General features: G+C 45.5%; 54 protein-coding genes and 1 riboswitch (2 of these 55 cut by a window edge). Of the genes, 32 read left to right on the top strand and 22 right to left on the bottom strand.

Going from position 1 to position 57671, the window contains the following annotated elements; genetic code table 11:
* From glnL to glnA, 3 genes are all read right to left on the bottom strand, one after another.
* Nucleotides 1-943, bottom strand: partial view of a nitrogen regulation protein NR(II) gene (gene glnL / locus OCV56_RS00535; RefSeq protein WP_190960474.1) — the 5' portion only. Its footprint begins 134 nt before the window's first position; the window shows 943 of its 1077 coding nt (coding positions 1-943); the start codon lies at nucleotides 941-943; the stop codon falls past the left edge of the window.
* Between the two features lie 169 nt (nucleotides 944-1112).
* On the bottom strand, nucleotides 1113-1682 hold the full coding sequence (locus OCV56_RS00540) for a DUF4124 domain-containing protein (RefSeq protein WP_086711619.1): 570 nt from the start codon (nucleotides 1680-1682) through the stop codon (nucleotides 1113-1115).
* 227 nt (nucleotides 1683-1909) lie between these two features.
* Entirely contained in the window at nucleotides 1910-3319 is a 1410-nt protein-coding gene (gene glnA, locus OCV56_RS00545; protein ID WP_019826498.1) for a glutamate--ammonia ligase, read from the bottom strand.
* 559 nt (nucleotides 3320-3878) lie between these two features.
* On the opposite strand from glnA, the gene typA reads away from it, so the two are divergent.
* Nucleotides 3879-5714 (top strand): translational GTPase TypA, encoded by a 1836-nt coding sequence (typA, locus tag OCV56_RS00550; RefSeq protein WP_086711625.1) that lies wholly within the window; start codon nucleotides 3879-3881, stop codon nucleotides 5712-5714.
* Nucleotides 5715-5895: 181 nt separating this feature from the next.
* On the opposite strand, the gene OCV56_RS00555 is transcribed toward typA, so the two are convergent.
* Both OCV56_RS00555 and OCV56_RS00560 read right to left on the bottom strand, forming a co-directional pair.
* Nucleotides 5896-6426 (bottom strand): AAA family ATPase, encoded by a 531-nt coding sequence (locus OCV56_RS00555; RefSeq protein WP_086711627.1) that lies wholly within the window; start codon nucleotides 6424-6426, stop codon nucleotides 5896-5898.
* Nucleotides 6427-6457: 31 nt separating this feature from the next.
* On the bottom strand, nucleotides 6458-7099 hold the full coding sequence (locus tag OCV56_RS00560; protein WP_086711629.1) for a DUF2959 domain-containing protein: 642 nt from the start codon (nucleotides 7097-7099) through the stop codon (nucleotides 6458-6460).
* A gap of 204 nt (nucleotides 7100-7303) precedes the next feature.
* Between OCV56_RS00560 and OCV56_RS00565 the strand changes: the two genes are divergently transcribed.
* From OCV56_RS00565 to OCV56_RS00575, 3 genes are read left to right on the top strand one after another with little or no spacing between them, the layout of a single operon-like run.
* Nucleotides 7304-8245, top strand: coding sequence for a virulence factor BrkB family protein (locus OCV56_RS00565; protein ID WP_086711632.1), 942 nt, complete (start codon nucleotides 7304-7306; stop codon nucleotides 8243-8245).
* Entirely contained in the window at nucleotides 8217-8651 is a 435-nt protein-coding gene (gene dtd, locus OCV56_RS00570; RefSeq protein ID WP_004735590.1) for a D-aminoacyl-tRNA deacylase, read from the top strand. Before OCV56_RS00565 ends, dtd begins: the two co-directional genes overlap by 29 nt.
* 15 nt (nucleotides 8652-8666) lie before the next feature.
* On the top strand, nucleotides 8667-9602 hold the full coding sequence (locus OCV56_RS00575; protein WP_086711636.1) for a bifunctional GNAT family N-acetyltransferase/hotdog fold thioesterase: 936 nt from the start codon (nucleotides 8667-8669) through the stop codon (nucleotides 9600-9602).
* 37 nt (nucleotides 9603-9639) lie between these two features.
* On the opposite strand, the gene OCV56_RS00580 is transcribed toward OCV56_RS00575, so the two are convergent.
* The 4 genes from OCV56_RS00580 to hslR all read right to left on the bottom strand — a co-directional run bounded on the left by OCV56_RS00580 (nucleotide 9640) and on the right by hslR (nucleotide 15011).
* Nucleotides 9640-11610, bottom strand: coding sequence for an AsmA family protein (locus OCV56_RS00580; RefSeq protein WP_086711639.1), 1971 nt, complete (start codon nucleotides 11608-11610; stop codon nucleotides 9640-9642).
* Nucleotides 11611-11764: 154 nt separating this feature from the next.
* On the bottom strand, nucleotides 11765-13390 hold the full coding sequence (gene pckA, locus OCV56_RS00585) for a phosphoenolpyruvate carboxykinase (ATP) (protein ID WP_061033108.1): 1626 nt from the start codon (nucleotides 13388-13390) through the stop codon (nucleotides 11765-11767).
* A 337-nt stretch (nucleotides 13391-13727) separates the two neighbouring features.
* Complete coding sequence (hslO, locus tag OCV56_RS00590; protein ID WP_086711643.1) at nucleotides 13728-14606, bottom strand: Hsp33 family molecular chaperone HslO; 879 nt, start codon at nucleotides 14604-14606, stop codon at nucleotides 13728-13730.
* 18 nt (nucleotides 14607-14624) lie between these two features.
* A complete protein-coding gene (gene hslR, locus OCV56_RS00595) occupies nucleotides 14625-15011 on the bottom strand; it encodes a ribosome-associated heat shock protein Hsp15 (RefSeq protein WP_048607611.1) in 387 nt (128 codons plus the stop codon).
* Between the two features lie 331 nt (nucleotides 15012-15342).
* On the opposite strand from hslR, the gene gspC reads away from it, so the two are divergent.
* From gspC to OCV56_RS00655, 12 genes are all read left to right on the top strand, one after another.
* On the top strand, nucleotides 15343-16224 hold the full coding sequence (gspC, locus tag OCV56_RS00600; RefSeq protein ID WP_086711646.1) for a type II secretion system protein GspC: 882 nt from the start codon (nucleotides 15343-15345) through the stop codon (nucleotides 16222-16224).
* Between the two features lie 41 nt (nucleotides 16225-16265).
* Nucleotides 16266-18290: a type II secretion system secretin GspD gene (gene gspD, locus OCV56_RS00605; RefSeq protein ID WP_086711648.1), complete on the top strand. Its 2025-nt coding sequence runs from the start codon at nucleotides 16266-16268 to the stop codon at nucleotides 18288-18290.
* Nucleotides 18290-19792: a type II secretion system ATPase GspE gene (gene gspE / locus OCV56_RS00610; protein ID WP_086711651.1), complete on the top strand. Its 1503-nt coding sequence runs from the start codon at nucleotides 18290-18292 to the stop codon at nucleotides 19790-19792. Before gspD ends, gspE begins: the two co-directional genes overlap by 1 nt.
* Nucleotide 19793: 1 nt before the next feature.
* Nucleotides 19794-21014 carry a type II secretion system inner membrane protein GspF gene (gspF, locus tag OCV56_RS00615; RefSeq protein WP_061019413.1) on the top strand — a complete coding sequence of 407 codons (1221 nt, stop codon included), beginning with the start codon at nucleotides 19794-19796 and terminating at the stop codon, nucleotides 21012-21014.
* Between the two features lie 88 nt (nucleotides 21015-21102).
* The gene (gene gspG, locus OCV56_RS00620; RefSeq protein WP_004741459.1) at nucleotides 21103-21546 is read left to right on the top strand and encodes a type II secretion system major pseudopilin GspG; all 444 of its coding nucleotides are present in this window, start codon (nucleotides 21103-21105) and stop codon (nucleotides 21544-21546) included.
* Nucleotides 21547-21612: 66 nt separating this feature from the next.
* Entirely contained in the window at nucleotides 21613-22206 is a 594-nt protein-coding gene (gspH, locus tag OCV56_RS00625; RefSeq protein WP_086711653.1) for a type II secretion system minor pseudopilin GspH, read from the top strand.
* The gene (gene gspI / locus OCV56_RS00630) at nucleotides 22193-22588 is read left to right on the top strand and encodes a type II secretion system minor pseudopilin GspI (RefSeq protein ID WP_086711656.1); all 396 of its coding nucleotides are present in this window, start codon (nucleotides 22193-22195) and stop codon (nucleotides 22586-22588) included. Before gspH ends, gspI begins: the two co-directional genes overlap by 14 nt.
* Nucleotides 22589-22592: 4 nt before the next feature.
* On the top strand, nucleotides 22593-23360 hold the full coding sequence (gene gspJ / locus OCV56_RS00635) for a type II secretion system minor pseudopilin GspJ (protein WP_390903672.1): 768 nt from the start codon (nucleotides 22593-22595) through the stop codon (nucleotides 23358-23360).
* A complete protein-coding gene (gspK, locus tag OCV56_RS00640; protein WP_086711661.1) occupies nucleotides 23344-24393 on the top strand; it encodes a type II secretion system minor pseudopilin GspK in 1050 nt (349 codons plus the stop codon). The genes gspJ and gspK overlap by 17 nt, the downstream gene beginning before the upstream one ends.
* On the top strand, nucleotides 24362-25591 hold the full coding sequence (gene gspL, locus OCV56_RS00645; RefSeq protein ID WP_086711664.1) for a type II secretion system protein GspL: 1230 nt from the start codon (nucleotides 24362-24364) through the stop codon (nucleotides 25589-25591). The genes gspK and gspL overlap by 32 nt, the downstream gene beginning before the upstream one ends.
* A gap of 20 nt (nucleotides 25592-25611) precedes the next feature.
* A complete protein-coding gene (locus OCV56_RS00650) occupies nucleotides 25612-26100 on the top strand; it encodes a type II secretion system protein M (RefSeq protein WP_086711667.1) in 489 nt (162 codons plus the stop codon).
* A gap of 1 nt (nucleotide 26101) precedes the next feature.
* Nucleotides 26102-26881 carry a type II secretion system protein N gene (locus OCV56_RS00655; protein WP_086711669.1) on the top strand — a complete coding sequence of 260 codons (780 nt, stop codon included), beginning with the start codon at nucleotides 26102-26104 and terminating at the stop codon, nucleotides 26879-26881.
* A 120-nt stretch (nucleotides 26882-27001) separates the two neighbouring features.
* Here OCV56_RS00655 and cysQ read toward each other — a convergent pair whose 3' ends face one another.
* From cysQ to OCV56_RS00675, 4 genes are all read right to left on the bottom strand, one after another.
* Nucleotides 27002-27829 carry a 3'(2'),5'-bisphosphate nucleotidase CysQ gene (gene cysQ / locus OCV56_RS00660; RefSeq protein ID WP_086711671.1) on the bottom strand — a complete coding sequence of 276 codons (828 nt, stop codon included), beginning with the start codon at nucleotides 27827-27829 and terminating at the stop codon, nucleotides 27002-27004.
* A 34-nt stretch (nucleotides 27830-27863) separates the two neighbouring features.
* Nucleotides 27864-28415 carry an ADP compounds hydrolase NudE gene (gene nudE / locus OCV56_RS00665; RefSeq protein WP_061033119.1) on the bottom strand — a complete coding sequence of 184 codons (552 nt, stop codon included), beginning with the start codon at nucleotides 28413-28415 and terminating at the stop codon, nucleotides 27864-27866.
* Nucleotides 28416-28704: 289 nt separating this feature from the next.
* Nucleotides 28705-29289, bottom strand: coding sequence for a Fe-S biogenesis protein NfuA (gene nfuA, locus OCV56_RS00670; protein ID WP_026084098.1), 585 nt, complete (start codon nucleotides 29287-29289; stop codon nucleotides 28705-28707).
* 109 nt (nucleotides 29290-29398) lie between these two features.
* Nucleotides 29399-30112: a ComF family protein gene (locus OCV56_RS00675; RefSeq protein WP_167373141.1), complete on the bottom strand. Its 714-nt coding sequence runs from the start codon at nucleotides 30110-30112 to the stop codon at nucleotides 29399-29401.
* Nucleotides 30113-30205: 93 nt separating this feature from the next.
* On the opposite strand from OCV56_RS00675, the gene bioH reads away from it, so the two are divergent.
* Nucleotides 30206-30982 carry a pimeloyl-ACP methyl ester esterase BioH gene (bioH, locus tag OCV56_RS00680; RefSeq protein WP_086711673.1) on the top strand — a complete coding sequence of 259 codons (777 nt, stop codon included), beginning with the start codon at nucleotides 30206-30208 and terminating at the stop codon, nucleotides 30980-30982.
* A gap of 355 nt (nucleotides 30983-31337) precedes the next feature.
* Nucleotides 31338-31811 carry an ATP-dependent Lon protease gene (locus OCV56_RS00685; protein ID WP_086711675.1) on the top strand — a complete coding sequence of 158 codons (474 nt, stop codon included), beginning with the start codon at nucleotides 31338-31340 and terminating at the stop codon, nucleotides 31809-31811.
* A gap of 141 nt (nucleotides 31812-31952) precedes the next feature.
* Here the strand turns inward: OCV56_RS00685 and OCV56_RS00690 are convergent, their stop codons facing one another.
* Nucleotides 31953-34283 (bottom strand): Tex family protein, encoded by a 2331-nt coding sequence (locus OCV56_RS00690; RefSeq protein ID WP_086711680.1) that lies wholly within the window; start codon nucleotides 34281-34283, stop codon nucleotides 31953-31955.
* 964 nt (nucleotides 34284-35247) lie between these two features.
* On the opposite strand from OCV56_RS00690, the gene greB reads away from it, so the two are divergent.
* The 5 genes from greB (at nucleotide 35248) to envZ (ending at nucleotide 39480) form a co-directional block, all read left to right on the top strand.
* Nucleotides 35248-35727 carry a transcription elongation factor GreB gene (gene greB / locus OCV56_RS00695; RefSeq protein WP_086711683.1) on the top strand — a complete coding sequence of 160 codons (480 nt, stop codon included), beginning with the start codon at nucleotides 35248-35250 and terminating at the stop codon, nucleotides 35725-35727.
* A gap of 409 nt (nucleotides 35728-36136) precedes the next feature.
* Nucleotides 36137-36349 carry a transcription antiterminator/RNA stability regulator CspE gene (gene cspE / locus OCV56_RS00700; protein ID WP_004735656.1) on the top strand — a complete coding sequence of 71 codons (213 nt, stop codon included), beginning with the start codon at nucleotides 36137-36139 and terminating at the stop codon, nucleotides 36347-36349.
* Nucleotides 36350-36662: 313 nt separating this feature from the next.
* A complete protein-coding gene (locus tag OCV56_RS00705; RefSeq protein ID WP_086711686.1) occupies nucleotides 36663-36872 on the top strand; it encodes a hypothetical protein in 210 nt (69 codons plus the stop codon).
* Nucleotides 36873-37296: 424 nt separating this feature from the next.
* A complete protein-coding gene (gene ompR / locus OCV56_RS00710; RefSeq protein WP_008218409.1) occupies nucleotides 37297-38016 on the top strand; it encodes an osmolarity response regulator transcription factor OmpR in 720 nt (239 codons plus the stop codon).
* Nucleotides 38017-38184: 168 nt separating this feature from the next.
* Entirely contained in the window at nucleotides 38185-39480 is a 1296-nt protein-coding gene (gene envZ, locus OCV56_RS00715) for a two-component system sensor histidine kinase EnvZ (RefSeq protein WP_086711689.1), read from the top strand.
* 240 nt (nucleotides 39481-39720) lie between these two features.
* Here the strand turns inward: envZ and recG are convergent, their stop codons facing one another.
* From recG to gmk, 4 genes are all read right to left on the bottom strand, one after another.
* Nucleotides 39721-41799 carry an ATP-dependent DNA helicase RecG gene (recG, locus tag OCV56_RS00720; RefSeq protein WP_086711692.1) on the bottom strand — a complete coding sequence of 693 codons (2079 nt, stop codon included), beginning with the start codon at nucleotides 41797-41799 and terminating at the stop codon, nucleotides 39721-39723.
* A 313-nt stretch (nucleotides 41800-42112) separates the two neighbouring features.
* A complete protein-coding gene (spoT, locus tag OCV56_RS00725) occupies nucleotides 42113-44239 on the bottom strand; it encodes a bifunctional GTP diphosphokinase/guanosine-3',5'-bis pyrophosphate 3'-pyrophosphohydrolase (protein WP_086711695.1) in 2127 nt (708 codons plus the stop codon).
* A 53-nt stretch (nucleotides 44240-44292) separates the two neighbouring features.
* Complete coding sequence (rpoZ, locus tag OCV56_RS00730; protein WP_009848003.1) at nucleotides 44293-44565, bottom strand: DNA-directed RNA polymerase subunit omega; 273 nt, start codon at nucleotides 44563-44565, stop codon at nucleotides 44293-44295.
* Nucleotides 44566-44684: 119 nt separating this feature from the next.
* Nucleotides 44685-45308, bottom strand: coding sequence for a guanylate kinase (gene gmk / locus OCV56_RS00735; RefSeq protein WP_086711698.1), 624 nt, complete (start codon nucleotides 45306-45308; stop codon nucleotides 44685-44687).
* Between the two features lie 324 nt (nucleotides 45309-45632).
* Nucleotides 45633-45732: riboswitch (purine riboswitch) on the top strand.
* A 58-nt stretch (nucleotides 45733-45790) separates the two neighbouring features.
* Between gmk and OCV56_RS00740 the strand changes: the two genes are divergently transcribed.
* Nucleotides 45791-47161: an NCS2 family permease gene (locus OCV56_RS00740; protein ID WP_086711701.1), complete on the top strand. Its 1371-nt coding sequence runs from the start codon at nucleotides 45791-45793 to the stop codon at nucleotides 47159-47161.
* A gap of 211 nt (nucleotides 47162-47372) precedes the next feature.
* Complete coding sequence (locus OCV56_RS00745) at nucleotides 47373-47798, top strand: phosphate-starvation-inducible protein PsiE (protein WP_086711704.1); 426 nt, start codon at nucleotides 47373-47375, stop codon at nucleotides 47796-47798.
* 80 nt (nucleotides 47799-47878) lie between these two features.
* On the opposite strand, the gene OCV56_RS00750 is transcribed toward OCV56_RS00745, so the two are convergent.
* Nucleotides 47879-48445 carry a porin family protein gene (locus tag OCV56_RS00750; RefSeq protein WP_086711707.1) on the bottom strand — a complete coding sequence of 189 codons (567 nt, stop codon included), beginning with the start codon at nucleotides 48443-48445 and terminating at the stop codon, nucleotides 47879-47881.
* A gap of 308 nt (nucleotides 48446-48753) precedes the next feature.
* On the opposite strand from OCV56_RS00750, the gene OCV56_RS00755 reads away from it, so the two are divergent.
* The 5 genes from OCV56_RS00755 (at nucleotide 48754) to OCV56_RS00775 (ending at nucleotide 53426) form a co-directional block, all read left to right on the top strand.
* A complete protein-coding gene (locus OCV56_RS00755; protein ID WP_086711710.1) occupies nucleotides 48754-49602 on the top strand; it encodes a transcriptional regulator in 849 nt (282 codons plus the stop codon).
* Nucleotides 49593-50087 carry a hypothetical protein gene (locus OCV56_RS00760; protein WP_086711713.1) on the top strand — a complete coding sequence of 165 codons (495 nt, stop codon included), beginning with the start codon at nucleotides 49593-49595 and terminating at the stop codon, nucleotides 50085-50087. Before OCV56_RS00755 ends, OCV56_RS00760 begins: the two co-directional genes overlap by 10 nt.
* Nucleotides 50088-50222: 135 nt before the next feature.
* Nucleotides 50223-50855, top strand: coding sequence for an alternative oxidase (locus OCV56_RS00765; protein WP_086711716.1), 633 nt, complete (start codon nucleotides 50223-50225; stop codon nucleotides 50853-50855).
* A 468-nt stretch (nucleotides 50856-51323) separates the two neighbouring features.
* A complete protein-coding gene (gene cspE / locus OCV56_RS00770) occupies nucleotides 51324-51536 on the top strand; it encodes a transcription antiterminator/RNA stability regulator CspE (protein ID WP_004735656.1) in 213 nt (70 codons plus the stop codon).
* Between the two features lie 978 nt (nucleotides 51537-52514).
* A complete protein-coding gene (locus OCV56_RS00775) occupies nucleotides 52515-53426 on the top strand; it encodes a DMT family transporter (RefSeq protein ID WP_086711720.1) in 912 nt (303 codons plus the stop codon).
* 70 nt (nucleotides 53427-53496) lie between these two features.
* Here the strand turns inward: OCV56_RS00775 and OCV56_RS00780 are convergent, their stop codons facing one another.
* On the bottom strand, nucleotides 53497-54363 hold the full coding sequence (locus OCV56_RS00780) for a YicC/YloC family endoribonuclease (protein WP_029405802.1): 867 nt from the start codon (nucleotides 54361-54363) through the stop codon (nucleotides 53497-53499).
* A 248-nt stretch (nucleotides 54364-54611) separates the two neighbouring features.
* Here OCV56_RS00780 and rph point away from each other — a divergent pair, with 248 nt between their 5' ends.
* The gene (rph, locus tag OCV56_RS00785; RefSeq protein WP_009847983.1) at nucleotides 54612-55328 is read left to right on the top strand and encodes a ribonuclease PH; all 717 of its coding nucleotides are present in this window, start codon (nucleotides 54612-54614) and stop codon (nucleotides 55326-55328) included.
* 215 nt (nucleotides 55329-55543) lie between these two features.
* Nucleotides 55544-56185 (top strand): orotate phosphoribosyltransferase, encoded by a 642-nt coding sequence (gene pyrE / locus OCV56_RS00790; protein ID WP_086711723.1) that lies wholly within the window; start codon nucleotides 55544-55546, stop codon nucleotides 56183-56185.
* A gap of 90 nt (nucleotides 56186-56275) precedes the next feature.
* On the opposite strand, the gene lpxL is transcribed toward pyrE, so the two are convergent.
* On the bottom strand, nucleotides 56276-57256 hold the full coding sequence (gene lpxL, locus OCV56_RS00795) for an LpxL/LpxP family Kdo(2)-lipid IV(A) lauroyl/palmitoleoyl acyltransferase (RefSeq protein ID WP_086711728.1): 981 nt from the start codon (nucleotides 57254-57256) through the stop codon (nucleotides 56276-56278).
* A 39-nt stretch (nucleotides 57257-57295) separates the two neighbouring features.
* On the bottom strand, nucleotides 57296-57671 hold the 3' portion of the coding sequence (slmA, locus tag OCV56_RS00800; protein ID WP_004741428.1) for a nucleoid occlusion factor SlmA. Its footprint extends 215 nt past the window's final position; only the last 376 of its 591 coding nucleotides appear in the window; the start codon falls outside the window, past its right edge — the gene reads right to left on this strand; it ends in the stop codon at nucleotides 57296-57298.

Consider the following 57671-nt stretch of genomic DNA (forward strand, 5'->3'; position numbering starts at 1 on the left):
TTGGGTAAAACAGGGTGTCTTTTAAATCATCGGGGATGCCCGGACCGTTATCGCTGATCTCAACACGAGCCGCGAGTTTGTGTCGTTGCCCATGAATATTTGCTTGATGCACCGTTCTGGTGCGAATGGTGATTTTTCCAGAATCCTGAGCCTTTAGAATCTGCGCTGCGTTACTCACGATATTGAGCATCGCTTGTTCAACCTGTGCCGAGTCCATCAAGATGTCCGGTAGGCTAGGGTCGTAATCTCGTTCGATGGCTAGCGTAGAACCCGATTCAAGTTCTACGAGTTGCCTGACTTTCTCAAGTATCTGGTGGAGGTTTTCTTCAGATTTGGTCCCCGGCTTCTGCGGACCAAGCAAGCGGTCGACCAAAGCTCTTAGGCGGTCGGCTTGCTCAATAATGATCTGCGTATACTCATTAAGGGACTGATCAGGGAGCATTTTCCCAAGTAACTGCGCGGCACCTCTTAAGCCACCGAGTGGGTTCTTAATCTCATGTGCTAACCCACGTACTAGCAGCTTAGCCGCTTGTTGTTGTGCATGTTGGTTGAGTTCTTGGCTGAGGCGTCTTTGCTGGTCTATCTTGCGCATCTCAACGAGTAGCAGCGTCTCTCGTTGCCAAGATATTGGGCTAACCGTGACTTCAAGCATCAGTGGGCGGTTATCAACAACAAAGGTAACGTCACTGTCTGTAATGCTCTGGCCACTCTGCAGCGGTTGAGTCAGAAGCGCCAAATCTAATGAGGCGTGTTGGATAAGTTGGCTCAGTGGATGATCAACGATGCGTCGTGCGCTCTGTGAAAAGAGCTGTTCAGCTGCTGGGTTGGCATATCGGACATACAATTGCTCATCGAGCATCAATGTCGAAGTCACCATGTTGTCTAGAATGGCGCTGGAAAGATGATGTGTATCTATGCTGTCGCTTTTGGCTGATCGATTCACTATTTCGTCCTTGAACTGGTGTTTTTTCTCACTGCACCAAATTGGTGCGTAGCTAAGTTCAAGTATGGCGCATATCAACCAGAAGCTAAAGATAATTCATTAGAGTCGCTGAAAGCTGCTTCGATTAGGTGAAAAGTAGAGGTAATTCAGTCTCTTTTAACACATAGGCCTACTTGAGCGTCGCTCGATGTAAATACACGGTGACTGGACTAGTAGATGCAATAAGCTTGCCGCTTCTATGTGCTTGAATTGCAATGGTGTGAGTACCTCGTTCGATACCTTTTAATTCCCAAATAGGTTGGGTCTGTGGGGCGCCATATCGACGGCCATCGAGTACTAATTGTAATTGCTCCCCAATACCAAGCTTTCGGTTGAGCTCTATCTGAATCGGGATTAAGCCGCGGTTGCTACGAATGGTTTGATCATGAACTGGATTCAACAGGGTGAGGGCTAATTGAGTGGGAACCTCGCGTTCTGTGGCTTCTGTTTCTGCCTGAGTTTTAGCTGGCGTTGCTGTTTTAGTTGTAGATGAAGTTGCGGCGTCAACGGGAGTCGAGGCCTCAAATTTAGGCGCAGGTGCTGAAGCTTGCACATCTGGCAGGCGAAGAGCCTCGGCATCTTGAGCACTAGGGTTATCACTAAAGTGGAGCACGCCATCTTCATCTACCCAGGTATACACTGTTTGAGCTGAGCATGAGAGTGCGACTGTTAACCCGATCAGGAACAGTATGTTTTTCATATCTTTAGCCTCTTTTTCATCGTTAGATGATTTCACGTTTGGCGTTGGTTTTGTTATTGATTTTATTGTATTTAGCACGACAGCCTCTAAGGGCTTTTGTTTAAGATATGGTACGAGGAAGGAGCGGGAGGGAGAATATAAAAAAGGCCCGCCTGCGAGGCGAGCCTAATATTTAGTCTGTGATTCTTACAAGGTTGCAGTAAGAAATAGCTTATTTCTACCGGAGATTAAACTGAGTAGTACAGTTCAAACTCAAGTGGGTGTGTAGCCATGTTCACGCGTTGTACGTCGTCAGATTTCAGAGTGATGTAAGAATCGATGAAATCGTCAGAGAATACGCCACCAGCTGTTAGGAACTCACGGTCTTCGCTAAGCGCTGCTAGAGCTTCTTGTAGAGATTCTGCAACTGTTGGGATTTCAGCTGCTTCTTCTGCAGGAAGGTCGTATAGATCTTTATCCATAGCTTCACCTGGGTGAATCTTGTTCTTGATACCGTCAAGACCAGCCATAAGCATTGCTGAGTAGCATAGGTATGGGTTAGCTGCTGGGTCACCAAAACGTAGCTCGATACGACGTGCTTTAGGGCTTGGTACTACTGGGATACGGATAGAAGCAGAACGGTTACGTGCTGAGTAAGCAAGCATTACAGGTGCTTCGAAACCAGGTACAAGACGCTTGTACGAGTTAGTTGACGGGTTAGCAAACGCGTTGATTGCACGAGCGTGCTTGATTACACCACCGATGTAGTAAAGAGCCATTTCAGATAGGCCGCCGTACTTATCACCAGCAAACAGGTTAACACCGTCTTTTGCTAGAGATTGGTGAACGTGCATACCAGAACCGTTGTCACCAACTAGTGGCTTAGGCATGAATGTCGCTGTTTTACCAAATGCGTGAGCAACGTTGTGTACAACGTACTTGTAGATTTGAGTTTCATCAGCTTTCGCTGTTAGCGTGTTGAAGCGAGTAGCGATTTCGTTTTGACCCGCAGTTGCTACTTCGTGGTGGTGAGCTTCAACAACTAGGCCCATCTCTTCCATTACTAGACACATTGCTGAACGGATGTCTTGAGATGAATCTACAGGAGCTACTGGGAAGTAACCGCCTTTAACGCCAGGACGGTGACCTTTGTTACCGCCTTCGATGTCAGAACCTGTGTTCCAAGCTGCTTCTACGTCATCAATCTTGAAGAAAGAACCAGACATGTCGTTTGAGAACTTAACGTCATCAAATAGGAAGAATTCTGGCTCTGGACCAACTAGAACTGTGTCTGCGATACCTGTAGAACGTAGGTATTCTTCAGAACGTTTAGCAATAGAGCGTGGGTCACGGTCGTAGCCTTGCATTGTTGCAGGCTCAAGGATGTCACAACGGATGTTTAGCGTTGCGTCTTCTGTGAATGGGTCCAGTACAGCAGATGCTGCATCTGGCATCATTACCATGTCAGATTCGTTAATGCCTTTCCAACCAGCTACTGAAGAGCCGTCAAACATTTTGCCTTCTTCGAAGAAGTCTGCATCAACTTGGTGAGAAGGAATAGAGATATGCTGCTCTTTACCTTTTGTATCAGTAAAACGTAAGTCGATAAATTTAACTTCGTTCTCTTGGATCAGGGATAGTACATTTTCTACTGACATCTTGGATAACCTCCAGTGTTATTAATTCGGTATTAGCTCGATTCGGTTGAAACTAGCATTGATTAATGTCTATAAGTGCATTAATCGATGCTGATTTATCTATAGCCAAAAACGTGCCAAAAAAATTATTCCATTAATTTCAATGATTTACTTGTTTGCTAGGTTTGCTTAGCCTAGTTTTTGCACCAAAATGATCTCTGATTGCACTTTATTGGTGCAATTGTTTTTCTGTGCACCAATATGAGACATAAGCGAGCACCATTCAGCAATGAATTGCTCAAGTTGTCAATCCACTTTTGTTATTTTGCGGGAGATTCGGCTCACCACTCGCAGGTGATGCTTTTTTAGAATCCTACGAATTTGGCTAATCAACACTGTACTGAGTCAAAGTTAAGCGGATATGAATCGCTAATAAAGAAAAAAGCCTTGGTTCAGATCACATATTTCTGGGTTTTTGTCTAGAATCTGGTATATTATTGACCGTTTTTTAAATCAAGCTAGTGGCATTTATCCAGTTGTTGGTTATGTGCGGCTACTTTTATGAGTGAATCGAGAATCCATGTCTACTCCACAGATTGATAAGTTAAGAAATATCGCGATCATCGCGCACGTTGACCACGGTAAAACGACTTTGGTTGATAAACTGCTACAACAGTCAGGCACTCTTGAGTCTCGTGGTGAAGCTGAAGAGCGTGTCATGGATTCGAATGACATCGAAAAAGAGCGTGGCATTACCATTCTTGCTAAGAACACAGCAATCAACTGGAATGATTACCGCATCAACATCGTAGATACTCCGGGACACGCGGACTTCGGTGGTGAAGTTGAGCGTATCATGTCTATGGTTGACTCTGTTCTGCTTATCGTTGACGCAGTTGATGGCCCAATGCCTCAAACTCGTTTTGTAACGCAAAAAGCATTCGCACACGGTCTTAAGCCAATCGTTGTAATCAACAAGATTGACCGCCCAGGCGCTCGTCCTGATTGGGTTATGGATCAAGTATTCGACCTTTTCGACAACCTAGGTGCTACTGATGAGCAACTAGACTTCACCGTTGTTTACGCTTCAGCTCTAAACGGTTGGGCAACAATGGAAGAAGGCGAGACTGGTACAGACATGGAACCATTGTTCCAAGCTGTTGTTGATACAGTAGACGCGCCTGCAGTTGACCTTGACGGTCCTCTACAAATGCAAATTTCGCAACTTGATTACAGCTCTTACGTAGGTGTTATCGGTGTTGCTCGTGTTACACGTGGTTCTGTTAAGCCAAACCAACAAGTAACGATCGTTGGTTCTGACGGTAAAAAGCGTAACGGTAAAGTCGGTACAGTCCTTGGTTACCTAGGTCTTGACCGTCACGAAGTTGAGCAAGCTAACGCTGGCGACATCATTGCAATCACTGGTCTTGGTGAACTAAAGATTTCAGACACTATCTGTGACCAAAACAATGTTGAAGCAATGACTCCGCTTTCTGTTGACGAACCAACAGTAACAATGACGTTCCAAGTAAACACTTCTCCGTTCGCGGGTAAAGAAGGTAAGTTCGTTACTTCACGTAACATCCTTGAGCGTCTAGAAAAAGAACTAGTACACAACGTTGCACTACGTGTTGAAGAAACTGATAACCCAGATCGCTTCCGTGTTTCAGGTCGTGGTGAGCTTCACCTATCTATCTTGATCGAAAACATGCGTCGTGAAGGCTTCGAGCTAGCTGTATCTCGTCCAGAAGTTATCATCAAGAAAGACGAAGATGGCAACCTAACTGAACCGTTTGAAACTGTGACTATCGATGTGCTTGAAGAGCACCAAGGTGGCATCATGGAAAACATCGGTCTACGTAAAGGTGAGCTAACTGATATGTCTCCAGATGGCAAAGGCCGTGTTCGCATGGACTTCATGATGCCTTCTCGTGGTCTTATCGGTTTCCAAACTGAGTTCCTAACTCTAACGTCTGGTTCTGGTCTTCTTTACCACTCATTTGATCACTACGGTCCTCACAAAGGCGGCGTAATCGGTCAACGTAACAACGGTGTTCTTATCTCGAACGCAACGGGTAAAGCTCTGACTTACGCACTATTCAACCTACAAGAACGTGGTCGTCTATTTGCTGAGCACGCGGATGAAGTATACGAAGGTCAAATCATCGGTATTCACAACCGTTCAAACGACCTGACAGTAAACTGTCTGAAAGGTAAGCAGCTAACGAACGTTCGTGCATCTGGTACTGATGAAGCACAGGTTCTTTCGCCACCTATCCGTCACACTCTAGAGCAAGCTCTTGAGTTCATCGACGAAGACGAACTAGTAGAAGTAACGCCAGAAAGCATCCGTATCCGTAAGAAGCTTCTTACGGAAAACGAGCGTAAGCGCGCAGCACGTCCAGCTAAGGCTTAATTGCCAGCTGACTAGCTTCTAGCTAAGTAAATAAGAAAGCCCTGAGTAGCCAAGCTGCTCGGGGCTTTTGTTTTTTTAGCTAGCTAAGATACGAGTAAACGAGATGCGGGTTACGAAGAGCGTATTCGATATCTACTTGGCGAATCGCCCTTCCAGAATCGAGGAACGAGATATCTGGAATCTAGCTTTTGACTCCTAAGTAACTTTCAACGAACTGCACTCGCTCATCTACCAACATAAACGGTACTTCAACAACATCATAACCCAGCTCTTGATAGACGTTGACCAGCGCGTGGTGAATCTCTAACGCATCTTCAAACGGGTAAGGGCGTACTTCATCTTGAACATAGATCGAAGCCTCAGGGCGGCAGAATAACACTTGAGGGTGATATCCTTGGCTTGCTTCTTGGTAGGTCGCATCTATCTCTAGGTTAGCCTGCGCCAAATAGCCACAAATGTCCGGAATAGCACGATCGAGAAAGGCAATTGGATGTTGATTGGCTTGGTCTTTTTGCTCGCCCATCACACCTAAACAAAGCTCAGCAAAGCCGGGAAGGTTTACCCAAGGCAAGATACCGTCTTCAATCTGACTTTGCTGTTCTATTAACTGACGAGAGGACTCGGCGAAGGTGGGGTAACCCGCATCAGCCAACGCATTAATCAGTGTGGTTTTTCCGGCGCCAGGGCCGCCAGTAATAATGATTGGGTTCATACGGGCTTATCTTGATTCGTTTCTACTGATGTTATTTCTGGTTCAGTTGAGCTAGGAATTTATCTGATTCTGCGATCGCAGCATTCATCTGTTTAATCGCGTAGGCGATGTCTTTTTCTAAGCTCATGAACTCGCCTTGCAAAGAGCCAACCGCGCTCGCATTGAGGTTATGCTTTAAGTAAAGGGTGTTGTCTCGAAGGGTATTGAGAACCGGATCCATTTTCTTCTCAGCACGCTTCATTGCTGACAACATGGTCTTGTAAGAAGATTGAGTCTCGCGCAGCTTTTGTTCACTCGAACGACGCAGGGAGTCACTGGTATAGAGGTCGAGCTCGGCTTGCCACTCTTCAAATAACGCATCAGACACATCTTCAATCGCAGCTATTCGGTCACTCACATTTTGCGCCGCTTTTTCGCTGTCTTGGTATTTATCGTTTATCTTGTTGTACATGTCTTCTAGGTCGCCGCCACTGAAATTAGTTAGGCTGCTGAGTGCTTCAAGTGCGCTGGTAAACTCTTCCTGAGCATCCTGCTGCGACTCTTTCGCGTCTTCTACTCTGTCGACCATGATGTCACGTTTGTGATAGCCCACTTGCTCCATTGCAGAGTAATAAGCGGATTGGCATCCAGTAAGAGTAAAAATAGAGAGGACTATAACTATTAAATAAGGCATCCTAGTTTCCTATAGTTAAATAATATCAATCGTAGTAAATAACCGCTCAACCTAGCTTGTTAAAATCCTCGATAACGGCGTTAGAATTTTTGATTGTAGAATAACTACTTATCAAAAACTCTGCCTTGTTCTCAAGCCTTTTTCCTACGCTATTTTTGAACATTTATTCACTGTGATTGATATATCGGAATATTAATTAGGACTATGAACGAGTTACAAGGGAGTTACAAGTTGAAGATAAAAAAGGTCGGCACACTCAGTATTCAGTTTTCTCGCTATCTTTTAGCGCGAATGACGCACGATAGAGTGAATGTGAATGCGGGCTACTTGGCGTACATTACTTTGCTCTCGATCGTGCCTATGCTGACGGTATTGCTCTCTATCTTGTCGTCATTCTCCATCTTTGCTGATGTTGGTATCGTGATTCAAAACTTCGTTATTACCAACTTTGTTCCGGCGTCAGGAGATGCGGTGCACGGTGCCTTGCTCGAGTTTGTTGCCAATACAGGCAAGATGACGGCGGTAGGTAGTGTGTTCTTATTCATTGCAGCGCTGATGCTGATTTCGAATATTGATAAGAACTTAAACTACATCTGGCGAGTAACGGAAAAGCGGCGTGCGGTGCTGTCTTTCTCTATGTACTGGATGGTGCTCACGCTTGGACCAATTCTAGTGGGAGCGAGTATTGCTGCAACGTCTTACGTGACCTCATTGAGTTTGCTGCAAAATGAGGTGGTGTCTGGTGCTTTTAATACCGTAATTCGCAAACTTCCTTTGATTCTCTCTTTCTTTGCGTTCTTTGGTTTATACCTATTGGTACCTAATAAGAAAATCCACTTCTCACATGCGGCTGCAGGCTCTCTAGTAGCGGCTCTGCTGTTCGAACTCAGTAAGAAAGGCTTTGCGGCCTACATTACTCAATTCCCTTCTTACCAGTTGATTTATGGGGCATTGGCGGCAATTCCAATTCTGTTTGTCTGGGTTTATTTGTGCTGGCTGATCGTGCTGGTGGGGGCTGAGGTGACGGCCGCACTGGGTGAGCAGGAACAGTGGAGTGACTCGAAAGAAATGGTACACTCGTCGGATAAAGACAAAATCACAGAGCAAGGAAACAACAGTGATAGCACTGATCCAGAGAGTAAGTGAAGCTGCCGTCCGTGTTGATGGCGAAGTAGTTGGTGAAATTGAGCAAGGCTTATTGGTTCTGTTGGGCGTAGAAAAAGGTGATGACGAAGCCAAAGCTAAACGTTTGATGGAACGAGTGACCACTTATCGTGTCTTTGGAGATGAAGACGATAAAATGAACCTCAACGTCAAGCAGGTAGAAGGTAAGGTATTAGTGGTGTCTCAATTCACTCTGCCAGCCGATACTAAGAAAGGGACTCGAGCAGGGTTTTCTCGTGGTGCTCACCCAGAAGATGCTGAGCGTCTTTACAACTATTTTTCAGACCAATGTGAATCAGTGTTGCCAACGGAACGTGGCCGATTCGCAGCCGACATGAAAGTGTCTTTGGTTAATGATGGTCCAGTGACATTCTGGCTGCAGGTTTAGGCTTAAGGAATAAGCATGTTTAAACTCATAACACCAACCACCGAAAATCAACTAAATAAGTATTACCATTTTCGTTGGCAGATGCTCCGTGAACCTTGGCGAATGCCTGTAGGTTCTGAGCGCGATGAATATGACCCAATGAGTCACCATCGCATGATTGTTGATGGCCGTGGGCGCCCGATGGCGATTGGTCGTCTGTACATCACCCCAGATCTAGAAGGTCAGATCCGCTACATGGCGGTTAAGAACTCTCGCCGAAGCAAAGGCATGGGTTCGCTTATCCTGGTTGCGCTAGAGTCATTAGCACGCCAAGAGGGCGCTAAGCGTTTGGTGTGTAATGCACGTGAAGATGCGATCTCATTCTATGAGAAGAATGAATTTGAACGTCGTGGTGAGATTAACGATCAACGTGGCCCTGTGCGTCATCAACAGATGGTTAAACACCTTGATCCGATGGCTGACGTACTACGTAAGCCTGAGTGGTGTAATGAGCTTCAGCAACGCTGGGAACATCAGATCCCGATCAGTGACAAGATGGGCATCAAGATTAACCAATACACGGGGTACCAATTTGAGTGCAGTGCTCAGCTGAATCCCAACTTGAACCCTCATAACACTATGTTTGCAGGCTCTGCCTTTACCTTGGCGACCTTAACGGGGTGGGGGATGACTTGGTTATTGATGAAAGAGCGTGGGCTGACTGGTGATATTGTACTAGCAGACAGTAATATTCGTTATCGTCACCCGGTTGAGCAAAACCCTGTTGCCTCTACCTCATTGGATGGGATCAGTGGTGACTTGGACCGTCTCGCGTCGGGTAGAAAGGCACGTATCATCATTCACGTGACCATTCATAGCGGCGATGTGGAAGCGGTAGAGTTTACGGGAACCTATATGCTGATCCCCGACTATAAAAAGATACTCTCGACAGATTCTAAAGTGAGCGAATAGCTGACACCTGTAATACTGTAGATGTTGATCGAAAGCGCTACTCCAGAGGAGTGGCGCTTTTTTGTTGGCAGTCGTTAATCTCAGAATACTCAGCTTGGTCGAGCTTGCCTGAGATTTGGTTGCATGGGTCGGACAGCATAATCGAGAGCGAGTGTTGCTCTGTTTTAAGCAAGTCGAGTTCCCCAGACACCTCACCATTGAGCGTTTGAATTCTTTGTTCGCCTTGCTCCGCTGCCGATGCACCAATAATGTGCGCCGGTTCAAGTGTGAAACGCCCACGGTCAAAATTCGCATTAAGTTCTGGGATCTCGAAGACGTTATCGGTTGAGGTTTCAGAAAGGGTGTCGTTAAAGGTCATCACACCTTGGCGAATGCTGCCAGTGAGTTGCCCTGTGGTTGAGTAACCCAGCATCAATGAGTCACCGTATAACCCTGCGGCTTGAAGTTCGAACTCGCCATAACCGGTTGCATCGAGCGGCAATCCAAGTCGCTGCAGCATGGGTGCTATGGGTAAACCATCGGCAGAGATATCTATGCTCCATGGCCTACTGATTTGGTTAAAGTCGAGTGTTGCGTTAGCTTCAATGTAGCCATTCCGCAGTGGCGCAAACAGGCGTGTCAGCGTCCACTTTCCTTGTTCGCTATTCATTTCAACCACAGGTTGAGCGCTGAGAATACTTTGATAGCTGGCATCATTGGCGCTGGCCATAAGCTTTCCTTGCCACAACCCTAGCTTTCTATCCTTCAGTAGTTGAACTTGGTGTCCTTCCATGTGCAGCCCAGAGACTTGCCAGTAAGGCTTTTGTGCAAGTTGGATGAGTTGGGTACGTTCTACATTTAGTCGGTCTATAGAGGCTTGTTGAAGCTCTTTAAGCCAGGGTAGGAGGCGTGCCGCTGGCAGAGGTTTATCTTGATTTTCTGTGACCCATTTAATGCCTTGCAGGTCGAGCTGAGCCAATTTAATGCTGCTAGGGGTAACTTCACCATTGAACTGAACTGTGCCCTGCAGGAACTGAGTATAGAAATCTTCAATCAGAATCTGGTTTGTTTCTAGGTTGAGCTTGATATTTGGCTCGATGAAGATGTCATCATCAAGGGTCACTCCTTCTGCTTGCAGAGAAAAAATGGCTTTCTGCTGCTTCCACAGCTCAAATGGAAGTTGAATATTTTCTAAAGAGGCATCAAAAGCGACAAGGTGTCCGTTCTCCCATTCCACGTCGCTACGCAAAATATCTAAGCTATTGATGTGATTGACCTGAATACCTTCCACATCCCACTCTTTGCTTAGTAGGCTTTGGGTCTGTTTCTTATTGAGTCGTAAACCATCAACGGTCACATTCACTAACGACCAATCTTGCTGATACTGCTCTGCTTGTCCGGAAATCTTGGCGCCGCGCCAGTCAAAAGAAGCACCATAAAGGGTGCTGTCATTCGGCTTGAGGTCTAGATCAATCAACAGGTTATCGAAGGCTTCTCCTTGCCAATACAGTTGTGAGGCAGAGAGTTGGGTTTTTCCATAAGGCAGAAGCGAGTTGTCGTCGTTCCATGTTGGGGCAGAGATCTGCAGGTCGATGTCTCGCACATTAAACTCTGGCGTCGAGAAATCTAGATTATTGATTGCCAACTGACGCAGCTTGAGGTTTGGTTGGATAAACACTGATGTGAGTGTTGTTAGATTGTCGGCTTCTAACTGTAGTCCGCTGATCAACACAGAGTCTAAAACCAGTTTGGCTTCAAGGAGAGAGTCTGGGCTGAACCAAAAATCGATCTTGTCGATATACAGAGGTGCCTGTTTTTCGGGTTGGCTTTGGGTAATGCCCATTAAGGTGATGTGATAAGGCGCCTGATACTCTAAATCTTCAATGAGCACAGGTTGTTCAATCGTATGTTTGATAAAAAAGTTAGCCACATCCGCACGGTATTGGGTCTGCAGGCTTAATAGCAACGCTGCGATAGCTGCAACGGCGATAGCCAATACAATGCCGAACACCATGAATACCTTTTTCATTCCTTGAAAGCCTTAAATTTCAATAGTCTCAAAACAGAGTGGAACAAAAAGGGGCAAGCAGCAACAAAAAAGCCCCTCAAAAGAGGGGCTTGCTACAAAAATATCACTTTAAATTGGGCGTTCGCTTTTGGCTAAGCCCGAGCAGATGATTGGGTTAGTCCAGTTGAGGGCCAGCCGCAACCAGTGATTTACCTTCAGCGTTGTCTGTGTACTTATCAAAGTTGTTGATGAAGCGTTCTGCTAGATCTTTCGCTTTGCTTTCCCATTGTAGTGGGTCAGTGTACGTGTCGCGTGGGTCTAGGATCGCTGGGTCAACATCATGCAGCGCTAGTGGTACTTCTAGGTTGAACATAGGGATAACCTTAGTGTCAGCCTTGTCGATAGAACCATCTAGGATAGCGTCGATGATGCCACGCGTATCTTGGATAGAGATACGTTTGCCAGTACCGTTCCAACCTGTGTTTACTAGGTAAGCTTCAGCGCCAGCTGCTTCCATGCGTTTCACAAGTACTTCAGCGTACTGAGTTGGATGAAGCGTTAGGAACGCCGCGCCAAATGCTGCAGAGAAGGTAGGAGTCGGCTCTGTGATACCGCGCTCTGTACCTGCTAGTTTCGCTGTGAAACCAGATAGGAAGTGGTACTTCGTTTGCTCTGGAGTCAGTTTAGAAACTGGTGGTAGTACACCAAATGCATCAGCAGTCAGGAAGATAACCTTTTGAGCGTGACCTGCTTTTGATACTGGCTTAACGATGTTATCGATGTGGTGAATCGGGTAAGAAACACGAGTGTTTTCTGTTTTAGAACCGTCATCAAAATCGATAGAACCATCGCCACGAACCGTTACGTTTTCTAGCAGTGCATCACGGCGGATAGCATTGTAGATTTCTGGTTCTGCTTCTTTAGATAGACGGATAGTCTTCGCGTAACAACCGCCTTCAAAGTTGAAGATACCGTCGTCGTCCCAGCCGTGCTCATCATCACCGATTAGCTCACGTTTAGGGTCTGTTGATAGCGTTGTTTTACCTGTACCAGATAGACCGAAGAATACCGCTACATCGCCTTTCTCGCCGACGTTTGCACTACAGTGCATTGAAGCGATACCTTGCAGAGGAAGTAGGTAGTTCATCATTGCGAACATGCCTTTCTTCATCTCACCGCCGTACCAAGTACCACCGATGATTTGAACGCGCTCTGTTAGGTTGAAAGCAACGAAGTTTTCAGAGTTTAGCCCCTGTTTTTCCCAGTTAGGGTTGGTTGTTTTAGCACCGTTCATTACTACGAAATCAGGTTCGAACGTTGCTAGCTCTTCGTCAGTTGGACGAATGAACATGTTCTTAACGAAGTGCGCTTGCCACGCTACTTCAGTGATAATACGCACGCTTAAGCGCGTATCTGGGTTAGCACCACAATAACCGTCGATGACAAACAGGCGCTTGCCAGATAGCTGAGTTGTCACAAGCTCTTTTAGCTCATTCCATACTTCAGTTGTAATCGGTTTGTTGTCATTCTTGCCTTGATCTGACCACCACATGGTATCGCGGGTCGTGTCATCTTTAACAATGTACTTATCTTTTGGTGAGCGGCCAGTAAAGATACCAGTGTCTACCGCAACAGAGCCGAGTTCCGTTACTACGCCTTTTTCGTAGCCTTCCAAACCTGGCAGTGTTTCTTCAACGAATAACTGCTCGTAGCTAGGATTACGAAGAACTTCAGTAACGCCAGTCAGTCCGTGCTTAGTTAGATCAATTTGTGCAGCCTTTGTATGTTCCATAACGGTCATAGGTGCTCCTTGTAGGATATTTTGTAGGGATTTTGTATTAATTTTTTATTGTTATCTGCTCACCATGCTAGCAACGAGACTCGGGGGAAACAGGGATACAGCTCAAAAAATATCCACATTAACCATGGGGTTTTAAGCGTCTCGTCACATATTGGCCTAACTAGTCTATCCTGTACGCAAACCTTTGCGCTAGGGGCGAGAACATTATTAATTGATTAAAATTAAGCGGTGATTTTATTACGAGATGTTACGGAGTTTGCGCTGTTTTGATCACAAAAAAGGCCAGCTTAGTGCTGACCTTTTTGGGGTAAATTACGTGTTTTTGGTACGCCGTAAATTAATGAACCGTATTGCTGCCTTTATCTGCTGCTTCTGCGTACAGTGCGTCAACATCGTTCTTGTCGAACGAGTAGTTTGTGCCACAGTAATCGCAGTGTAGACCAACGCTTCCTTCGGTGCTTAGGATGTCGTAGATCTCTTCTTGAGCAACGGTAATGATTGCTGCTGCGCTTCGATCGCGTGAACAACCGCAGAAGAATTCAACCGGTTGTGGTGTGAATAGCTGTACTTTCTCTTGGTTGTATAAACGGTAAAGCAGCTCGTTCGCTTCTAGAGTGAATAGCTCTTCGTTTTTAACGGTATCTGTTAGTTGCTCTAGGTGCTCGAAGTCATCTGGAGTACCAGTACCGTCAGGCATCACTTGTAGCAACATACCCGCAGCATGTGCTTTGCCTTCATGCTCACCAGTACGCAGCCATAGACGAGTCTTAAGCTGTTCAGAGTTAGCGAAGTAGCCTTCAAGTACTTGTGCAAGCGTGTCACCTTCAAGACCAACGATACCTTGGTAACGCTCACCTTTCTTAGGATCGATGGTGATCACTAGGTGACCTTTACCCATTAGGTCGTGTAAACTTGCGTCGTCTGCGATATCACCTTCAAAGCGAGCCACACCACGGATCTTCTGATCGTGGTCGCCATTGATAACTGCTAGAGATACTGGGCCGTCACCTTGCAATTGCATAGTGATAGAGCCTTCAAACTTTAGAGTCGCAGTCAGTAGCGTTGTTGATACCAATAGCTCACCCAGTAGCTTTTGCACGGGTGTTGGGTATTCCTTGCTAGAAATAATCTGTTGGTACGCTTCATCCATTTGTACCAATTCACCACGTACTGATAGGTCTTCAAATAGGTAGCGATTTAAAACATTGTTGGCCATTTGGCTATTCCTTCTAGCTTATTGATGCTTGAACTTGATGATGTCACGACGTTGCTTCTTATCAGGGCGACGCTCTGGAGCTGGGTTATGAGCATTCAGTTTACGCTGTGTCGCAAACTCTTCTCTTTTTGCCAAGCTCTCGGTGGTTTCTTCGTAGAGGGTTTGAGCGATCGGAGCTCCACCGCGATGGGCAGAGATTTTCTCGATCGTCACCGTCTTTTCTTCATTACCTTGGCGCAGTGTAATCACAGCCCCAAGTTCGACAATTTTACTTGGCTTGCTGCGCTGACCATTATAGTGGACTTTGCCACCATCGACCATGTTACGAGCAATCGACCGGGTTTTGTAAAAACGAGCTGCCCACAACCATTTATCGAGTCTGACAGCTTCATTAGCAGTTTTCATATAGGACTGTGCCTTATTAAGTGAAAAATGAATGCGGTTTAACTGTAATGAACAGTGCGCAACATGTTTTTGATGATGCTTATCACATTAAGTAGAAGCTTAAAGTGGAGGCGGTTGGCATTTTTTTCAAGTCATAAGACAAAATAGCCATGTTATGCCGATTTATAGATTTGCTATGATATAGTTCAGGATCTTATGGCTTAAATAAGCTTGGTATCGAACGAATGAATAAAAAAGCTGAAAGTTTAATGATTTGCAGCGTTTGTCGTCATGAAAAGGGACAAGGACAGTGAACTTTTTAGAGCTCAAAAATCGCGTAGGAAATTCTCCTATGTTGAGCCGCTTATTAGAGAATGGATTTGTACTTCAGCAGAAACTAAGCCTAGCGACCTGTTGTGTATTGATTGCAGCTTCCGCATGGATTTTAGGACAACTTGCATGGTTTATCGAACCTGCTGAGCAAACCGTCGTGCCTTGGGCTGCAACGGCTTCCTCGTCTCCTGCCCCTAAATCGACGCTTGATATCTCTTCTTTGCAGCAGAGCAACATGTTTGGTGCTTATAACCCAACCACGCCAGCTGTCGTTGAGCAGCCAGTTATCCAAGATGCACCAAAGACACGATTGAATCTGGTTTTGGTGGGGGCTGTCGCCAGTTCGAATCCAAAACTGAGCTTAGCGGTGATCGCGAATCGCGGCACGCAAGCAACCTACGGCATTAACGAAGAGATAGAAGGCACTCGAGCTAAGCTCAAAGCTGTGTTAGTGGATCGCGTAATCATTGATAATTCAGGTCGAGACGAAACACTGATGCTTGAAGGTATTGAATACAAGCGTTTGGCTGTATCAGCGCCTGCGGCACCTCGTAGCTCTTCTTCAGTTCGTGGTAATAACCCGGCTTCTGCAGAAAAGAAGCTTGATGAAATTAAAGCGAAGATAATGAAAGATCCGCAACAAATCTTCCAATATGTTCGCCTGTCTCAGGTGAAGCGCGACGATAGCGTTATTGGTTATCGTGTGAGCCCTGGCAAAGATTCAGAACTTTTTAACTCAGTAGGGCTCCAAAGCGGAGATATTGCTACTCAGTTAAATGGTCAAGACCTGACTGACCCCGCCGCTATGGGCAACATATTCCGTTCTATCTCAGAGCTGACAGAGCTAAACCTCGTCGTTGAGCGAGATGGGCAACAACATGAAGTGTTTATTGAATTTTAAAACTTTGCGTCCAACGAAGGACGAAAGTGTAGGAGAAGTACGTGAAGCATTGGTTTAAGAAAAGTGCATGGTTACTGGCAGGAAGCTTAATCTGCACACCCGCAGCCATCGCGAGTGATTTTAGTGCCAGCTTTAAAGGCACTGATATACAAGAGTTTATTAATATCGTTGGTCGTAACCTCGAGAAAACGATCATCGTTGACCCATCGGTGCGTGGGAAAATCGATGTACGTAGCTACGACGTGCTTAATGAAGAGCAATATTACAGTTTCTTCTTAAACGTATTAGAGGTGTATGGCTACGCGGTTGTTGAAATGGACTCTGGTGTTCTTAAGATCATCAAAGCCAAAGACTCTAAAACTTCGGCAATCCCTGTTGTTGGTGACCGTGATTCGGTCACTGGTGATAGTGTTGTAACACGTGTAGTGACGGTTCGTAATGTCTCGGTTCGTGAACTTTCTCCTCTACTTCGTCAACTGAACGATAACGCAGGTGCGGGTAACGTTGTGCATTACGACCCAGCTAATATCATCCTGATTACTGGCCGAGCGGCGGTAGTAAACCGTTTAGCTGAAATCATCAAGCGTGTTGACCAAGCGGGTGATAAAGAGATTGAAGTCGTTGAGCTGAAAAATGCCTCTGCGGCAGAGATGGTGCGTATTGTTGACGCCCTAAGCAAAACCACAGACGCGAAGAATACGCCGGCATTCCTACAGCCTAAATTAGTTGCGGACGAGCGTACCAACGCGATTCTGATTTCCGGTGACCCTAAGGTGCGTAGCCGTCTAAGAAAGCTTATCGAGCAACTTGATGTAGAAATGGCGACCAAGGGCAACAACCAAGTTATCTATCTTAAATATGCAAAAGCCGAAGATTTGGTTGATGTGCTGAAAGGCGTGTCGGACAATCTGCAGTCAGAGAAGCAATCATCAACCAAAGGCAGTTCATCGAAACGTAACCAAGTAATGATCTCAGCTCATAGTGATACCAACTCTTTGGTTATTACTGCACAGCCAGACATCATGAATGCGTTGCAAGATGTGATCGCCCAGTTGGATATTCGTCGTGCTCAAGTATTGATTGAAGCTCTAATTGTTGAAATGGCAGAAGGTGATGGCGTTAACCTTGGTGTGCAATGGGGTAACCTAGAAACGGGTGCCATGATTCAGTACAGCAACACTGGTGCATCGATTGGTGGTGTAATGGTGGGCCTAGAAGAGGCGAAAGATACTGAAACGACCACTGCAGTCTATGACGACAACGGCGACTTTGTGCGTAATGAGACGACTACAGAAGCTGGTGACTATTCAACCTTGGCTTCTGCACTTTCTGGTGTTAATGGCGCGGCTATGAGTGTAGTGATGGGTGACTGGACTGCATTGATTAGTGCGGTAGCCACCGATTCAAACTCAAACATCCTATCTTCTCCAAGTATTACCGTAATGGATAACGGCGAAGCGTCGTTCATCGTAGGTGAAGAAGTTCCGGTTCTAACTGGTTCTACGGCTGGTTCAAGCAACGATAACCCATTCCAAACCGTTGAACGTAAAGAAGTAGGTATTAAGCTGAAAGTTGTGCCACAAATCAATGAAGGCGACTCGGTTCAGCTACAAATAGAACAAGAAGTGTCGAATGTATTAGGTGCAAACGGAGCCGTTGATGTGCGTTTTGCGAAGCGTCAACTGAATACGTCGGTGATTGTCCAAGATGGCCAGATGTTGGTACTTGGTGGCTTAATTGACGAACGCGCACTGGAAAGTGAATCTAAGGTGCCATTCTTGGGTGATATCCCTGTTCTAGGGCATTTGTTCAAATCAACCAGTACTCAGGTTGAGAAAAAGAATCTAATGGTATTCATTAAGCCAACCATCATCCGTGATGGCATGACGGCTGACGGTATCACTCAACGTAAGTATAACTTCATCCGAGCGGAGCAGTTGTACAAGGCTGAGCAAGGACTTAAATTAATGGCAGACGATAACATCCCTGTATTGCCTAAATTTGGTGCCGATATGAATCACCCGGCTGAAATCCAAGCCTTCATCGATCAAATGGAACAAGAATAATGGCTGAATTGGTAGGGGCGGCACGTACTTATCAGCGCTTGCCGTTTAGCTTTGCGAATCGCTATAAGATGGTGTTGGAATACCAGCACTCTGAACGTGCGCCGGTGCTTTATTATGTAGAGCCTCTAAAATCGGCGGCGATCATTGAGGTAAGTCGAGTTGTGAAAAATGGCTTCACGCCACAAGCGATCAGCGCAGACGAATTTGATAAAAAACTGACGGACGCGTACCAGCGTGACTCGTCAGAAGCTCGCCAACTAATGGAAGACATTGGTGCCGACAACGACGACTTCTTTTCGCTAGCAGAAGAGCTGCCTCAAGACGAAGACTTACTCGAATCAGAAGACGATGCACCAATCATCAAGTTGATCAATGCGATGCTGGGCGAGGCAATCAAAGAAGGTGCTTCGGATATTCATATCGAAACCTTTGAGAAATCGCTGTCTATCCGTTTCCGTATTGATGGTGTGTTACGTGATGTGTTAGCGCCGAGCCGTAAACTGGCTCCATTATTGGTTTCGCGTGTAAAGGTTATGGCGAAGTTGGATATTGCGGAAAAACGCGTGCCACAAGATGGCCGTATTTCTCTGCGTATTGGTGGCCGAGCGGTCGACGTTCGTGTATCAACCATGCCTTCTTCACATGGTGAGCGTGTGGTAATGCGTCTGTTGGACAAGAACGCGACTCGTCTAGACCTGCATAGTTTAGGCATGACGGCAGAGAACCACGAGAACTTCCGAAAACTGATCCAACGTCCACACGGTATTATCTTGGTTACAGGTCCTACGGGTTCTGGTAAATCAACGACCCTGTACGCTGGCCTGCAAGAGCTCAACAGCAACGAGCGAAATATTCTCACGGTTGAAGATCCTATTGAATTTGATATCGATGGCATTGGTCAAACACAGGTGAACCCTAAGGTTGATATGACCTTTGCTCGTGGCTTACGTGCCATTCTTCGTCAAGATCCCGATGTCGTAATGATTGGTGAGATACGTGACTTGGAGACCGCTGAGATCGCTGTTCAAGCCTCTTTGACGGGTCACTTGGTAATGTCGACTCTTCACACCAATACAGCAATCGGTGCGATTACACGTCTACGTGATATGGGCATCGAACCCTTCTTGATCTCTTCTTCGCTGCTGGGTGTTCTGGCTCAGCGCTTGGTTCGTACTCTGTGTAACGACTGTAAAGAGCCTTACGAAGCAGATAAAGAACAGAAAAAGCTGTTTGGTATGAAGAAGAAAGAGAGTTTGACGCTTTACCATGCAAAAGGATGTGAAAGCTGCAGTCACAAAGGTTATCGAGGCCGTACTGGTATTCATGAACTACTGATGATTGACGATTCGGTACAAGAGCTGATTCACAGTGAAGCTGGTGAACAGGCAATTGAGAAAGCAATTCGTGGCACAACACCAAGTATTAGAGATGATGGCTTGAGCAAAGTTCTTAAAGGGGTAACGTCCCTAGAAGAAGTGATGCGCGTGACCAAGGAAGTCTAATATGGCGGCATTTGAATACAAAGCACTGGATGCCAAAGGTAAGAGCAAAAAGGGCTCGATTGAAGCGGATAACGCTCGTCAGGCTCGCCAACGCTTAAAAGAACAAGGCTTGATGCCAGTTGAGATGACCGAAGCCAAGGCCAAAACGGCGAAAGGAGCTCAGCCCTCAACCAGCTTTAAGCGTGGTATCAGTACGCCTGATCTCGCTTTGATTACTCGTCAAATATCCACGCTCGTTCAATCTGGTATGCCGCTAGAAGAGTGCTTGAAGGCTGTTGCCGAGCAGTCTGAAAAGCCACGTATTCGAACCATGTTACTGGCGGTTCGCTCGAAGGTAACGGAAGGTTATTCGCTAGCGGATAGTTTGGCTGATTACCCACATATCTTCGATGAACTGTTTAGAGCCATGGTTGCGGCTGGTGAGAAATCTGGTCACTTAGATGCGGTATTGGAGCGACTAGCCGATTACGCAGAAAACCGTCAGAAGATGCGTTCTAAGTTGCTGCAAGCGATGATCTACCCAGTCGTGCTGGTGGTGTTTGCGGTGACGATTGTTTCGTTCCTACTGGCAACCGTGGTACCTAAGATCGTTGAGCCTATTATCCAAATGGGCCAAGAACTTCCTCAATCGACACAATTTTTATTAGCATCGAGTGAATTTATCCAGAATTGGGGCATCCAATTACTGTTGTTGATCATCAGTGTGATTGTGTTGATTAAGACTGCGCTGAAAAAGCCCGGCGTTCGAATGAGTTGGGATCGTAAGCTATTAAGCATTCCACTGATCGGCAAGATCGCGAAAGGGATTAATACCTCTCGTTTTGCACGAACACTCTCTATCTGTACTTCGAGTGCGATTCCTATCCTCGAAGGAATGAAGGTGGCAGTTGATGTAATGTCGAATCATCATGTGAAACAGCAAGTATTACAGGCATCAGATAGTGTTAGAGAAGGGGCAAGCTTGCGTAAAGCGCTTGATCAAACCAAGCTCTTCCCTCCAATGATGCTGCATATGATCGCCAGTGGTGAGCAGAGTGGTCAGCTAGAACAAATGCTCACTCGTGCAGCCGATAACCAAGACCAGAGTTTTGAATCGACCGTCAACATCGCGTTAGGTATTTTTACACCAGCACTTATCGCTTTGATGGCAGGCTTAGTGCTGTTCATTGTGATGGCGACTTTAATGCCGATGCTTGAAATGAATAATTTAATGAGCGGCTAAATTACTGCTCATAAGACGTTAGTTTTTGGATTATCGAGAAGAAGGGCATTATTACCTTCGACTCGCTGTCTGTAATTTGGAGAAAATAATGAAAAATAAAATGAAGAAACAATCAGGCTTTACTCTATTAGAAGTGATGGTTGTTGTGGTTATCCTTGGCGTATTGGCGAGCTTTGTTGTGCCTAACCTATTGGGTAACAAAGAGAAGGCTGACCAACAAAAAGCTATCACTGATATCGTGGCGCTAGAGAACGCGCTCGATATGTACAAACTGGATAACAGCGTTTACCCAACAACGGATCAAGGTCTTGATGCATTGGTTTCTAAACCAAGTAGCCCAGAGCCTCGTAACTACCGTGACGGTGGCTACATCAAGCGTCTACCTAACGACCCATGGGGCAACGAGTACCAATACCTAAGCCCTGGTGATAACGGCACTATCGATATTTTCACTCTTGGTGCTGATGGCCAAGAAGGTGGTGAAGGTATTGCTGCGGATATCGGTAACTGGAATATGCAAGATTTTCAGTAAGCTTAGGCTTATTGTCGCTTGATGCCGTTATTTGATGTTAGAGCGTAAACAGATGGAGTCTAAAAGGTGAAAACTAAGCAAACGCAGCCAGGTTTCACCTTAATTGAGATTCTATTGGTGTTGGTATTACTGTCAGTGACGGCGGTCGCGGTGATCGCGACCATTCCTACCAATAGCAAAGATGTTGCCAAAAAGTATGCTCAAAGCTTTTATCAGCGAGTTCAATTGCTCAATGAAGAGGCGATTTTGAGTGGTTTGGATTTTGGCGTTCGTGTTGATGAAAAGAAATCGACCTATGTACTGATGACTCTTAAGTCTGAAGGTTGGCAAGAAGTCGACTTTGAAAAAATTCCCTCTTCAACTGAATTGCCGGAAGAACTCGCATTATCACTGACTCTAGGCGGTGGCGCATGGGAAGACGATGATCGGTTGTTCAATCCAGGAAGTTTGTTTGATGAAGATATGTTTGCTGATCTTGAAGAGGAAAAGAAGCCGAAACCACCACAGGTCTACATCTTATCAAGTGCTGAAATGACACCATTTGTGTTGTCGTTTTATCCAAATACAGGAGACACGATACAAGATGGTTGGCGTATTCGAGTTTTGGATAATGGTGTAATTCGATTGCTCGAACCGGGAGAAGAAGATGAAGAGGAATAACCGTTCTCCTTATCGTTCTCGTGGTATGACTCTTGGTTCTCGAGGAATGACTCTGCTTGAGGTATTGGTTGCACTCGCTATTTTTGCTACCGCAGCGATCAGTGTGATTCGTGCCGTAACCCAGCACATCAATACACTCAGTTATCTCGAAGAAAAAACCTTCGCCGCTATGGTTGTTGATAATCAAATGGCTTTGGTGATGCTGCATCCTGAGAAACTTAAAAAAACGCAGGGTACGCAAGAACTAGCGGGAAGAGAGTGGTTCTGGAAGGTGACACCGATTGATACCAGCGATAATTTATTAAAGGCGTTTGATGTGAGTGTGGCAACCAGTAAGAAAGCCTCTCCAGTGGTTACGGTGCGCAGCTATGTGGTTAACTAAGAGAATGTGGTTAAGTAAAAGCATGCCGTTAGCTACAAGCAAATCGCTAAGTAACAGCATCTCCGCCAATAGGCGTGTGCCTCGTAAACAAGGTTTATCTTCAAAAGGGAGAGGCTTTACCTTAATTGAAGTCTTGGTCTCGATTGCTATCTTTGCCACTCTGAGTATGGCGGCTTATCAAGTAGTCAATCAGGTACAGAGAAGCAACGAACTTTCAATCGAGCGCAGTGCTCGTCTAAATCAACTGCAACGTAGTTTAGTCATTTTAGATAATGATTTTCGCCAGATGGCGGTGCGACAATTTCGCACCAACGGTGAAGAAGCATCATCTAAGCTGATCTTAATGCAAGAGTATCTACTGGATTCCGATAGCGTTGGCATCATGTTTACTCGCCTTGGTTGGCATAACCCACAGCAGCAGTTTCCTCGCGGAGAAGTCACCAAAGTTGGTTACCGCCTTAAAGAAGAAACGCTTGAGCGGGTATGGTGGCGTTACCCCGATACACCTGCAGGCCAAGAAGGTGTGATTACTCCTTTGCTTGATGATGTTGAAAGCTTGGAATTTGAGTTTTATGACGGAAGCCGCTGGGGCAAAGAGTGGCAAACCGACAAATCGCTACCGAAAGCGGTAAGATTAAAGTTAACCCTGAAAGATTATGGTGAGATAGAGCGTATTTATCTCACTCCCGGTGGCACGCTAGATCAGGCCGATGATTCTTCAAACAGTGACTCTTCAGGCAGTAATGAGGGGAATAATGACTCATCGAACTAATAAGCTTGCACTGACAAGGTCGGCTATGAGGCGCAAGCAGCGTGGTGTCGCGCTGATCATTATTTTGATGCTACTGGCGATTATGGCAACCATAGCTGGCAGTATGTCGGAACGTCTGTTTACTCAATTCAAGCGTGTAGGCAACCAGCTGAATTACCAACAGGCTTACTGGTACAGCATTGGTGTAGAGGCGCTAGTGCAAGACGGCATTAGGCAAAGCTACAAAGACAGTGATACGGTCAACCTAAGCCAGCCGTGGGCATTGGAAGAGCAGGTATACCCCTTGGATTATGGGCAAGTTAGAGGGCGTATTATTGATGCGCAATCTTGTTTTAATCTCAATGCATTAGCGGGAGTGACGGCCACTTCAAGTAACCAGACACCTTATTTAGTGACGGTTTGGCAAACCTTATTAGAAAACCAAGATGTTGAGCCTTATCAGGCCGAGGTTATCGCACATTCAAGCTGGGAATTTGTTGATAGTGATACCCGAACCACCTCTTCAGCAGGTGTAGAAGACAGTACCTATGAGGCGATGAAGCCATCTTATTTGGCGGCCAATGGTTTAATGGCCGATGAATCGGAACTACGAGCGGTTTATCAAGTCACTGGTGAAGTGATGAATAAGGTTCGCCCATTTGTTTGCGTTCTGCCGACCGATGATTTCCGTTTGAATGTGAATACTCTCACAGAAAAGCAGGCGCCGTTGTTGGAAGCGATGTTTGCCCCCGGCTTAAGTGAGTCGGATGCTAAACAACTGATAGACAAACGCCCATTTGATGGTTGGGACACGGTGGATGCTTTTATGGCTGAATCTGCCATTGTGGGTGTGAGTGCCGAAGTCAGCAAAAAAGCGAAAGCATATTTAACTGTAGATAGCGCCTATTTTGAGCTAGATGCAGAGGTCTTAGTTGAGCAGTCACGTGTGCGTATACGGACGCTTTTCTATAGTAGTAATCGAGAAACAGTGACGGTAGTACGCCGTCGTTTTGGAGGAATCAGTGAGCGAGTTTCTGACCGTTCGACTGAGTAGCGAACCACAAAGCCCTGTGCAGTGGTTAGTTTGGTCGACAAGCCAACAAGAAGTGATAGCAAGTGGCGAACTGTCTAGCTGGGAGCAGCTTGATGAGTTAACGCCTTATGCTGAAAAGCGCAGCTGTATCGCTTTATTGCCGGGAAATGAGTGCTTAATCAAGCGTGTTGAGATCCCGAAAGGTGCTGCTCGCCAGTTCGACTCTATGCTGCCGTTTTTGTTAGAAGACGAAGTCGCACAAGATATCGAAGATTTACACCTGACTATTTTAGATAAAGATGCAACGCACGCTACCGTGTGTGGTGTCGATCGCGAATGGTTAAAGCAAGCGTTAGACCTGTTTCGCGAAGCCAATATTATCTTCCGTAAGGTGTTGCCAGATACACTGGCGGTGCCTTTTGAGGAACCTGGTATCAGTGCATTGCAGATCGACCAGCATTGGCTACTACGCCAAGGCAACTATCAAGCGGTATCGATCAGCGAAGCTTGGTTACCGATGTTTTTGCAAAGTGATTGGGTTGTTGCTGATGACGAAGAGCAAGCGACGACTATCTTCAGCTATACAGCAATGCCGAGCGACGATGTCCAACAGCAAAGCGGCGTAAAATGGCAAGCAAAGCCTGCGGAACTGGTGATGTCTTTACTGAGCCAACAAGCGATCACCAGTGGCGTAAACTTACTGACTGGCACCTTTAAAACCAAATCTTCATTCAGTAAATATTGGCGCGTATGGCAGAAGGTTACGATTGCTGCTTGTTTGCTGGTGGCTGTGATTGTGACTCAACAAGTGTTGAAGGTTCAACAATACGAAGCACAAGCACAAGCTTACCGCATGGAGAGTGAGCGTATCTTTAGAACTGTGCTGCCAGGAAAACAACGTATTCCAACTGTGAGCTACCTTAAGCGTCAGATGAACGATGAAGCTAAGAAATATGGCGGCTCAGGCGATGGTGATTCCTTACTAGGCTGGCTAGCGTTACTGCCAGAAACTCTAGGGCAGGTGAAGTCAATCGAAGTCGAAAGTATTCGCTACGATGGTAATCGTTCTGAGGTTCGACTACAGGCGAAAAGTTCTGATTTCCAACACTTTGAGACCGCGAGAGTAAAACTCGAAGAGAAGTTTACTGTCGAGCAAGGTCCATTAAACCGTAATGGCGATGCCGTATTTGGCAGCTTTACTCTTAAACCCCATCAATAACCTGCGTAAGGAGATCAGTGATGAGAAATATGATTGAGCCACTCCAAGCGTGGTGGACTTCAATAAGTCAAAGAGAGCAACGTTTAGTTATTGGTTGCTCAATTCTATTGGTGGTTGGTGCCGTTTATTGGGGGCTAATCCAGCCACTCAGTCAGCGAGCTGAACTTGCACAGAGCCGTATTCAAAGTGAGAAGCAACTACTGGCTTGGGTAACCAATAAAGCCAATGAAGTGGTTGAGTTGCGAGGCAGCGGTGGTATCAGTGCTAGTCAGCCTCTGAACCAATCGGTGCCAGCTTCTATGCGTCGCTTTAATATCGAGCTGATACGTGTGCAACCTCGTGGCGAGATGCTACAAGTGTGGGTAAAACCTGTGCCTTTTAATAAGTTCGTTGACTGGCTGACATACCTGAAAGAAAAACAGGGTGTTGAGGTAGAGTTTATGGATATTGATCGCTCTGATAACCCTGGGGTTATTGACGTCAACCGACTACAGTTTAAACGAGGTTAATGTGAAACGCGGTTTATCTTTTAAATATGGCCTGCTATTTAGTGGCATCTTTATCGTCTTTTTCTCAGTGAGCTTGTTGCTGCACTTACCGGCTTCTTTTGCTCTTAAGCAGGCACCGGCTGTGCGTGGCTTGAATATTGAAGGTGTAGAAGGGACTGTTTGGCAGGGCAGCGCCAATAATATCGTGTGGCAGCGCATCAACTACGGTTCAGTTCAGTGGGATTTCCAGTTTTCTAAGTTATTCCAAGGCAAAGCGGAACTAGCGGTTCGCTTTGGTCGTAACAGCGACATGAACTTATCAGGTAAAGGGCGTGTCGGGTACAGCATGAGCGGCGCCTATGCAGAAAACCTCGTGGCTTCAATGCCTGCTATGAACGTGATGAAATACGCCCCAACCATTCCAGTACCGGTTTCTGTTGGTGGGCAAGTTGAACTGACGATTAAGCATGCGGTTCACGCTCAGCCTTGGTGTCAATCTGGCGAAGGTACACTAGCTTGGTCTGGTGCTGCAGTCGACTCTCCTGTTGGATCGTTAGATCTTGGCCCTGTGATTGCGGACATCACTTGTGAAGACAGCACGATTGCAACCAAAGGTACTCAGAAGAGCGACCAAGTGGATAGCGAGTTCTCTGCGAGTGTCACGCCTAATCAAAGCTACACCTCGGCGGCATGGTTTAAACCGGGCGCAGAATTCCCGCCAGCCATGCAGAGTCAGCTTAAGTGGCTAGGTAACCCAGATAGCCAAGGCAAGTACCAGTTTACTTATCAAGGGCGTTTGTAGCCCAGTATCTACTTCTTAGCTAGCATCCGTTGGCTATCCAGTATCGAGATATAAAAAATGGGCACCTCACTGAGGTGCCCATTTTATTTGAATATCAGATTGTTATGAGACTAAGTGGTTTTAGTCTTTGCCCTGTAAGATCTCAGCCCAAGGCAAGTCCGCATCACCAAGCACAATGAAGTTCGGGTTCTCAAGCGTTTCTCTTTCATTGTAAGAGAGTGGCTCTAATTGAGTGCTTAAGATGCGTCCCCCCGCCTCTTCTACAATGCACTGTGTCGCAGCGGTATCCCACTCGCCAGTAGGTCCAAGGCGCAAGTAACAATCGACAGCACCTTCTGCGACTAAACAGGCTTTCAAAGCTGCTGAGCCTAATGGTACTAAGTCATAGTTCCAAGCGGGACTCATACGGCTAGTGATACGATTGATGTCTTGGCGACGGCTGATCGCCATTGCAATAGATTGGTTTGGTAGCTCATGACGATGCGTTTTGATTTTAACGCTGTCGTTAAGGTCTGGAATTTTCCAAGCCCCTTTACCGCTGTAAGCGTAATAGCTCACACCTGAAACCGGTGCATATACCACACCCATTACCGGCTTGTTGTGCTCGATTAGGGCGATAATTGTCGCGAAATCACCGCTTCTTGCAATGAACTCCTGCGTACCGTCCAGTGGGTCAACTAGCCAGTAGCGGTCCCATTGTGCGCGCTTTTCTAGGCTAATGTCAGCGGCCTCTTCAGATAGCACAGGGATATCTGGCGTGAGTTCACTGAGTTTTTTCGAGATCAGTTTATGCGCTGCCAGGTCGGCACTGGTGACTGGCGTGTCGTCACTCTTGGTGAACTCTTCGTAATCTTTTTTTTCGTAGATCTCTAAAATGAGCTGGCCTGCAGAGCGAGCAACCTCAATCACAGAGGGTAGGAGATGAGATAAATCTTTTGTTGTTGGCATAAATATTCTCTTACTCTTCGGGGCGCTTATGGCTTTAGTTATTATTTAGCGAGCGAAGGGTCAATAGTAGGGCGGTAATACTGCGAGCTTCACAGAAGTCGAGATGCGTTAATAGCTCTTCGGCTTGAGCAAGCGGCCAGCGCACAATGTCCAGTGGTTCAGGTTCATCACCTTCTAGCTTCTCTGGGTAGAGGTCTTCTGCGATAAACAGCGTCATTTTGCTAGAAAAGTAAGAGGGAGCGAGAATCACTTCCTTGAGTGGAGTGAGTTTGTTAGCACCAAAGCCAATCTCTTCTTTGAGTTCACGAACCGCGGCGTCACTTGGTTGCTCACCTGGATCAATCAGTCCTTTCGGAAAGCCGAGTTCGTAGCGTTCAGTTCCCGCTGCATATTCACGTACTAATAGAATATCGCCTTGCTCAGTAATCGGAACCATCATCACTGCGTTGCGCCCGCTAGGCTTCATGCGTTCGTAAGTGCGCTCTTCACCGTTTGAAAAGCGTAAGTCGAGAGACTCGATAGAGAATAGTCTTGATTGAGCGACAGTTTGTTTAGCCAAAATCTCTGGCTTGGTCCTTTTTGTCATTGCGCTCGCTCCTTAGCTCATTGGAATTCTTTCTTATAAAGTCATTCTAATATAGGGGAAATGACCTTGAGTTCCTAGATCCGAGTTTTCATATCCGAAAATTATTGAAGCAGGAATCGATTACGATCACTTGAATACCTTACTCAAGATGGTAACGAGGTGAAAAGATTGCTGGATAACAAAAGGGTATAGAGAGAACGAGATAGTCCTAACTTGCTCATCCATATAACAAAAAAGGTTGACGCTTGCGCATCAACCTTTCAAATAGCGATTAACTCTAAATTAGAGATTAGTAGTAAGAGTGCTCACCACGATCGTGCTCAGTTGCATCACGAACAGCAGTCAGTTCACCTTCGAACTGCTGAAGAAGTTCTTTCTCGATGCCTTCTTTTAGCGTTACATCAACCATAGAACAACCGTTACAACCACCACCGAATGCTACGATAGCTGCGCCGTCTTCAGTGATTTCTACCAAGCTAACGTGACCGCCGTGACCAGCAAGTTGTGGGTTAACTTGTGTTTGAATTGCGTATTCAACGCGCTCTAGAAGTGGTGCATCGTCTGATACTTTACGCATCTTAGCGTTTGGTGCTTTAAGTGTTAGCTGAGAGCCCATTTTGTCAGTAACGAAGTCAATTTCAGCTTCGTCTAGGAACGGTAGGCTTAGCTCATCAACGTATGCAGAGAAAGCTTCGAATTTAAGTTCTGTGTCAGACGCTTCAATAGCATCTGTTGGGCAGTAAGAAACACCACACTCTGCGTTTTGTGTACCTGGGTTTACCACGAACACACGAATGTTTGTACCTTCAGGCTGCTGTGACAGCAGATTGGCAAAATGAGTTTGAGCTGTTTCTGTAATAGTAATATTTGACACGACGAATACCTGAGTAAATTTGTAGGCTATTAGCGCCATTCTACTCCTGTCAGATTTGTAATTCAGCCCTTTTTTGTTGGATTGCTGTACAAGTAGCGACTTACGTCAGTTATCCAGAGGGTTCAGGAGTGCGGCAGATGCAGTAAATATCAATCCTTTTTACCCCTACTTCAAGTAGTAATTGGCATAATTGATACACAGTACTGCCTGTGGTTACAACATCATCAATTACCGCTACATGCGGGTAATCGATCGATGAAAAGTTGGTGTTTCGTATCGCGAATGCCCCTTTCAAGTTACTTTTTCTCGCTGATTTATTTAGCCCTTGCTGCGTAACGGTTGAGCGGATGCGTTTGAATAAAACGGCATGGTCCACCAGGAGTTCGTGAGCGGTGTAATGCGCTAACAACTGACTCTGATTAAAACCGCGATGAAAGTATCGACGCCAATGCAAGGGAACACTGGTGACCAGTGATGCTGGCTCTTCGATACGTGATGCGAGCAAGGTCGACAAATCCCGGGCAAACCAGAATTTATCGGCATACTTCATCTGTTGGATATAGCCTGCGATTGGAAAGGTGTAATCACCGATACAATAAAGCCGATGCCAAGGAGGCGGTTCTGATAAGCACTCACCACACTGCTCGACGGTAGTGACGGTTTTTAAGCCACATCGCTGACAGCGTGGTACTGGATCAAAGAGTTTGAGACAAGAATCGCACCATCGAGGGTGGGCGTTGTCGGGAGGCTTATCTAGCTTGCACAGGTGGCATTGAGGTGTGACCAGACGTGGTGTGTGTTTTTGTAGCCAATCAGATAACATAGCTCACGATGCTTTTGGGTTATGGTGTCCCTTCTGCTCACCATACCGAAAAGCGCGGATTATCGCTGATGGAATAAGTAGGGAATATTGAGAATGAGTGACGCGTTATATTGGCATGTTTCAGGACAGGGACCCGATTTGGTTCTGGTTCACGGTTGGGGAATGAACGGTGCGGTATGGCAGCAAACTGTTAATACGTTAGAAGCCGATTTTCGAGTACACGTTGTCGACTTACCCGGTTATGGGCACAGCGCACACTGCCACGCTCAAGATCTTGAAGAGATTGCTCAGCAACTATTGGCTGATGCGCCCAAGCAGGCGATTTGGGTCGGTTGGTCACTCGGTGGCTTGGTCGCGACGCACATGGCTCTTCATCATCCCGATTATGTAAGCAAGCTGGTGACGGTTGCTAGTTCACCGAAATTCGCAGCCGCAAAAGAGCCAGTATTATGGCGAGGCATCCAACCCAACGTATTAACGGCATTCACCGAACAATTGGTTGAAGATTTCCAAACCACCATCGAACGTTTCATGGCCCTGCAAGCCATGGGCAGCCCTTCAGCAAGGCATGATGTAAAACAGCTCAAGCAAGCGGTGCTGTCTCGCCCGCTCCCCAATCCAGATTCGTTATTGGCTGGCTTAAAAATGCTGTCTGATGTTGACCTGCGTGAACAACTTCCAGAGATCTCAGTTCCTATGCTTCGCTTGTATGGCCGATTAGATGGACTCGTGCCAATTAAGGTGGCCAAAGATTTGGGCACAGCCTTGCCTCATACTGAGCAATACATTTTCACTCAGTCTTCGCATGCACCATTTATGACCGAAGCGGATGCTTTTTGCAGTGAGCTTGTCAGCTTCGCACAAAAATAATTGCTAAATTTATATCCGGCTTGGTCGATATATAAGCTAATACCAATCACAGTAAGTAAGTGTTCAAAAATAGCGTAGGAAAAAGGCTTGAGAACAAGGCAGCTTTTTTTTTTGACAAGTAGTTTCGATAAGTAGTTATTCTACAATCAAAAAATCTAACGCCGTTATCGAGCATTTTAACAAGCTAGGATGATCAGTTATTTACTACGATTGGTATAACACCAACGTGTTGCATGATACTCAGACCTAACTCTCTCCAGAGCTGATTGCGGTAAGTTGGGCTATGCCTGTTGTGCGTTCTCGGTACAACAGTGTTATGGCAATAGCGATGGGCGATTCTTGAGGAGAGTTCGCGATGATTGTGTCACCTGCAACTGCAGTGAGTGTGCCACTAATCGCCCCGTCCGTTAATGTGCAAACAGAGCAAGTTGCGCGTGATAATAGAGTCCGAGAGCCGGTCGCTCCCGCAGTAGCATTGGCGAGAACCAATGCAGAGCGTAAGGTAAAGTCGGACGATAAACGAAGGCAGCAGTCGGCTTGGGATCCTTCAGACCATCCAGGTTATGAAATGGAGAACGAGCCAGAGGCCAATTCGGTTAGCCAAGAAGAGTCACAAGATCCTTTTGATAGACTGTTCAGCTTGTTGGCGCTGAGAACATACAGTGCCGATCAAGGAAAAGGCTATACCATGCGTTTCCGCCTGCCAAAGCATGTTTTAGATGCGGCGATTCAGGAGGGACAGATGGAGAAACGACGTAAGGTCATAAAATATCATTATGGTCATGCTGTTGCGCCTCATGCTCCGTCAGAAATGCTAGTTGTTTTGTAAAATATCGTGTTGTGATTAGAACACGCAGAAGACAACCAGCTTTGATGTCTTTTTTGAACACATAATAAAAAAACCTGCATACCCTAAGGGATGCAGGTTTTCTGTTTTTAAGCTAATCCGTTTTGCAGACGAGCTAACGGATTACTTTTTCGCTTTTGCAAAAGCGGCAGCGAATGCGCCACCCATTGCGGCATTGTGTTGTGGCTCTTCACGACGGCGTTGACCACCTTGTGAGTTTTGATTCGAGCGGTTTTGTGTGCGAGGTGCACTTGAACGTTGAGCACGGTTGTCTTGTCCCGGCTCGTCTTTCATACGCATGCTGAGTGCAATACGTTTACGCTGAACATCCACTTCCATCACTTTTACTTTCACGATGTCACCCGCTTTAACCACTTCACGTGGATCAGAGACAAAGCGATCGGTCAGCGCTGAAATGTGTACCAAGCCGTCTTGGTGAACACCAATATCTACGAACGCACCAAAGTTGGCCACGTTCGACACCACGCCTTCTAGAATCATGCCTGGTTCTAGGTCTGAAACGCTGTTTACGCCATCAGCGAAGGTTGCAGTCTTGAACTCTGGGCGAGGGTCGCGTCCCGGCTTATCCAGCTCTTTGATGATGTCGGTTACTGTTGGTACACCGAAGTTTTCATTGGTGTAATCAATCGCATGCAAGCCACGTAGGAAGTCGGTGTTACCCACCAGAGACTTGATGTCTTTGTGGTTTTTCTCTGCGATGCTTTTCACAACAGGGTAAGCTTCTGGGTGAACCGATGATGCATCTAACGGGTTCTTACCATCCATAATACGTAGGAAACCAGCACACTGTTCAAAGGCTTTTGGCCCTAAACGAGCGACTTTCTTCAAGGTAGTACGTGCTTCGAAGCGACCATTCTCATCACGGAAGTCCACGATGTTCTGAGCGATGGTGCTTGATAGGCCCGCCACTCGAGTAAGCAGTGCTGCCGAAGCGGTATTCACATCAACACCTACGGCGTTTACACAGTCTTCGACAATCGCATCTAGGCGCTTGGCAAGCATGGTTTGGCTAACGTCATGTTGGTATTGGCCCACACCGATCGATTTAGGGTCAATCTTCACAAGCTCCGCCAGTGGATCTTGTAGACGACGTGCAATAGACACCGCACCACGAATCGATACGTCCATGTTCGGGAACTCTTTCGCCGCTAACTCAGACGCTGAATAAACTGATGCACCGGCTTCGCTAACAATAATTTTTTGCGCTTTTAGGTTGCCACGCTTAATCACATCAGCCACAAAACTGTCTGTTTCGCGTGAAGCCGTGCCGTTACCAATCGCAATTAGGTCAACGTTAAACTGACGAACCATCTGCTCAACAACGTGTGCCGATTTGTCGTATTGCTTTTGTGGTGGGTGAGGGTAAATAGTTTCTGTCGCGAGGACCTTACCTGTTGAGTCCACAACGGCGATTTTTGAACCGGTACGTAAGCCTGGATCTAGGCCTAACGTTGCACGAGGACCCGCCGGGGCTGCCATCAGTAGGTCTTTTAGGTTAGTAGCGAATACTTCAATCGCTTCGATTTCTGCACGCTCTTTCATCGCGCCCATAAGTTCGGTTTCCATGTGCATAGAAACCTTAATGCGCCATGCCCAGCTGATCACTTGTTTACGCCATACATCTGCTGGTGCATTGCTTAGGGTGATACCGTAATGATCAGAGATGATGTTCTCGCAGTATGAACCGCGAACACCTTCTTCTTGCTCAGGATCGGCATTCATTGCAAGTGTTAGGAAGCCTTCATTGCGGCCACGCAGCATTGCAAGTGCACGGTGAGAAGGTACTTTGCTCAGAGCTTCGTTGTGCTCGAAGTAGTCTTTGAACTTCTCGCCTTCTTGCTCTTTACCTGCCACCACACGAGCGACTAGCTCTGAGTTGCGTGTTAGGTGTTGGCGAATTTTTTCTAACAGGTTTGCGTCTTCCGCAATGCGTTCCATGATGATCGCACGAGCACCATCGAGAGCAGCTTTGGTATCGGCAATGCCTTTATCGTTGCTGATGAAGTTAGCCGCTTCCGTTTCTGGATCGTGCTGTGGTTCATTCCACAGTGTGTCGGCAAGTGGCTCTAAGCCCGCTTCAATCGCGATCTGGCCTTTAGTGCGGCGCTTTGGTTTGTAAGGTAGGTATAAATCTTCTAGACGAGTCTTGCTGTCGGCTTGAGTGATATCACGCTCGAGCTCTGGCGTGAGTTTACCTTGGTCTTGAATTGACTTAAGAATCGTTTGGCGACGGTCATCAAGTTCACGAAGGTAAGAAAGGCGACTATCAAGGTTACGTAATTGGGTATCGTCTAAGCCACCCGTGACCTCTTTACGGTAGCGGGCAATAAAGGGAACGGTGTTACCGTCGTCAATTAGGTTTACTGCGGCGGTGACTTGCTCAGAACGAACATTCAGTTCTTCAGCGATCAGTCGACAGATAGCTTGGCTCATCCGATGAATCTCTTATTTAATATCGTGACAAATACATGGGGGTGAGCGTACGCTTTTTCTAGCTTTGACTGTGTAATTATCCTGTCAGAAGTCGAATTTCCGTTTGTGATACCCGCTTTGTGCGAGATCTCTTACAAGTGATGTGAGACTAAGTCACTTTAAACTCAGAAAATTGTCCCAATAAAATCTTAAGTCAATGATTTTATTGGTTTTGGTGTTTTTGGGCGTATTTCCCACAGTAAATGTTTTTTAGGACTATCTAGGAAACACGGCCATTTGCCGTAATATTTAACTTGTCGACAGGGAGTTGGCAGGAACAGGAAAAAGCCTAATGGACTAGGTATCTTCAGGATGAAGATTTGATTGCTTAGGATGAGTGGTCAGCAAGGAAGTGATAATCTCTGGATGAGATTCGCCAGTCAGGACGACAGGCTAGAATGGACACCGCTAGGATGGCGATGAACAAAAAGGAAATTGGTTAAAGGATTTAGCCACTATCAAGGAAAGATGCAGGGAGCACCTTATCTCGAAGAGATAAACAGTAGCCGGATTGCTGCGATAGAGACTTAACCCCCGCTAGGCGAAAGCCTTGCGGGGTTTTCTTTTATCTGCGTTAAATGTTTTGGAAAGAGCTCGCTGTGCTGCTTCATTATTTTCTTTGAACGAGAATTAGACTCCTCTTCTCTTACACCCCCCCTTTTAATACCAAGATGTCACTCATCGTCGATATATCTCTTTCATGGCTCAAACGAGTTAGATGCAACGCGTATTGTGTCTCTCGCTATCCACTATATTGCTGGCAACTTTTCGGTGATAAGTCCGATAAAATGTATGATTAGAAAGTGTTGAATGGCTTGAATAGGATGTAGAGCAGGATCTATCATCATGCGCTCAGTTTGTTTCTATGATAAATATGACGTTACTAGAGCCCTTACCTCATTAATAGACACTCAAGGTTATTGAATTGAAGACTAAATTAATTACCCGAGAAGGTTACAACAAGCTTAAAGCTGAGCATGATCATCTATGGCATGAGAAACGTCCCGAGATTACTAAGATTGTGACTTGGGCTGCGAGCTTAGGGGATCGCTCTGAAAATGCAGACTACACATTTAATAAGCGCCTGCTTCGTCAAATTGATCGCCGAGTACGCTTCTTACGTAAGTTCTTGCCGGACGTCACTATTGTGGACTATTCACCACAGCAGGAAGGTAAAGTCTTTTTTGGAGCTTGGGTAGAAATTGAAAATGAAGAAGGTGATGTGAAGACCTTCCGCATTGTTGGGCCTGAAGAGATTTACGGTGATGCTAAGGGCTATATCTCGATTGATTCTCCAATGGCACGTGCGTTACTCAAAAAAGAAGTGGATGATGAGTTCGTTGTGCGCACTCCGGAAGGAGATAAGGAGTGGTTTATAAATTCCATCTCATACGATAAATCTTAAGGTAAATGTCTCTATATGCGCGTGCTTATCCATTTTTTGTGTTGTGAAGCAAAATGAACTGAAAAAACAAAGAGGTTCATTATTATTTTTAAAAGTTTGGTAGGCCTTATGGAGAAAGGTGTTCAAGTGAAACTAGGCGACTTTTAGTTATAATAAAAAATCAGTTATTTTATTTAAATTGAAAATAACGCTTTACAACGAACAGGTAATGACTAACAATGGCGTCGCTCTGTTGTTCAGAGTTATTAAATGAAACATCCAGTTGTAAAAGTAAAGCCCTCAGAATTCCTTCGTTATTGTCGTTGTCCTCAGTGTTTCCCTTAGCTTCATAGATACATTAAATAATTCAAGCTCTCAGCGCATCGCACTATTCTTGCGATTAATTTTTATTTTATATAAGGGACACAACATGTCTAATAAAACAAACGGCGTAGTAAAATGGTTTAACGAAGAGAAAGGTTTTGGTTTCCTAACTCAAGACAACGGCGGTGCTGACGTATTCGTTCACTTCCGTGCAATCGCTTCTGAAGGTTTCAAGACTCTTAAGGAAGGCCAACAAGTGTCTTTCGAAGTAGAGCAAGGCCAAAAAGGTCTTCAAGCTGCAAACGTTGTAGCTCTATAAGATTTAAGTAGACGCAAGTGGTCGATGACTGCTTGCGTCACTTTCCCCACACCTAAATTTATATTTATATCACCTCGCGAAAATATTCAACATTCCCCTCATACTCCTTGTATTTGTCGTTACGTTTCTTATTTACCTCGTTTTTATAAATAAATTATTAATTAATATCATTAGTAGTATTTTAAATACTGCGGATTCGTTATATCTAACGAAAATAAATAAGGAATAAATATGTCTCGATCTGTAGGACGTAAGCTTTTTTGGTTTCAGCAAAATAGACAAAAACAAACAATTAATAAGAAGTAGGAATAATATGAATATTACATTTAATTTATTTAAAGATAATGTCTCTTGGAGCGGTGTTATACACCAACTCAATAGCGATATTTTAAAGCGCCATGTGCTTGTTAATGGCAATGTGGGCTCAATCGAGATGAGATTTTCGTACTGTGAAGCGACATCAACAGGTAGCATCACGGACCAGTATGATGATGTTCTAGGCGAGTTCAGTATTTTAGCGTAATACCGAGCATTCTGATGCTCAGTTTAGATCCTTAAGTGACGATCCCCCCAGATTTCTACCAATCTATTCTCTTCCCTTTAGCGTTATGCCACTCAATACCACGAACCTTTGTTAGAACTACAATAAAAATCACGATACAAAGAACCGTAACAGGTGCGTCATCAGCGCTTGCCATGGTATTACCAATTTGCTGATTGTTTACTCAAGCTTGTTTCATTATTCTTGTAGATTAGTGACTTAACTTTCATCAATCTTACTTAAGTGCATGGTGTGATGAGTTACAATAAGGGAAGGCAACATACGTTAACAATTATTTAGGCGACTTTTTCTCCAATAATGTTACATTTTTAATGTCTTATACCAATATACAATGTACCAAGAATGCTTAACCTTAGGTTTAAGCTTTAATAGGTGGAACCATTACATGCAAGAAAACTACAAAATTTTAGTGGTCGATGACGATGCTCGTTTACGTGCTTTGTTAGAGCGCTATCTGTCAGAGCAAGGCTTTCAAGTGCGTAGCGTGGCAAACAGTGAGCAGATGGACCGCCTGTTAACCCGTGAAAATTTTCACTTGATGGTATTGGATTTAATGTTGCCGGGCGAAGATGGTCTATCGATCTGTCGTCGTCTACGAAACGCAAACAACTCGCTACCTATCCTGATGCTGACGGCAAAGGGTGACGAAGTGGATCGTATTGTGGGCTTGGAAGTGGGTGCCGATGATTACCTGCCAAAACCATTCAACCCACGTGAGTTGCTCGCTCGCATTAAAGCGGTACTGCGTCGCCAAGTGATTGAAGCGCCGGGCGCACCAAGCACAGAAGAGTCTGTGGTAGAGTTTGGTGAGTTCCGCTTGAACTTAGGTACACGTGAAATGTTCCGTGGTGAAGAGCCAATGCCGCTTACTTCAGGCGAATTTGCGGTACTTAAGTCGCTAGTCACTAACGCGCGTGAACCAATGTCTCGCGACAAGCTGATGAACATGGCTCGTGGCCGTGAATATTCAGCAATGGAACGTTCTATCGATGTTCAGATTTCTCGTCTGCGTCGTCTAGTGGAAGAAGATCCAAGCAAGCCTCGCTACATCCAAACTGTTTGGGGCTTGGGTTACGTGTTCGTTCCAGATGGTAAGGCTGTGTAAGTCAGGTTAATAAGCTCTACAGCAGCTTTATCGATTCTGTAATTCAGAATTCTCTATTTACGGGCCATCTCATTAATATGTGATGGCCCGTTTTGTATTCAGCACAATGGTTTAGAGTTATAGTTTCTATTATGTCTCTGTTTCTCCACCTTTCACTTTAGGTTTTCTATGCGCATACGTAGCTCCTTTACTCAGTCGATAGTGCTTTTCTTAACGCTATTGGTTGCTAGCCAAATTTTTTCTTACTACGCCGTGTTTAACTATGCTTTGATGCCGAGTTTGCAGCAGTTTAATAAGATATTGGCACACGAGTTAAACCTCGTGTTGGACCAAGGCAGTGATATCGAAATCGATGCACCATTGCGCCAGCGTGTGCTTGAGCAGCTAGGAGTAACCGTTCACGCCAAGGACAGCGAAGCGGCAGGTGAGTACTATCATGCGGTCGCAATCGACTTAATGAGCGAAGAAATGACCAAGGAGCTGGGTTCTGAAACCGAAGTGCGGTTGATCTTGGGTAAAGAGAGTTATGTGTTGTGGATGGATATCGATCAGCTGCCCAACTCTCTGATTCGTATTCCCTTATCAGAACTGCAAGAGGAAGACTTTGCACCACTATTTCGTAACAGCTTGATCATGGCTTTATTGATTGTCGCGGGTGGTTGGCTGTTTATTCGCTTGCAAAACCGGCCGTTGATTGCGCTAGAGAAAGCGGCGCAAGGGGTCGGACGAGGTGATATTCCACCACCATTGCCTGTACAAGGTGCACAAGAGATTCGCTCGGTAACTCGAGCCTTTAACCAGATGTCGAAAGGCATCCAAGAGTTGGAAGAAGACAGAGCTCTGTTGATGGCTGGTATCAGTCATGACTTGCGTACCCCGTTAACACGTATCCGTTTGGCAACCGAGATGATGTCGCCAGAAGATGCGTATTTAGCGGAAGGAATCATCAGTGATACTGAAGAGTGTAATGAGATCATCAGTCAGTTTATGGATTACTTGAAGCCAGTCGATCGAGAGTCATTCCAAGCAGTGTTTGTTGATGATATTGCACGAGAAGTGTCGAGCTCAGAAGGCGGCTACGAGATTCAAATTGAAACCGATATTCCTGAAAAGATGAAACCAGCACTGGGCAACCCAATCGCGATGAAGCGCGCAGTGAGTAACCTAGTGGTGAATGCGCTACGTTATGGCAATGGTTGGGTGAAAGTATCGACGGGCATGACGGCAGATAACAAGCTTGCTTGGGTGACAGTGGAAGATAACGGCCCAGGTATCCCGCAAGACCAGATTGGTAAGCTGTTTGAACCCTTTACTCGTGGCGATACTGCTCGTGGCAGTGAGGGAACAGGCTTAGGTTTGGCGATCGTGAAACGTATTGTCAGCCAGCACCAAGGCGCAGTAGTGGTGAATAACCGGAGTGAAGGCGGCTTAAAAGCGCAGATCAGTTTCCCTGTTAAACCTTAATTGTCATCGGTCCGTATGACTACGATGAATTTGGTTCGGGGAATTGTTAAGAGATCCCCGACTCGGTCCTTCTCCCTCTCGGGGATGACAGTTTCGAACGTAGAGCTTTATCGGTGTCTTCATTCCCTATCGTGAGGAACGTACGAGTAGGGAATCTCGCTCTTTATTGATTAAAATAACACGCAGAAAGGCTTCCTTGTGGAAGCTTTTCTGCGTTTTAAGTTGGAATATGAGGGCTAATTACGCCTTAGAATAAACATCACGTTCACCCAGCCAACGATTGATGATCGCCTTGGCATTGTCTGGGTAGCTATCATGAATATGACGAGCGATACGCTGCACCTCTGGAATCAAACGTTGGTCTCGGACTAGGTCGGCAATCTTAAAATCAGCTAAGCCGGTCTGTTTAGTGCCAAGCAGTTCACCAGGGCCACGTATCTCTAAATCGCGCTGTGCTATTACAAAGCCATCGTTACTTTCACGCAGCACACCTAAGCGCTTCTGAGCGGTTTTAGACAGCGGTGAGTGATACAGCAGCACACAGTGACTTGCGACTGAACCTCGCCCTACACGGCCACGTAATTGGTGCAGTTGTGCTAGGCCAAGACGCTCTGGGTTCTCGATGATCATTAAGCTCGAATTCGGCACATCTACCCCCACTTCAATCACAGTAGTCGCAACCAATAGGTGCAGTTTGTTCTCTTTGAATTCCTGCATCACTGCCTGCTTCTCGGCAGGTTTCATTCGTCCGTGCACCAAACCAATTTTCACATCGGGCAGTTTGCGTTGCAGCTCTTCTGCGGTGTCGGCAGCAGCTTGAGCTTCCAGTACTTCCGATTCATCAATCAGAGTACACACCCAGTAGGCTTGCTTGCCCTCATTGAGACACGCATTTCTCACGCGTTCGACGATGTCATCACGCTTGGTATCAGGAATTGCCACAGTTTGAATCGGTGTTCGACCTGGTGGTAATTCATCAATGATGGAGGTTTCGAGGTCGGCATAGGCCGTCATTGCTAGCGTTCGTGGGATTGGCGTTGCGGTCATCACCAATTGGTGAGGATAGTAGCCTTGTTTAGCACCTTTCTCACGCAGCTCTAGTCGCTGGTGGACACCAAATCGATGCTGTTCATCAATGATGACTAAGCCAAGGTTTTTGAACTCGACGTGTTCTTGGAAGAGAGCATGAGTACCGACCACCATTTGCGCTTCGCCGCTGGCAATGCGCGCTAGTTCAGTCTCACGAGCTTTGCCTTTGAGTTTACCTGCCAGCCAGCCGACTTGAATGCCCATAGCTTCAAACCAATTGGCGAAATTGATCGCGTGCTGCTCAGCCAATAGCTCTGTTGGTGCCATCAAAGCGACCTGTTGGCCATGCTCTAATGCTCGAACTGCCGCCAGTGCAGCAACCAAGGTTTTACCTGAACCTACATCCCCTTGCACTAAACGCATCATAGGGTGCGGCTTTTCCAAATCAGCTTCGATCTCTTTTGTCACTCGTGCTTGAGCATTGGTTGGTGAAAACGGCAGTTGAGCCAACAACTTATCTTTCAAAGTATTCACGGGAGGAAAAGGCATCGCTTTGTCTTGTTGTCCTTTGGTACGAACCGACAACATCGACAGGTTTTGAGCCAGTAGCTCTTCCATGATCAGACGCAGTTGTGCAGGGTGTTTACCTTCATCAAACAGCTCTAGGTCGATCTCCGGCGGTGGTCTGTGAATGGTATGCAGTGCTTGTGCGAGGGTGATTTGGTGATCGTATAAACCAGAGGGCAGAAGCTCGTTGACGGCTGCTTTGTCGATAAGCTCTAACGCTTGGTCTGTCAGGTTGCGTAGCGTGACTTGTCTTAGCCCTTCAGTGGTTGGGTAAACCGGAGTGAGGTTGGCTTCAACGTCTGGCTGTTGTCTAGGAGCAAAGAACTTGTAGTCAGGGTGGACGATCTCAAGTCCCATATTTCCGCGCTTGATCTCACCATAGGCATGCACTTGTTTGCCTTCGGCAAAGTTATTCTTTATACCAGCGGTGAAGTTGAAAAAGCGCAGCGTAATGGTGCCATTACCATCACTGATCTTTACCGCCAGCATCTTACGTTTACCGAAAATGGTATCGACATGCATGACCTTGCCTTGTACAGCAGCCCAAAGGCCAGCGTGCAATTTTACGATTGGATAGATACGTGTTCTATCTTCGTAGCGCAAAGGCAGGTGAAATAGCAGGTCTTGTACGTTGTTAAGCCCAACCTTTTCCAGTTTCTCTGCGACTTTAGCGCCGACTCCAGATAAAGAGTTGAGAGGGATAGCAGATAAAAGCTGTGACATAACAAGGCTCATAACGTAAGAGAGATAATCTATTCAAGCATTTTACTGGATTTTTGTACAGGATAAAGCGAAAGAGCAGATGCGAGATACGGGTAAACGAGATTCGAAAAGATTAAGAGCAGGTATCGGGTGTGAGTGAACGGGATATGGAAAGATTAAAGCAATACATAAAATTAAAGCAGACTCGTATATCTCATCTGCTTTATTTATCGATATTCAAAAAACTAAAAGCAGATGTGGAGCCAAGATAGTGAGTCATGAAGTCTTTTGCTCTTCGCATCTCGCCATCTCGAATCCCTCATCTTTATTTTGATCAGTTCTTACGACGTCTTACTTTGAGCGCGTGTGGCATCACACGTAGCTTCTTCATAATGCTCGCAAGGTGAACACGATCTTTGGTGGTCAGCAAGATTGTCACTGTGTACAGGCGTCCATCACGTTCTTCGGTTGAAATACCGTGAATGTTTGAGCCTGTTTTCGAGATAACGTTAGTTAATTCAGCCAGTGCACCTTGGTGGTTCTGCAGATCAACCTGAAGTTCAGCGGTGAACTCTTGCTCGTAATCGTCAGACCATTCAACCGCCATGTACTTGTCTGGTTCTTTTTGGTAACCACGAACGTTTGGACACGTTTCACGGTGAACCACAAGGCCACGACCTGGAGATACATGAGCAATGATGTGATCATCTGGAATCGGATGACAACAGTTAGCAAACGTCAGTAGTAGACCTTCAGCACCACGGATAGGAAGTTTCTTCCTAGGCGTGTCGCTGTTGTTTTCCACTTCAGTCAGTTCGTCAGCATCACCTAGTAGGCGACGAGCAATCACGATACTCATTAACTCACCAAGACCAATCGAGGCTAGCAAGTCTTCAACGTTATCTAAGCGAAGATCAGACAATACATGCTCGAGGTTCTCTTGGCCGATATCGGCAATCGAGTGTTCGCCAAGTGCATGATTCAGCAGGCGGCGGCCTAGGGTGATTGACTCTTCACGACGCATGGTTTTCAGAACCTGGCGGATCTTAGTACGCGCACGAGATGTCACCACGTAGTTGAGCCATGCTGCATTCGGACGTGCGCCCGGAGCACTGATGATCTCAATGGTTTGGCCATTCTTCAGTGATTTGCTGAGTGGGTAAGGGTTCATGTCTACACGAGCGCCTACACACATGTTGCCGACATCGGTATGCACCGCGTAAGCAAAATCGACCGCTGTTGCGCCTGCAGGAAGTTCGACAATGCGACCCTTCGGCGTGAATACGAAGATCTCATCTGGGAACAGATCAGATTTAACGTTTTCAATGAATTCGAATGAGTTACCCGCGCTTTGTTGTAGCTCAAGTAAACTCTGCATCCAACGTTGGGCTTTAACCTGTGCGGTTGTGCCATTACTGCTGCGTGAGCCGTTGCCTTTGTAAGACCAGTGCGCTGCGACACCTTTGTCTGCCATTTGATCCATATCTTCAGTACGGATCTGAACCTCAACAGGCACCCCGTGAGGGCCGATCATTGACGTGTGCAGAGATTGGTAACCGTTGGCTTTTGGAACCGCAATGTAGTCTTTCATGCGGCCAGGACGTGGTTTGTACAAGCTATGAGCCTGGCCAAGTGCACGGTAGCAATTGTCTGGGCTATCAACGACAACACGGAAAGCGTAGATGTCCATAATGGTGTGGAAGCGCTGTTCTTTGGTTTTCATCTTGTTATAGATAGAGAACAGGTTTTTCTCACGACCAAGTACGCGAGCAGGCAAACCGACTTCTTCAAGGCGGCCTTCTATTTCGCTATGGATACGTTGGATCATTTCCTTACGGTTACCACGCGCAGCTTTCACTACGTTTTTAAGTACGCGATAACGGTTAGGGTAAAGGGCTTCGAAGCCCAACTCTTCTAGTTCGGTCTTGATGTTATGTATACCAAGACGGTGAGCTAGCGGAGAATAGATCTCTAGGGTTTCACGAGCAATACGACGCTTTTTGTCAGGACGAAGCGCCCCAAGCGTACGCATGTTGTGAGTACGGTCAGCTAATTTGATCAAGATAACGCGGATGTCTTGCACCATGGCGAGAACCATCTTGCGGAAGTTCTCTGCTTGCGCTTCTTTGCGATCACGAAATTTAAGCTTATCCAGCTTAGATACACCATCAACCAGTTCAGCAACGGTATTGCCAAATTGAGCTTCTAGCTCCTCTTTTGTAACTTCAGTATCTTCAATTACATCGTGGAGTAGGGCAGCTTGCAGGGTTTCGATATCCAGACGCATTTCTGCCAGGATTCTTGAAACAGCAACAGGATGGATTATGTATGGTTCACCCGTTGAACGGGTTTGCCCTTCATGGGCATTTCTCGCTACCACATAAGATTGACGCAGAGCCTCAATTTGAGGCTCTGTTAGGTATTCTTGGGCAACGTCTTTGAGGCTATCGAATAGATACAAATTAAAGGCCCGGAAGGTTAATTAGTTCGAATGACGCTTTTTGCGAATATGAGCTAACGAGTGTGAGCGATGCTGCTTACTGCTGCAAGTTCAGCCGCTTCTTGCTCTTGTTGCTCTTGACGCTCACGAGCATCTAGTACGTCTTTAGTGATAAGACCTTCTTCGATTTCGCGAAGAGCGATAACCGTTGGCTTATCGTTTTCTTCAGGCACTAGTGAATCTTTACCGCCAGTTTGCATTTGACGTGCGCGGCGAGCCGCAATAAGAACTAGGTCGAAACGGTTGCCAACTTTTTCAACAGCGTCTTGAACAGTTACGCGTGCCATGAGGACTCCAAATAGTAATTAACTAATAAATTTTTGATGACGAGAAAGTATACAAGTTTAACTAGAGACTTTCTAGATCACCGTATACTTATCTCAATGGAAAATCTAGGGGATCTAGATTATTCCGCCAATAAAGCAGTAAGCATGCCGCTGTATTTAGCTGCTTGCTTATCTTCTTTTAAACGCTCCGCACGAATGATTGCTCTGAAGTCCATTAGGGCTGCATCAAAGTCATCATTCACGATCACATAGTCATACTCACTGTAGTGAGAAATTTCAGACTTTGCTTCGCTCATGCGTTTCGCAATAACTTCGTCGCTATCTTGACCACGAACATTTAAACGACGCTCTAGCTCACCATTTGATGGTGGAAGTATGAAAACACTCTTCGCTTGAGGCATCTGTTCACGGATCTGACGAGCACCTTGCCAGTCGATATCTAGGAATACATCGATACCGCGGTCTAGGTTTTCTTCAATCCAAACGCGTGAAGTACCGTAGTAGTTGCCGAACACTTCAGCGTACTCTAGGAATTCACCTTTACCAATAAGGTCTTCGAAGTGATGCTTCTCTACGAAATGGTAGTGAACACCATTTTCTTCACCAGGGCGCATACCGCGAGTGGTGTGTGAAACAGATACCTTCATTGCGTAGGTTGGATTGGTTTCTAGCATTGCTGAGATCAAGCTCGACTTACCTGCGCCACTAGGTGCAGATACGATGTAAAGAGTACCTTTGCCCATCTGTATATTTCCACTGTTGGTTGGATTGAGTGAAGGGGATAAACCTACACTATAAAAGATAGCACTGACTCTAATTGTTGTTCCGATGGTTACGTCTATAAAGGGATAACGAGTAAAACTAATAGAAGCAACTGGTGAAAATTAGGTCAGAAAAATGGAGGCGAAGAGTAGCATATTTAGATGAATGAGAACAACTGGCTTGATCGTTATTTATTGGCGAATGATCTTCATGAGGATCTTTACATAAATGCTATGGCTCGTCTTCTTCACTTTTTTATGTGATCTGGACAAAATTTGTTGAAGTTTTAATCTCAATCCTTACAATCCGCGCAAACGATTAAATGCTGTATATATCTAGTGATATGGACTAGATGTTTCTACTACCGAGCCTATCTTGGTAACTACAGTTTTTAGTGTAGAGACCTCTCTATTCTCACAGCATTTGAATCCCTAAATTCTTAATTTATTGCATAGGTTTTGTTGTGAATACCGATTCCACCCTAAAAGCCCAGAACTCTTCTGGCTCACTTGATTCGTTGTTTAAAATCACTGAAAGAAAAACCACGATTGGCACCGAGCTATATGCAGGTTTCATTACTTTCTTGGCGATGAGTTATATTCTGGCGGTTAACCCGGCGATTTTGGGGGGTATTCCTGGTATGGATAAAGGTGCTGTGTTTACTGCAACAGCACTTGCTGCGGCTATTTCGACTCTAATCATGGGCATTTGGGGCAATTATCCAGTGATGCTGGCTCCGGGCATGAGCATGAATGGCTTCTTCAAAGGCCTGCTATTGAGTGGTTCTGTTGCCGTGCTTTGGAATGAAGCGCTATTTGGTATCTTCCTTTCTGGTATTTTGTATCTCGCGTTCTCACTGACCAATATTCGTAAATCGATGATTGAGTCGATTCCTGAAGACTTAAAGTTGGCGATTACCGTATCTCTCGGCTTGTTCATTGCTTTCTTAGGCCTTAAGAATGCAGGCATCATCGTTTCTAACCCATTTGTATTGGTTGGCTTAGGTGACATTTCCGATCCAAAAGTGATTATCGCTTACGTGAGTATCTTCATCGCACTGGGTTGTATGGTTCGTGATATTAAGTTGGCGACATTCATCTCGTTCGTTTCAGCTATCGTGTTGACCATTCTTGCTGACGTATTCATGGGAACATCAAACGCGCCAATTCCAGAGCAGCTAGTTGCGATGCCGCCAAGCATGGCAGGCAGCTTCGGCGCTATCTTTGATTTCTCGGCTTTCACACCTGAGAAAATGTTCGACCTATTATTCATCGTGCTTATCTTCCTGATTGTCGATTTCTTCGATGGCTTGAGCACGATCGTTGGTGTTGGCCGCGATGCAGGAATCATTGATAAAGACGGTAAGGTGCCAAACGCGAAGTCGGCTCTAGTGGCTGATGCAGGCGGTACTGTGATTGGCTCTATTCTGGGTACAACGTCGATTACCGCTTTCTCTGAATCTGGTATTGCGTCTTCTCAAGGTGCGAAAACGGGTTTAGCGGCAGTGATGGTTGCAGGCTTATTCCTTGTTTCTCTATTCCTATACCCAATCTTCTCTATCTTTTCGGCGGCAATGGTTGCGCCGGCGATGGTCGTGGTGGGTATCTACATGGTTGGCCGTCTTGGTCAGATTAACTGGGAAAAGAAAGAGTCTCGCATTGCGGCTTTCTTCACCATCATGTTCACTGTTTTAAGCTTCTCTCCAGCAAACGGTATGGCGATGGGCTTCATCAGCTACGCATTTACGATGGTTGTCGCGGGTAAGCGCAAAGAAGTTCATCCTCTTATCTACGGGCTGTGTGTGGTGTTCTTAACTTACCTGATTCTGCTATAGGGCAGGTCGGTAAGTAACGTTTGTTAAATAACAGGCGATAAGTAAAAGACCAGTAGATGGCTCTGCAGTGAATGTAGGGCCATTTTTGTATTTGCCGTCTCTAGAAATGTAACTGGTGGCGTTATCTTAAAGTCGATGCTTTGATAGTACGCGACTTATATTGATGCATGCTATTGTAGAGACTGGATTAATTATTTTTTGAAGAGTGACTATGCCTTCTAACTTACCTAAATCTTTTAGTAAGCCGTTTTTAAAAGTATTCCACATTATGGAAGCGGTATTGCTGGTGGCGATCACGCTCGCGACCTTGTTTGCGATGGTCGAAGAGTTCGTGCATGTCTTCGCTGAACGCCGAGTTCAACTGACCGACATTCTTCTGATGTTCATCTATTTAGAAGTGTTGGCCATGGTTCAGCAGTTTGTGATGAACGGTAAGATCCCGGTGCGATATCCAATCTATATTGCGATGATGGCGATTGCCCGTTACATCACTCTGGGTATGAAAGAGCTCGATGCAGTATTGATCGTTTGGTTATCTTTAGCTGCATTTATCTTAGCTGCTGCAACACTCTTGATTCGAGTTGGACATCATTATTGGCCATATGTTGACCTTCGAACCAAGCAGCCGGACGAGTAATAGTGAGTGAAAGCAAGCAGATATTGAAAAGGGCGACATTAAGTCGCCCTTTTGCTTTCTAGCTAACGGAGTGTTAGTTATTAGAATTTGTACGTTGCGCCAGCGTAGAACGAACCTAGTTGAACGGTGATATCATCGTAGTATCTGATCCCCGTATCTACATTGAAAGTATCAACTTCGTAAGCAACGCGGAAGTTCAAGTTCTCAAGGCTTGCCGGCGTGTATTCAACACCAGCTCCTAGACGTAGCGCTGTCTCATCATCGCTGCCATAGCCGTTTGTATCAAATGAAAGCTGAGTTAGACCTACGGTACCAAATGGACGCCAGCCGCTATCAAAGGTATAGCCAAGGTTTGCTGCAATAGAGATACCTGTTGGTTCAATCGAGCCAGATGCGCCCGGTGCAGTCACGTCACTGTACTTTGTGTACTGTGCTTCAACGCCAACGATACGGTTGAACTGGTAACCACCAATTAATTTAAAGGTTGAATCATTGGTTTCTAGTGTAGAAAACGCAGCGTCATCATCATAAGTAGTAGTACCGAAACCACCACCTAGATAAAAACCAGATACGTCTTTTTCTACGGCTTGCTCTTGAGCACCTGCAAAGGCAGAAAATGCTGCCAAAAGGATCACTGCTTTTTTCATTTTATTAATCTCATTGGGGATAAAAAACAGTGTGCATTGTGTGTTCACTTCCAATATAAAACTAAAGATGGATTTCATTTAAACTTCACGAATTGTCGGTTTATTGACGTTTTTCCTTTTATCTATTTTTATGTTTATTGTGTAAATCATTGATATATATGATTGTGTATTTTTTATTGGCACTGTTTTTTGAATTGGTAGTAGATTTCAGACTACCACTTACACCGCAGAGTCAGTAATGATAGGATCATAATCACCGCGACATATTTTTGAGTGAAATTTGCTCAAAACCTAGTAACAGTGAGCCTATGCATAGAGTCTATTTTTCCAATTTGATACTTGATCCTACTACCCGAACACTGTCGAATGTGGAAGGAGAGAGTATCCAATTGCGCCCGCTACCCTATGCCGTATTGAGTTTGCTGTTAGAGAATCAAGGGGCTCATGTCACTCGTGAGTGTCTGTTTGAAACATGCTGGGAGGGTGCTCTAGTCACCGACCAAGCGATCACTAATGTCATTTCTGGTTTAAGAAAAAGCTTCGCACAGCTAGGCGCTGCTGATGTCACTATTAGAACGGTGAGTAAAATAGGCTACGTACTTGAAATTCACTGCGCTGAAGAGCCTGTGAAAAAGAAAGTGGAAGAGCGAACGATTCGAGTCAGCCAAGAGAGCGAAGCTACCCAGGCAACATCAAGCAAAGGCGATGAACCTATCAAAGTTAGCGCGCATAGCAAACACAAAGAGAACCTGTATCTTTGGCATGCAGTGGTAACAGTGCTTCTATTTGCCTGTCTGATTTTTGTCTTTTTGGCTAAACCTTTTATAAGAAAACCAGACTTTATCCAACCAAGCGAGTATCAACACTTTCAAGTTGGTGCGACCGACTTCTATCTTCATGACAGCGCCTATTTGATCAGTGATGGTCAGCTACTCGCGTATGAGTTAGCGACACAGTCTATTCCTATCTGTCATGCAGATGTATATCTGAGAGTTGCAGAATCGGCTTATGACGATGGTGTTTACCTGATTAAAGCCTTCGCATTTGCCAAACATAGCAGCAAGAACGTCAGTTATGTGAACCATTCAGTGACAATCGAGCAGATTCCAGAGACAGTCGTAAAAGCCATTAAGAGGGCGAAAGCTATATGCGCTTAAAAACAATCATCGCTTTCAACATCGCACTCCTTGTCAGTGTTGTCGTTATCGGGCTGTACCAATGGAAATTTGATCAGCAACATTTGGCGGGTACGCGCTGGGCATGTGTACAACTTGATGAGGGGTTTGTCACAAAAGGCTACAGCGGTTATCAAGAGATCGCTGATCGCTCTATCTTAGAGTTCACCTCAGATAAAACCTTGCTGATTTTTCAAAAGGGTCACTTTAAAACAACGGCTGAGGGAACCAAACCCTATGAAGTCTATTTTGAAGCGGATTACACCGCTGAAAATGGTCTACTGTCGGTTGCCTACCATCATATCGATTGGGATTTAAAGCCTGCTGACAGTGGCAGTCTTGTGCGTGACATGGATGCCTTGGTGAGAGCTAAAATTGAATTGATGTACAAAGTGCAAGGTGAACACCTGTTCTTTTTTAGTAAAGGGCATGCAGAAGAGAGAAATTACACCTGCTACTCTAGATGACAGCGACAAGTCTAAATGACTCATTCTATTGTGGTGTCATAATGACTCTTTCGAGGTTAAGTTATTGTTTTTAGTTGCTTAATTACTTGGCATGGTTCTTGGTTTATATAAATGACTTTATATAAGGAATGAGCCATGCAATTTCAAAATCATCACTATTCTCCTCAAAGTTTTTCTGAAAAGACTGCTCTTTTTGTCACTCGCCTTCTAAAGAAAACCTTAAACTTGTTTTATGGCAAGCACTTCGCCAAGCGAGCCATGTTGTTAGAAACCATTGCAGCGGTACCCGGCATGGTTGCGGGCGTTTTTAACCATTTAAAAGCACTACGCCGAATGAAAGATGATGGTGGGTGGATTAAGGAATTACTCGAAGAAGCGGATAATGAGCGTATGCATTTGATGATCTTCTTAGACATTACACACCCTTCCATTTTTGAGCGCTTGATTGTGATGTTATTGCAGTTTGTATTCATCATTATCTATAGCTCGATTTATCTTGTTTCCTCCAAAACAGCGCATCGTATCGTGGGTTATTTCGAAGAAGAGGCCTGTAATAGTTATTCAGAGTATATTTCGAAGATTGAAGATGGCACTTTGCCGAACACTCCCGCGCCTGAGATTGCGATTAAATACTATCGCTTACCCGAGAATACCATGTTTTTGGATGTGCTTTTCTGCATACGGGAAGATGAAGCGAAACATCGAGATAAGAATCACGATATTGCTGATCTCTATAAAACCCAAGACTTACCCGATCACCAGTGTTAATCATCAAAAGACCGAATTATGAAAAATAAAGCTCAACAACCAGAAATAAAGTCGTCTTAATTGCCTTCAAACTCTGGGATGGGGTTGAGCTTTTCTGTGGATTCGAGAAATACGGTCTTACCTGATGGTGAGCGCTTTAGGGTGCGTACTATGAGTAAATTTTTTGAGATCAAAGTCTTATAAATTAAGCTCTGCGGTGTAGCAGGGCTTTAATAAAAGCTAACCGAACAAAAAAGCATCAGTTTTTTCAAATAAAGCTTTACAACCCGGCCCAGATCACCAAGAATGGCGTCGCTCTGTTTTCAGAGTTATTAAATGAAACATCCAGTTGTAAAGTAAAACCCTTAGTATTGCTTCATTGTTATTCTCAGTGTTTCCCTTGGCTTCATAGATACATTAAATAATTCAAGCTTTCAGCGCATCGCACTTTTGGCGATTAATTTTTTATTTTTATATAAGGGACACATCATGTCTAACAAAACAAACGGCGTAGTAAAATGGTTTAACGAAGAGAAAGGTTTCGGTTTCCTAACTCAAGACAACGGCGGCGCTGACGTATTCGTTCACTTCCGTGCTATCGCATCTGAAGGTTTCAAGACTCTTAAAGAAGGCCAACAAGTGTCTTTCGAAGTAGAGCAAGGCCAAAAAGGTCTTCAAGCTGCAAACGTTGTAGCTCTATAAGATTTTAAGTGGCGCAAGTTGCAATAGCAACTTGCGCCACTTTCCCCTTTAAACACCCCCTCTTAGCTTTCTCGAAATACCCCCCACTTCTTATTATATTTAATCTCTATTTTTCTATTACCCCTAGTAATGTGAATGGCGCGACTACTATTGCTTATAGCTAGTTATATAGAATTAAAAAGTTCGTTATTTTTATTCCTTGTCTGAAAAACCTTTGTTCATGATTGGCATCGCTATGTCTGAGTTCATCGAGTTTCATTCCTTAAAAACAGATTTACCTGCTCGTCGTTGATGAGTAAAGTTATGTAAAGCTCTAACAGAGTCATTGTTTAGTGCTTTTAATCTCGCTATCTTCAACTCACAGTTTTTTATAGGGTTCGAGATGCAAAGCCATTACACATCCACAATTTGTATGCTGCTCATTGTGCTGATAGCGACAGTGCTATCTATTGATGTCGCTCGCTCCGAAGTTTCCCCTAGCTACCCTATAGAGCAACAAAGTTCCGTTACTTTTCAGCTTATTGAGATCGATACTTGCTACACAGCCCCTACCATTACCCAAAAAACAGCTCAAGGTTGCTGCAAGCCGGGTGGTTCATGTTTTGAAAAGCAGTGTTGTGTCCATTTGCCATCAATGGGTAGTGCACTATTGGGTGTAGGTCTGCGCCTATCTCCCCCTCCGCTATATACGTATAACACCACACCTTATGTAGCTCTTTATTCCAATGCAGATAGCCGTTCACGCTATCGTCCCCCAATTTTTCAATCTTAATTCCTCTGCGATAACTCGCATCAATTTATCTACACGATCTCTGTGTATTTAAACATTTTGTGTAAATAGCCTGCTATTTGCACTGGATTGTTATGGAAATAAGATTATGAACTTTACATTAATGACTAAGGTGCTTGCCTGCGCGGCAGCTCTCTCTATTACGTTTTTCACATGCCTCCCTAAAAGCACGTTGTTAGGAGGTTCTCATGACGCATAGAACTTTGACGGCGTTACTCTTTTCTTCAGTGTGCTTGATTTGGGGTACAACGTGGTTGGCTATGGAGATTGCAGTGGAGAGCATTCCACCGATTTTTGCTACTGGACTACGCTTTCTGATTGCCGCACCAATACTGGTCATGTTGGCCAAACACTTGAAGCAGCCGCTGTTTTTCCCTAAAGGGCAGCAGTACTGGATGTTGGTGGTCGCGGTTTTTTACTTTGCGATTCCGTTTACCTTGATGATCTTTGGTGAGCAATACATATCGTCTGGCTTGGCATCAATTATTTTTGCCAATATGCCGATCGCTGTGATGGTGATGTCGAGACTGTTTCTAGGATTGAGATTAACCAATATACAACTGGCAGGTTTATTCACCGCAGTACTGAGTCTGATTTTAATTTTGTCTACTGAGATGAGTCTCGGTGGGCAAGACTATTTACTGGGTTTTGGGGCTCTTGGCGGAGCTGTGGCTATTCACGCGGTGATGTATGTTTTGGTCGAGAAGTTCTGTAAAGGTGTACCGGTTTTAACCTACAACGCAGTACCGAGTCTTATCGCTTCGATCTGTTTATTGCTGGTTTCATTGGTCGTCGAGCAGCCTGATATTACGGGCTATTCAAGGGAAGCGATTGGAGCGGTAGTGTACCTAGGGTTGTTTGCGAGTGTCGGCGGAATTGTGGCCTACTTTAAGCTAGGACAAGTATCGAGCCCATTTACGGCATCCATCTGTTTTCTGTTCTTCCCGCTAATCGCACTGACACTATCTACCTGGTTTGCTGGGAACAGTATATCGATGGTTTCAGTGTTACTGATGATCCCACTACTGGGGGGAATCTTAGTCACTAAAGCTGACCCTAAGTTGTGGAAAAGAGTACGTAAGCTTAAGCATGCTTTATAGGTAGATTGCTTCACCTAAAAAAAAGCCTCTGAATGTTCAGAGGCTTTAAGGGCAGTCTTGTTAATCCAGATTATTCAATGTTCTGAATTTGCTCACGCATCTGTTCGATAAGAACTTTAAGCTCTACGCCCGATGCTGTGATGTCTGTACTGATAGATTTAGACGCTAGCGTGTTTGACTCACGGTTGAACTCTTGCATCATGAAGTCTAGCTTACGGCCACAAGCGCCACCTTTCTTCAGTACTACATTCGCTTCTTTCACATGAGAGTCTAGACGGTCTAGCTCTTCTGCTACGTCTGACTTCTGTGCAAGTAGGATAAGCTCTTGCTCAACACGAGAACCTTCAAGTTCAATTTTCGCATCTTCAAATTTGGTAAGAAGACGCTCACGTTGCCACTCTAGGATTTCAGGCATGCGTGCACGAACTTTCACGACTTCTTCAGTGATTGCATCTAAGCGCTGTACAATTAGCGCCTTCATGTTTTCGCCTTCACGAGCACGAGCATCAATGAATTCTGCGATTGCATCGTTGAATGCTTCAAGTAAGTCTTTGTTGATGGCATCCATGTCTTGCTCTGGCGTTTCCATCACGCCAGGCCAGTTCATCACTTGGAATGGGTTCAAACGGCTCTCTTCGCCAGTCATCGTCATCACTTGGTTCGCCGCATTTATCACTTGCTGCGCTAAACCTTCGTTAATGCTTAGCTCGCCTTTCGCTGCTGGGTTTGCTTCGAAGCGCAGGTTACATTCAACCTTGCCGCGCGCTAGGCGCTTACGGAAACGCTCACGTAGGATTGGCTCTAAACCACGGAACTGTTCAGGCATACGGAAGTAAGTTTCTAGGTAGCGCTGGTTTACACTACGGATTTCCCATACTGCTGTACCCCAATCGCCTTTTACTTCTTTGCGTGCGTACGCGGTCATACTATAAATCATCGAATTTTCCTGTCTTTTATCATTCTGAAAATAACGCGCACGCATAGTATCACGATACGAGTTGCACCCGAAGTCGATTGATTTTCACTATAAATAGCCTTTCAAGATAAATAGCTTTGAACGGCAAATAGATTTGAAAGATAAACTGCTATATAATCTTGCCCCAATCAAAACTGTCTCACCCCTTTCTTAGGTGATGCACTCTTTCGATAGTAAATCACTTCAGACTGTTAATAAGGTAGATACCAATGCGTCCAAATGACCGCGCTGTAGATCAAATTCGTCCAATTAAAATTACTCGTAACTACACAGCTTATGCTGAGGGTTCTGTATTAGTTGAGTTCGGCAACACTAAAGTTCTATGTAATGCGACGGTAGAAGAAAACGTACCGCGTTGGTTGAAAGGTCAAGGTAAGGGTTGGGTAACCGCTGAATACGGTATGCTGCCACGTGCAACGCACACTCGTAACCGTCGTGAAGCGGCGAGCGGTAAGCAAGGCGGTCGTACGATGGAAATCCAACGTCTGATCGCGCGTAGCCTACGTGCTGTTGTTGACCTGAAAGTAATGGGTGAAATCATGATCACTGTCGATTGTGATGTTATCCAAGCAGACGGCGGTACACGTACTGCTTCTATCTCAGGTGCAAGCGTAGCAATGGCTGATGCTATCAACAGCCTACTAGCAAGCGGCAAACTGAAAAAGAATCCAATGAAAGGCCACGTAGCGGCAGTTTCAGTGGGCATCGTTGGTGCACAAGCACTGTGTGATCTTGAGTACGTTGAAGACTCAGCAGCCGATACCGATATGAACGTTGTAATGACGGAAGACGGTAAGATGATTGAGATTCAAGGCACCGCAGAAGGCGAACCGTTCAGTCACGAAGAGCTGATGCAGCTTTTAGCCCTGGCGAATAAGGGCATTGCCGATATCGTCGAAGCGCAGAAAGCTGCGTTGGCCGACTAATTATTTAATAGCTCCCACATTGGGGGCTATTTTTTTATCTTCGTCGTATTCGCGCCCTCCGCGTTGTTAACTGCGCTTACTCACCCGAATCACTTACTACTCGTAAGCTCACGGGTTTCGCAAGCTTGTTGCCTAGCGGAAAACACGACTACTTAGAAGATACTAAGAAGAGTTTAAGTTAATTAAGTTTTATTGAGTAAACATAGAGGATGAGCATGAAAGCATATCAACGTGAATTTATTGAATTTGCACTAGAGAAAGAAGTACTTAAGTTTGGTGAGTTTACTTTAAAGTCTGGCCGTAAGAGCCCTTACTTCTTTAATGCTGGATTGTTTAACACAGGTCGTGACCTAGCGCGCTTAGGCCGCTTCTACGCAGCAGCATTGGCCGATTCTGGTATTGAGTTCGATGTACTATTTGGCCCTGCATACAAAGGTATTCCAATCGCGACGACAACAGCCGTAGCACTGGCAGATCACCACGATGTCGACACGCCTTACTGCTTTAACCGTAAAGAAGCAAAAAACCACGGCGAAGGCGGCAACCTAGTTGGTAGCGCACTGGAAGGTCGTATCATGCTGGTGGACGATGTAATCACTGCAGGTACTGCAATTCGTGAATCGATGGAAATCATCCAAGCGAATGGTGCTGATTTAGCAGGTGTTCTTGTTGCGATTGACCGTCAAGAGAAAGGCAAAGGCGAGTTGTCTGCAATCCAAGAAGTTGAACGCGATTTCGGTTGTGCGATTATCTCAATTGTTAGCCTGACTGACCTTGTGACTTTCCTTGAAGAGAAAGGCACAGATGAAGCGCACCTTGAGTCAGTAAAAGCGTACCGCGCTCAATACGGCATCTAATACAATTTGTTATAGCTATAGAATGCACAAGGGGCTGATGAATCATCAGCCCCTTTTCTTTTGGTTCAGAAATTATTTGTAGCGGCTACTCTACTTATAACGAACACCGCGTTCTGCTTCTGGGTCTTCCATTGTTTTGAAGCGCTTGTGCAGCCACATCCACTGTTCTGGTGCTCTTAAGATAATCTTCTCAAGATAGCTGTTCATGTAGGCAGCGGCGGCTTTCTCATCTTTCTGCGGATAGTTATCTTCGATTGACTCATCGGCCATGATTTCATACTTGCCGCCGGCATTTCTAAAACCAGACCCCGGAACAAGTGCACATCGACTGGTGTACGCAAGAATGCTGGTGCCTGTGGTGGTACATGCATCTTCTACCGCGAAGAAAGGCACAAACACAGACTTGTTACGACCGTAATCATGATCCGGTAGGTAGAAAAGGATCTCACCCTGACGCAGAATTCGAATCATACGCTTCACGTCTTTACGGTGAATCAGGCGATTGCCGTTCTGAGTTCGACCACGGTATTGAATGAACTCATAAGCTGGATTGTTGTGCGGGCGGTAAACCCCTAAACCAGAAATACCAAGAACAGCCATTGCTCGTGCGGTGATCTCTAGATTTAAGGCGTGTACACAACATAGAAGAACGCCTTTGCCGTTTTCTTTGTGAGTTCGTAGTGTTTGGGTGTCTTTATCTACTAGGATTCGCTTGAAACGCCACGTTGGCCAAAACCAGGTAATACCGGTTTCGATCAGCGCCATACCGGTGTTCTTAAAATTCTCGCTGACCATGGCCTCGACTTCATCTGCTGGCTTGTCCGGGAAGGCAAGTTCCAAGTTGCGTGTTGCTACTGCTACGCGCTTTTTGCCATAGCGAGCGCCCAGAGAGCCTAATGAGCGGCCTAACAGCAGTAAGATACGGTAAGGGAGAACGTTAACGATAAACGCCAATAACCCAAAGCCAAACCATACTCCCCAATATTTAGGGTGAAGCAATGCCAGAGTGAAAGGTGGCTTAGTAATAACGTGTTGTGTAGTGCTGTTTGTCGGAGAAATTTTCGTCGTCATAACCATCACTTAAAATTTGATTGCTACTTAATTTGATTGCTATTTAATTTGAGCGCTTAGCAGTGCCCAATAAGCATCAAAGTTTTCTGTTGGTTGATATTTGAAGTCTGAGCGAACAAATCGATTCAAGCTACCTTCAACCTGACCTAGCAGTTGAGCGGCTAAGATTTTCTCATCAACCGGGAATGATTTCCCTTCACGAAGCTTTCTTTCACGCAGAATCTGGCGAAGTTGCGTCTCAATGCGTTCGAAAAGTTGGTTGATGCGATCACGTAGGCGTTCATTTTCAAACATTAGAGCATGACCTGACAAAATTCGAGTCAGGCCTGGGTTACGTTCTGAGAAAACTAAGATAAGTTGCAGCACTAGGCGTATGCGCTCTAGCGTGTCTTTCTCTTCATCCAGAATACGGTTG

This window comes from Vibrio gigantis, assembly GCF_024347515.1.
GTDB classification, from domain to species: domain Bacteria; phylum Pseudomonadota; class Gammaproteobacteria; order Enterobacterales; family Vibrionaceae; genus Vibrio; species Vibrio gigantis.

Coding starts and splice junctions, on each gene's coding strand:
- OCV56_RS00540 (WP_086711619.1), bottom strand. CDS start 1,682: ATGAAAAACATACTGTTCCTGATCGGGTTAACAGTCGCACTCTCATGC.
- glnA (WP_019826498.1), bottom strand. CDS start 3,319: ATGTCAGTAGAAAATGTACTATCCCTGATCCAAGAGAACGAAGTTAAA.
- typA (WP_086711625.1), top strand. CDS start 3,879: ATGTCTACTCCACAGATTGATAAGTTAAGAAATATCGCGATCATCGCG.
- OCV56_RS00555 (WP_086711627.1), bottom strand. CDS start 6,426: ATGAACCCAATCATTATTACTGGCGGCCCTGGCGCCGGAAAAACCACA.
- OCV56_RS00560 (WP_086711629.1), bottom strand. CDS start 7,099: ATGCCTTATTTAATAGTTATAGTCCTCTCTATTTTTACTCTTACTGGA.
- OCV56_RS00565 (WP_086711632.1), top strand. CDS start 7,304: ATGAACGAGTTACAAGGGAGTTACAAGTTGAAGATAAAAAAGGTCGGC.
- OCV56_RS00575 (WP_086711636.1), top strand. CDS start 8,667: ATGTTTAAACTCATAACACCAACCACCGAAAATCAACTAAATAAGTAT.
- OCV56_RS00580 (WP_086711639.1), bottom strand. CDS start 11,610: ATGAAAAAGGTATTCATGGTGTTCGGCATTGTATTGGCTATCGCCGTT.
- pckA (WP_061033108.1), bottom strand. CDS start 13,390: ATGACCGTTATGGAACATACAAAGGCTGCACAAATTGATCTAACTAAG.
- hslO (WP_086711643.1), bottom strand. CDS start 14,606: ATGGCCAACAATGTTTTAAATCGCTACCTATTTGAAGACCTATCAGTA.
- hslR (WP_048607611.1), bottom strand. CDS start 15,011: ATGAAAACTGCTAATGAAGCTGTCAGACTCGATAAATGGTTGTGGGCA.
- gspC (WP_086711646.1), top strand. CDS start 15,343: ATGTTGAGCCGCTTATTAGAGAATGGATTTGTACTTCAGCAGAAACTA.
- gspE (WP_086711651.1), top strand. CDS start 18,290: ATGGCTGAATTGGTAGGGGCGGCACGTACTTATCAGCGCTTGCCGTTT.
- gspF (WP_061019413.1), top strand. CDS start 19,794: ATGGCGGCATTTGAATACAAAGCACTGGATGCCAAAGGTAAGAGCAAA.
- gspG (WP_004741459.1), top strand. CDS start 21,103: ATGAAAAATAAAATGAAGAAACAATCAGGCTTTACTCTATTAGAAGTG.
- gspI (WP_086711656.1), top strand. CDS start 22,193: ATGAAGAGGAATAACCGTTCTCCTTATCGTTCTCGTGGTATGACTCTT.
- gspJ (WP_390903672.1), top strand. CDS start 22,593: ATGTGGTTAAGTAAAAGCATGCCGTTAGCTACAAGCAAATCGCTAAGT.
- gspK (WP_086711661.1), top strand. CDS start 23,344: ATGACTCATCGAACTAATAAGCTTGCACTGACAAGGTCGGCTATGAGG.
- OCV56_RS00650 (WP_086711667.1), top strand. CDS start 25,612: ATGAGAAATATGATTGAGCCACTCCAAGCGTGGTGGACTTCAATAAGT.
- cysQ (WP_086711671.1), bottom strand. CDS start 27,829: ATGCCAACAACAAAAGATTTATCTCATCTCCTACCCTCTGTGATTGAG.
- nudE (WP_061033119.1), bottom strand. CDS start 28,415: ATGACAAAAAGGACCAAGCCAGAGATTTTGGCTAAACAAACTGTCGCT.
- OCV56_RS00675 (WP_167373141.1), bottom strand. CDS start 30,112: ATGTTATCTGATTGGCTACAAAAACACACACCACGTCTGGTCACACCT.
- bioH (WP_086711673.1), top strand. CDS start 30,206: ATGAGTGACGCGTTATATTGGCATGTTTCAGGACAGGGACCCGATTTG.
- OCV56_RS00685 (WP_086711675.1), top strand. CDS start 31,338: ATGATTGTGTCACCTGCAACTGCAGTGAGTGTGCCACTAATCGCCCCG.
- OCV56_RS00690 (WP_086711680.1), bottom strand. CDS start 34,283: ATGAGCCAAGCTATCTGTCGACTGATCGCTGAAGAACTGAATGTTCGT.
- cspE (WP_004735656.1), top strand. CDS start 36,137: ATGTCTAATAAAACAAACGGCGTAGTAAAATGGTTTAACGAAGAGAAA.
- OCV56_RS00705 (WP_086711686.1), top strand. CDS start 36,663: ATGAATATTACATTTAATTTATTTAAAGATAATGTCTCTTGGAGCGGT.
- ompR (WP_008218409.1), top strand. CDS start 37,297: ATGCAAGAAAACTACAAAATTTTAGTGGTCGATGACGATGCTCGTTTA.
- envZ (WP_086711689.1), top strand. CDS start 38,185: ATGCGCATACGTAGCTCCTTTACTCAGTCGATAGTGCTTTTCTTAACG.
- recG (WP_086711692.1), bottom strand. CDS start 41,799: ATGTCACAGCTTTTATCTGCTATCCCTCTCAACTCTTTATCTGGAGTC.
- rpoZ (WP_009848003.1), bottom strand. CDS start 44,565: ATGGCACGCGTAACTGTTCAAGACGCTGTTGAAAAAGTTGGCAACCGT.
- gmk (WP_086711698.1), bottom strand. CDS start 45,308: ATGGGCAAAGGTACTCTTTACATCGTATCTGCACCTAGTGGCGCAGGT.
- OCV56_RS00745 (WP_086711704.1), top strand. CDS start 47,373: ATGCCTTCTAACTTACCTAAATCTTTTAGTAAGCCGTTTTTAAAAGTA.
- OCV56_RS00750 (WP_086711707.1), bottom strand. CDS start 48,445: ATGAAAAAAGCAGTGATCCTTTTGGCAGCATTTTCTGCCTTTGCAGGT.
- OCV56_RS00755 (WP_086711710.1), top strand. CDS start 48,754: ATGCATAGAGTCTATTTTTCCAATTTGATACTTGATCCTACTACCCGA.
- OCV56_RS00760 (WP_086711713.1), top strand. CDS start 49,593: ATGCGCTTAAAAACAATCATCGCTTTCAACATCGCACTCCTTGTCAGT.
- OCV56_RS00765 (WP_086711716.1), top strand. CDS start 50,223: ATGCAATTTCAAAATCATCACTATTCTCCTCAAAGTTTTTCTGAAAAG.
- cspE (WP_004735656.1), top strand. CDS start 51,324: ATGTCTAACAAAACAAACGGCGTAGTAAAATGGTTTAACGAAGAGAAA.
- OCV56_RS00775 (WP_086711720.1), top strand. CDS start 52,515: ATGACGCATAGAACTTTGACGGCGTTACTCTTTTCTTCAGTGTGCTTG.
- OCV56_RS00780 (WP_029405802.1), bottom strand. CDS start 54,363: ATGATTTATAGTATGACCGCGTACGCACGCAAAGAAGTAAAAGGCGAT.
- rph (WP_009847983.1), top strand. CDS start 54,612: ATGCGTCCAAATGACCGCGCTGTAGATCAAATTCGTCCAATTAAAATT.
- pyrE (WP_086711723.1), top strand. CDS start 55,544: ATGAAAGCATATCAACGTGAATTTATTGAATTTGCACTAGAGAAAGAA.
- lpxL (WP_086711728.1), bottom strand. CDS start 57,256: ATGACGACGAAAATTTCTCCGACAAACAGCACTACACAACACGTTATT.